General features: G+C 71.7%; 51 protein-coding genes and 1 tRNA gene (1 of these 52 only partly in view). 30 read left to right on the plus strand and 22 right to left on the minus strand.

Translation table 11 applies throughout. The features are described 5' to 3' along the window. Positions 1-605, minus strand: partial view of a valine--tRNA ligase gene (gene valS / locus IFT51_RS05475; protein ID WP_192059975.1) — the start only. The gene continues 2,005 nt to the left of window position 1, outside the view; 605 of the gene's 2,610 nt are visible here — the first part of the coding sequence; the start codon lies at positions 603-605; the stop codon falls past the left edge of the window. 231 nt (positions 606-836) lie between these two features. On the opposite strand from valS, the gene proP reads away from it, so the two are divergent. Beyond that, a complete protein-coding gene (gene proP, locus IFT51_RS05480; protein WP_192059977.1) occupies positions 837-2,369 on the plus strand; it encodes a glycine betaine/L-proline transporter ProP in 1,533 nt (510 codons plus the stop codon). A 177-nt stretch (positions 2,370-2,546) separates the two neighbouring features. Here proP and IFT51_RS05485 read toward each other — a convergent pair whose 3' ends face one another. The 4 genes from IFT51_RS05485 to IFT51_RS05500 are packed head-to-tail and all read right to left on the minus strand — an operon-like array spanning position 2,547 to position 7,726. After that, positions 2,547-4,229: an ABC transporter ATP-binding protein gene (locus tag IFT51_RS05485; RefSeq protein WP_192059979.1), complete on the minus strand. Its 1,683-nt coding sequence runs from the start codon at positions 4,227-4,229 to the stop codon at positions 2,547-2,549. Then, positions 4,226-5,101 (minus strand): ABC transporter permease, encoded by an 876-nt coding sequence (locus IFT51_RS05490; RefSeq protein ID WP_192059981.1) that lies wholly within the window; start codon positions 5,099-5,101, stop codon positions 4,226-4,228. The genes IFT51_RS05485 and IFT51_RS05490 overlap by 4 nt, the downstream gene beginning before the upstream one ends. Further along, positions 5,098-6,033, minus strand: coding sequence for an ABC transporter permease (locus IFT51_RS05495; protein ID WP_371740696.1), 936 nt, complete (start codon positions 6,031-6,033; stop codon positions 5,098-5,100). Before IFT51_RS05495 ends, IFT51_RS05490 begins: the two co-directional genes overlap by 4 nt. Positions 6,034-6,088: 55 nt before the next feature. Then, positions 6,089-7,726 carry an ABC transporter substrate-binding protein gene (locus IFT51_RS05500; protein ID WP_192059985.1) on the minus strand — a complete coding sequence of 546 codons (1,638 nt, stop codon included), beginning with the start codon at positions 7,724-7,726 and terminating at the stop codon, positions 6,089-6,091. A 142-nt stretch (positions 7,727-7,868) separates the two neighbouring features. Here IFT51_RS05500 and IFT51_RS05505 point away from each other — a divergent pair, with 142 nt between their 5' ends. Beyond that, entirely contained in the window at positions 7,869-8,492 is a 624-nt protein-coding gene (locus IFT51_RS05505; protein ID WP_244636931.1) for a TetR/AcrR family transcriptional regulator, read from the plus strand. A gap of 22 nt (positions 8,493-8,514) precedes the next feature. Here IFT51_RS05505 and IFT51_RS05510 read toward each other — a convergent pair whose 3' ends face one another. Beyond that, entirely contained in the window at positions 8,515-9,024 is a 510-nt protein-coding gene (locus tag IFT51_RS05510; RefSeq protein ID WP_197981795.1) for a GtrA family protein, read from the minus strand. A gap of 294 nt (positions 9,025-9,318) precedes the next feature. Here IFT51_RS05510 and IFT51_RS05515 point away from each other — a divergent pair, with 294 nt between their 5' ends. Beyond that, positions 9,319-10,920 carry a hypothetical protein gene (locus IFT51_RS05515; RefSeq protein ID WP_192059990.1) on the plus strand — a complete coding sequence of 534 codons (1,602 nt, stop codon included), beginning with the start codon at positions 9,319-9,321 and terminating at the stop codon, positions 10,918-10,920. On the opposite strand, the gene IFT51_RS05520 is transcribed toward IFT51_RS05515, so the two are convergent. Beyond that, positions 10,913-11,899 (minus strand): cation diffusion facilitator family transporter, encoded by a 987-nt coding sequence (locus IFT51_RS05520; protein WP_192059992.1) that lies wholly within the window; start codon positions 11,897-11,899, stop codon positions 10,913-10,915. The two genes, IFT51_RS05515 and IFT51_RS05520, sit on opposite strands and share 8 nt — an antisense overlap. 276 nt (positions 11,900-12,175) lie before the next feature. Between IFT51_RS05520 and ileS the strand changes: the two genes are divergently transcribed. The 4 genes from ileS (at position 12,176) to ndk (ending at position 17,769) form a co-directional block, all read left to right on the plus strand. Next, complete coding sequence (gene ileS, locus IFT51_RS05525) at positions 12,176-15,457, plus strand: isoleucine--tRNA ligase (protein WP_192059994.1); 3,282 nt, start codon at positions 12,176-12,178, stop codon at positions 15,455-15,457. After that, positions 15,454-16,854: a folylpolyglutamate synthase/dihydrofolate synthase family protein gene (locus tag IFT51_RS05530; RefSeq protein WP_192059996.1), complete on the plus strand. Its 1,401-nt coding sequence runs from the start codon at positions 15,454-15,456 to the stop codon at positions 16,852-16,854. Before ileS ends, IFT51_RS05530 begins: the two co-directional genes overlap by 4 nt. Beyond that, the gene (locus IFT51_RS05535; RefSeq protein ID WP_192059998.1) at positions 16,851-17,264 is read left to right on the plus strand and encodes a DUF4233 domain-containing protein; all 414 of its coding nucleotides are present in this window, start codon (positions 16,851-16,853) and stop codon (positions 17,262-17,264) included. Before IFT51_RS05530 ends, IFT51_RS05535 begins: the two co-directional genes overlap by 4 nt. Before the next feature lie 88 nt (positions 17,265-17,352). After that, positions 17,353-17,769, plus strand: coding sequence for a nucleoside-diphosphate kinase (ndk, locus tag IFT51_RS05540; protein WP_192060000.1), 417 nt, complete (start codon positions 17,353-17,355; stop codon positions 17,767-17,769). A gap of 90 nt (positions 17,770-17,859) precedes the next feature. On the opposite strand, the gene IFT51_RS05545 is transcribed toward ndk, so the two are convergent. Further along, positions 17,860-18,780: a thioredoxin domain-containing protein gene (locus IFT51_RS05545; protein WP_192060002.1), complete on the minus strand. Its 921-nt coding sequence runs from the start codon at positions 18,778-18,780 to the stop codon at positions 17,860-17,862. 73 nt (positions 18,781-18,853) lie between these two features. Next, positions 18,854-19,483: a vitamin K epoxide reductase family protein gene (locus IFT51_RS05550; RefSeq protein ID WP_371740698.1), complete on the minus strand. Its 630-nt coding sequence runs from the start codon at positions 19,481-19,483 to the stop codon at positions 18,854-18,856. A 399-nt stretch (positions 19,484-19,882) separates the two neighbouring features. Between IFT51_RS05550 and IFT51_RS05555 the strand changes: the two genes are divergently transcribed. From IFT51_RS05555 to IFT51_RS05575, 5 genes are read left to right on the plus strand one after another with little or no spacing between them, the layout of a single operon-like run. After that, positions 19,883-22,804, plus strand: a complete 2,922-nt coding sequence (locus tag IFT51_RS05555) for an Rne/Rng family ribonuclease (RefSeq protein WP_371740699.1) — start codon at positions 19,883-19,885, stop codon at positions 22,802-22,804. An 18-nt stretch (positions 22,805-22,822) separates the two neighbouring features. Continuing rightward, on the plus strand, positions 22,823-23,587 hold the full coding sequence (locus IFT51_RS05560; RefSeq protein WP_192060007.1) for a hypothetical protein: 765 nt from the start codon (positions 22,823-22,825) through the stop codon (positions 23,585-23,587). Then, on the plus strand, positions 23,584-24,636 hold the full coding sequence (locus IFT51_RS05565) for a permease (protein WP_192060009.1): 1,053 nt from the start codon (positions 23,584-23,586) through the stop codon (positions 24,634-24,636). The genes IFT51_RS05560 and IFT51_RS05565 overlap by 4 nt, the downstream gene beginning before the upstream one ends. 55 nt (positions 24,637-24,691) lie before the next feature. Then, complete coding sequence (locus IFT51_RS05570; RefSeq protein WP_371740700.1) at positions 24,692-25,483, plus strand: TIGR03943 family protein; 792 nt, start codon at positions 24,692-24,694, stop codon at positions 25,481-25,483. Beyond that, a complete protein-coding gene (locus tag IFT51_RS05575) occupies positions 25,464-26,894 on the plus strand; it encodes a hypothetical protein (protein ID WP_192060011.1) in 1,431 nt (476 codons plus the stop codon). Before IFT51_RS05570 ends, IFT51_RS05575 begins: the two co-directional genes overlap by 20 nt. A gap of 25 nt (positions 26,895-26,919) precedes the next feature. On the opposite strand, the gene IFT51_RS05580 is transcribed toward IFT51_RS05575, so the two are convergent. After that, positions 26,920-27,198, minus strand: a complete 279-nt coding sequence (locus IFT51_RS05580; RefSeq protein ID WP_192060013.1) for a DUF4031 domain-containing protein — start codon at positions 27,196-27,198, stop codon at positions 26,920-26,922. A gap of 199 nt (positions 27,199-27,397) precedes the next feature. Between IFT51_RS05580 and rplU the strand changes: the two genes are divergently transcribed. The 13 genes from rplU to IFT51_RS05645 all read left to right on the plus strand — a co-directional run bounded on the left by rplU (position 27,398) and on the right by IFT51_RS05645 (position 36,413). Then, complete coding sequence (gene rplU / locus IFT51_RS05585) at positions 27,398-27,706, plus strand: 50S ribosomal protein L21 (protein WP_192060015.1); 309 nt, start codon at positions 27,398-27,400, stop codon at positions 27,704-27,706. 12 nt (positions 27,707-27,718) lie between these two features. Then, positions 27,719-27,973, plus strand: a complete 255-nt coding sequence (gene rpmA / locus IFT51_RS05590) for a 50S ribosomal protein L27 (RefSeq protein WP_192060017.1) — start codon at positions 27,719-27,721, stop codon at positions 27,971-27,973. A 121-nt stretch (positions 27,974-28,094) separates the two neighbouring features. Beyond that, a complete protein-coding gene (obgE, locus tag IFT51_RS05595; protein ID WP_192060019.1) occupies positions 28,095-29,630 on the plus strand; it encodes a GTPase ObgE in 1,536 nt (511 codons plus the stop codon). After that, positions 29,627-30,451, plus strand: coding sequence for a glutamate 5-kinase (gene proB, locus IFT51_RS05600; protein ID WP_192060021.1), 825 nt, complete (start codon positions 29,627-29,629; stop codon positions 30,449-30,451). The genes obgE and proB overlap by 4 nt, the downstream gene beginning before the upstream one ends. A gap of 10 nt (positions 30,452-30,461) precedes the next feature. After that, positions 30,462-31,730, plus strand: a complete 1,269-nt coding sequence (locus IFT51_RS05605; RefSeq protein WP_192060024.1) for a glutamate-5-semialdehyde dehydrogenase — start codon at positions 30,462-30,464, stop codon at positions 31,728-31,730. Positions 31,731-31,765: 35 nt separating this feature from the next. After that, positions 31,766-31,984 carry a hypothetical protein gene (locus tag IFT51_RS05610; protein WP_192060026.1) on the plus strand — a complete coding sequence of 73 codons (219 nt, stop codon included), beginning with the start codon at positions 31,766-31,768 and terminating at the stop codon, positions 31,982-31,984. A gap of 38 nt (positions 31,985-32,022) precedes the next feature. Beyond that, the gene (gene nadD / locus IFT51_RS05615; RefSeq protein WP_192060204.1) at positions 32,023-32,673 is read left to right on the plus strand and encodes a nicotinate-nucleotide adenylyltransferase; all 651 of its coding nucleotides are present in this window, start codon (positions 32,023-32,025) and stop codon (positions 32,671-32,673) included. Beyond that, entirely contained in the window at positions 32,670-33,929 is a 1,260-nt protein-coding gene (locus IFT51_RS05620; RefSeq protein ID WP_192060028.1) for a hypothetical protein, read from the plus strand. The genes nadD and IFT51_RS05620 overlap by 4 nt, the downstream gene beginning before the upstream one ends. Before the next feature lie 39 nt (positions 33,930-33,968). Continuing rightward, positions 33,969-34,349, plus strand: a complete 381-nt coding sequence (rsfS, locus tag IFT51_RS05625; RefSeq protein ID WP_192060030.1) for a ribosome silencing factor — start codon at positions 33,969-33,971, stop codon at positions 34,347-34,349. A 219-nt stretch (positions 34,350-34,568) separates the two neighbouring features. Next, positions 34,569-34,644, plus strand: a tRNA-Ala gene (locus IFT51_RS05630). A gap of 145 nt (positions 34,645-34,789) precedes the next feature. After that, on the plus strand, positions 34,790-35,566 hold the full coding sequence (locus tag IFT51_RS15060) for a general stress protein (protein ID WP_244636932.1): 777 nt from the start codon (positions 34,790-34,792) through the stop codon (positions 35,564-35,566). Positions 35,567-35,670: 104 nt separating this feature from the next. Beyond that, positions 35,671-35,931 carry a hypothetical protein gene (locus IFT51_RS05640; protein ID WP_192060033.1) on the plus strand — a complete coding sequence of 87 codons (261 nt, stop codon included), beginning with the start codon at positions 35,671-35,673 and terminating at the stop codon, positions 35,929-35,931. Continuing rightward, positions 35,928-36,413, plus strand: coding sequence for a MarR family winged helix-turn-helix transcriptional regulator (locus tag IFT51_RS05645; protein WP_371740702.1), 486 nt, complete (start codon positions 35,928-35,930; stop codon positions 36,411-36,413). The genes IFT51_RS05640 and IFT51_RS05645 overlap by 4 nt, the downstream gene beginning before the upstream one ends. A 58-nt stretch (positions 36,414-36,471) precedes the next feature. Here the strand turns inward: IFT51_RS05645 and IFT51_RS05650 are convergent, their stop codons facing one another. After that, on the minus strand, positions 36,472-36,783 hold the full coding sequence (locus IFT51_RS05650) for a hypothetical protein (protein ID WP_192060035.1): 312 nt from the start codon (positions 36,781-36,783) through the stop codon (positions 36,472-36,474). Positions 36,784-36,961: 178 nt separating this feature from the next. Between IFT51_RS05650 and IFT51_RS05655 the strand changes: the two genes are divergently transcribed. After that, positions 36,962-38,431, plus strand: coding sequence for a fibronectin type III domain-containing protein (locus IFT51_RS05655; RefSeq protein ID WP_192060037.1), 1,470 nt, complete (start codon positions 36,962-36,964; stop codon positions 38,429-38,431). 18 nt (positions 38,432-38,449) lie between these two features. On the opposite strand, the gene IFT51_RS05660 is transcribed toward IFT51_RS05655, so the two are convergent. After that, on the minus strand, positions 38,450-39,184 hold the full coding sequence (locus IFT51_RS05660) for a FadR/GntR family transcriptional regulator (RefSeq protein WP_192060039.1): 735 nt from the start codon (positions 39,182-39,184) through the stop codon (positions 38,450-38,452). Between the two features lie 294 nt (positions 39,185-39,478). Between IFT51_RS05660 and IFT51_RS05665 the strand changes: the two genes are divergently transcribed. Further along, the gene (locus IFT51_RS05665; RefSeq protein WP_192060041.1) at positions 39,479-40,030 is read left to right on the plus strand and encodes a gluconokinase; all 552 of its coding nucleotides are present in this window, start codon (positions 39,479-39,481) and stop codon (positions 40,028-40,030) included. 67 nt (positions 40,031-40,097) lie between these two features. On the opposite strand, the gene IFT51_RS05670 is transcribed toward IFT51_RS05665, so the two are convergent. Together IFT51_RS05670 and IFT51_RS05675 are read right to left on the minus strand one after the other, a co-directional pair. After that, positions 40,098-40,571, minus strand: a complete 474-nt coding sequence (locus tag IFT51_RS05670; protein WP_192060043.1) for a 2'-5' RNA ligase family protein — start codon at positions 40,569-40,571, stop codon at positions 40,098-40,100. A 63-nt stretch (positions 40,572-40,634) separates the two neighbouring features. After that, positions 40,635-41,150 (minus strand): DUF4188 domain-containing protein, encoded by a 516-nt coding sequence (locus tag IFT51_RS05675; protein ID WP_192060045.1) that lies wholly within the window; start codon positions 41,148-41,150, stop codon positions 40,635-40,637. 71 nt (positions 41,151-41,221) lie between these two features. Here IFT51_RS05675 and IFT51_RS05680 point away from each other — a divergent pair, with 71 nt between their 5' ends. Beyond that, entirely contained in the window at positions 41,222-41,830 is a 609-nt protein-coding gene (locus IFT51_RS05680; RefSeq protein ID WP_371740703.1) for a MerR family transcriptional regulator, read from the plus strand. Positions 41,831-41,883: 53 nt separating this feature from the next. On the opposite strand, the gene IFT51_RS05685 is transcribed toward IFT51_RS05680, so the two are convergent. The 3 genes from IFT51_RS05685 to IFT51_RS05695 all read right to left on the minus strand — a co-directional run bounded on the left by IFT51_RS05685 (position 41,884) and on the right by IFT51_RS05695 (position 47,238). Continuing rightward, complete coding sequence (locus IFT51_RS05685) at positions 41,884-43,311, minus strand: MFS transporter (RefSeq protein ID WP_192060049.1); 1,428 nt, start codon at positions 43,309-43,311, stop codon at positions 41,884-41,886. A 174-nt stretch (positions 43,312-43,485) separates the two neighbouring features. Next, complete coding sequence (locus IFT51_RS05690) at positions 43,486-46,167, minus strand: ATP-dependent DNA ligase (protein ID WP_192060051.1); 2,682 nt, start codon at positions 46,165-46,167, stop codon at positions 43,486-43,488. Between the two features lie 183 nt (positions 46,168-46,350). Then, the gene (locus tag IFT51_RS05695) at positions 46,351-47,238 is read right to left on the minus strand and encodes an SDR family oxidoreductase (protein WP_192060053.1); all 888 of its coding nucleotides are present in this window, start codon (positions 47,236-47,238) and stop codon (positions 46,351-46,353) included. 92 nt (positions 47,239-47,330) lie between these two features. Here IFT51_RS05695 and IFT51_RS05700 point away from each other — a divergent pair, with 92 nt between their 5' ends. Further along, entirely contained in the window at positions 47,331-48,341 is a 1,011-nt protein-coding gene (locus tag IFT51_RS05700; protein WP_192060055.1) for a Ku protein, read from the plus strand. A gap of 9 nt (positions 48,342-48,350) precedes the next feature. Here the strand turns inward: IFT51_RS05700 and IFT51_RS05705 are convergent, their stop codons facing one another. From IFT51_RS05705 to IFT51_RS05715, 3 genes are read right to left on the minus strand one after another with little or no spacing between them, the layout of a single operon-like run. Beyond that, the gene (locus tag IFT51_RS05705; protein WP_192060057.1) at positions 48,351-48,629 is read right to left on the minus strand and encodes a Rho termination factor N-terminal domain-containing protein; all 279 of its coding nucleotides are present in this window, start codon (positions 48,627-48,629) and stop codon (positions 48,351-48,353) included. Positions 48,630-48,670: 41 nt separating this feature from the next. After that, complete coding sequence (locus tag IFT51_RS05710) at positions 48,671-51,070, minus strand: phosphoketolase (RefSeq protein WP_192060059.1); 2,400 nt, start codon at positions 51,068-51,070, stop codon at positions 48,671-48,673. Beyond that, positions 51,067-52,887 carry a glycoside hydrolase family 15 protein gene (locus tag IFT51_RS05715; RefSeq protein WP_371740711.1) on the minus strand — a complete coding sequence of 607 codons (1,821 nt, stop codon included), beginning with the start codon at positions 52,885-52,887 and terminating at the stop codon, positions 51,067-51,069. The genes IFT51_RS05710 and IFT51_RS05715 overlap by 4 nt, the downstream gene beginning before the upstream one ends. Before the next feature lie 238 nt (positions 52,888-53,125). On the opposite strand from IFT51_RS05715, the gene IFT51_RS05720 reads away from it, so the two are divergent. Continuing rightward, positions 53,126-54,001, plus strand: coding sequence for an SMP-30/gluconolactonase/LRE family protein (locus tag IFT51_RS05720; protein ID WP_244636933.1), 876 nt, complete (start codon positions 53,126-53,128; stop codon positions 53,999-54,001). A gap of 150 nt (positions 54,002-54,151) precedes the next feature. On the opposite strand, the gene IFT51_RS05725 is transcribed toward IFT51_RS05720, so the two are convergent. Continuing rightward, entirely contained in the window at positions 54,152-55,330 is a 1,179-nt protein-coding gene (locus IFT51_RS05725) for an NAD(P)/FAD-dependent oxidoreductase (RefSeq protein ID WP_192060063.1), read from the minus strand. An 86-nt stretch (positions 55,331-55,416) separates the two neighbouring features. After that, entirely contained in the window at positions 55,417-55,956 is a 540-nt protein-coding gene (locus IFT51_RS05730; protein ID WP_192060065.1) for a Dps family protein, read from the minus strand. Between the last annotated feature and the right edge of the window lie 55 nt (positions 55,957-56,011).

The following is a 56,011-nucleotide window of genomic DNA, read 5'->3' on the forward strand; positions in this document are numbered from 1 at the left end:
ACGTCCCACAGGGTCGGGGCGTCGGCCTGGTAGGCCTCGCCGCGCGACAGGTTGCGGAGGAACGCCTTCTGCGCGATGGCCTGCGAGTCGTCGCCGATCGTGCGGTAGCTCTGAGTCCAGTCGACCGAGAGGCCGAGCTTGCGCCAGACGTCCTCGAACTGCTTCTCGTCTTCGACGGTCAGGCGCTCGCACAGCTCGACGAAGTTGCGACGCGAGATGGGCACCTGGTCGGCGGCCTTCGAGGACTTGTTGTCGCCGCCCTCGAAGGGCGGGGTGAAGTCGGCGTCGTAGGGCAGCGAGGGGTCGCAGCGCACGCCGTAGAAGTTCTGCACGCGACGCTCGGTGGGTAGGCCGTTGTCGTCCCAGCCCATCGGGTAGAAGACGCGCTTGCCGCGCATCCGCTCGAACCGCGCCTTGACGTCGGTGTGCGTGTAGCTGAACACGTGACCGATGTGCAGGCTGCCCGAGGCGGTCGGCGGGGGAGTGTCGACCGAGAAGACGGAGGCGCGGGTCGCGCCGTCGCGGTCGAACCGGTAGGTGCCGGAGTCCTCCCAGACCTGGCCCCAGCGGGCCTCGAGTCCTTCGAGGGCGGGCTTCTCGGGCATCGCTGACGGCATCTGGCTCTCCGGTTCTGTGGGCGGCACCGTGTCGGTGGGGAGGTGCCTGGTTGTGGGACGCCGATCAGTCTACGCGTGGCGATCCGCGCCTCCTCGGGGGTGCGCTCTCTGCACCTGTGCGCACGCTGCACTGGTACTGACATGACAGGACTGGTAGTGTCGGTGCGTTTTTGCCGACGCTGGGGTCGACGCCATCACCCGACGAACTGGAGGCACCCGATGTCCGCCAAGAAGCAGCACAGCACGAGACCCGCCCGGCGATCGCTCACCACCGACGACGTCACCGTCGTCGAGGAGGGCCTGCTCAAGCGCGCGGTCAGCGCCGCAGCGCTCGGCAACGCCATGGAGTGGTTCGACTTCGGCGTCTACGCCTACATCACGACGACGATCGCGCAGGTGTTCTTCCCGCCCGGGAACGACGCGCTCAACATCCTCTTCACCTTCGGCACGTTCACCGCCGCGTTCATCGTGCGCCCGATCGGCGGCGCGTTCTTCGGCCCGCTCGGTGACCGGATCGGCCGCCAGAAGGTGCTCGCGGTCACGATGATCCTCATGGCGGCCGGCACGCTCGCCATCGGGCTGATCCCGTCGTACGCGACCATCGGGATCTGGGCGCCCGTCCTGCTGCTGCTGGCGCGCCTCCTGCAGGGCTTCTCGACCGGTGGCGAGTACGGAGGAGCGGCCACGTTCATCGCGGAGTACTCGCCCGACAAGCGCCGCGGCTTCATGGGCTCGTGGCTCGAGTTCGGCACGCTCGGCGGTTACGTGCTGGGCGCCTCGCTCGTCACGGCCCTGCAGGTGGCGATGAGCGAGGAGGCGCTGCTGGCCTGGGGCTGGCGGATCCCGTTCCTGATCGCCGGGCCGCTGGGCCTGATCGGGCTCTACCTGCGCCTCAAGCTCGAGGAGACGCCGGCCTTCCAGAAGCAGCAGGAGGAGGCCGCCGGTCGCGAGCACGTCAAGGTGCCGCTCGTGAAGCTCTTCGCGGAGAACTGGCGGGCGCTGATCGTCTGCATCGGCCTGGTGCTGGTGTTCAACGTGACCGACTACATGCTGCTGTCGTACATGCCGACCTACCTCACCAACACGCTCGGCCGCAGCGCGACCTCGGGGCTGCTGCTCGTGATCGTCGTGATGGTGCTGATGATGATCGTCATCACGTTCAGCGGGCGCCTGAGCGACCGGTTCGGCCGTCGACCCGTGCTGTTCGCCGGCTGCATCGGGTTCCTGGTGCTGTCGTGGCCGGCCCTCAAGCTCGTGCAGTCGGAGAGCACGCCGCTCGTCTTCGTCGGCCTGCTCGTGCTCGGCCTGGTGCTCGTCACGTTCACGTCGACCATGCCGTCGACGCTGCCCGCGCTGTTCCCGACGATCATCCGCTACGGCGCCCTGGCCATCGCGTTCAACGTGTCGGTCTCGCTGTTCGGCGGCACGACGCCGCTCGCCACCGAGGCGCTGGTCGTCTGGGCCGAGGGGAAGGGCTTCTCGTGGGCCCACGACATCCCCGCCTTCTACCTGATGGCCGCGGCCGTGATCGGCCTCGTCGCCGTGTGGTTCACGAAGGAGACGGCCAACGAGCCGCTGCTCGGCTCGGGGCCATCGGTCGCGACCGATGTCGAGGCGCGCGAGCTGGTCGAGGCCTACGCCGACGAGTCGAGCGAGGTCGCGAAGTCGGACTGGGCGCTCGAGTGGGCGCAGTCCGGCCCGATCGACGTGGTGCGCGTGGACGGCGATGGGGAAGCCGCCCCGCGAGGCTGACCGGCGCACGTGTGCCCGGGCGCACGGGTGCCCGGTTGCCCGGTTGCCCGGGCGCACGGGTGCAGGGGTGCCCGGGTGCCCGGGGCGCACGGGTGCGGCGGGTGCGTGTCATCGGGGGCGGGTCAGCGCCGACCCGCCGCCGATGACACCGACCCGCCGCACCCCTCTGGGCGAGCGCTAGGGGCGGGCGGCGAGCAGCACCCGCGTGTGGGGGTGCTGCGGCGAGGCGAAGACGTCGGCCGTCGGCCCCTGCTCGACGATGCGCCCCTCGTGCATCACGGCGACGCGGTCGGCCATGTGCCCGATCACGTCGAGGTCGTGCGAGATGAAGAGGTACGACAGGCCGTCGTCGCGCTGCAGGTCGTCGAGCAGATCGAGCACCTGGGCCTGCACCGACACGTCGAGGGCCGAGACGGGCTCGTCGCAGACGACGACGCGGGGCCGCGGGGCGAGCGCGCGGGCGATGGCGACGCGCTGCCGCTGCCCGCCCGAGAGCGACGCGGGGCGACGGGGCGCGAGCCCTGGGGGCAGCCCCACCCGTTCGAGCAGCGCCTCGATCTCGGCCCGTACGGGCGCCGTCCGCAGGCTCCGACCCGCGGTGATCGCGTCGGCGAGCAGCTGCTCGACGGTCAGGCGGGGGTCGAAGGAGCTCGCCGCGTCCTGGTAGATCGCGCCGAGCGAGGCGCGGCGGGCGCGGCGATCGCGTTCTCGCAGGGGCGACCAGGGCTCCCCGAGGAGGCGCACCGCACCTCCGTCGGGATCGTCGAGCCCTAGGAGGAGGCGCGCGGTCGTGGTCTTGCCGCTTCCGGAGGCGCCCACCAGGCCGAGCGTCTCGCCCGCGCGCAGCTCGAGGGACACGTCGTCGACCGCGAGCCGGGCCGCCCGCCCGCGGGTCGCCGGGAAGACGCGTCGGAGGCCCTCCGCGGAGAGCACGACGTCGTCGACCGGAGCCGCCGCCTCCTGCGCCGCCGCCTCCCGCGCCTCCTGCATCGCCGCCTCCCGCGCCTCCTGAGCCTGCGCCTCCTGCTCCTCGCCGACGTCGCCCCGCGACAGGCGTCGCCCTCGGGGCACGCCGCCCGGCAGTGCCGCGACGAGCCGCCGCGTGTAGTCGGCCTGCGGGGAGTCGAGCACGTCGGCGGTGGGCCCCTGCTCGACGACGACGCCGTGTCGCATCACGAGCACCCGGTCGGCCAGGCGCCGCACGACGCCCAGATCGTGACTGATGGCGAGGACGGCGGTGCCGCCGTCGCGGAGGGCGGCCAGACGGTCGACGACGAGGCGCTGCACCTCGGCGTCGAGGGCCGTCGTCGGCTCGTCGGCGACGACGACGTCGGGTCGCAGGACGAGCGCGGCGGCGAGGAGAGCCCGCTGCCGCAGTCCGCCCGACAGCTCGCCGGATCGCTGACCGAGACGGGTCTCGGGGTCGGGCATGCCGACCTCGGCGAGGACGTCGAGGGCGCGCTCTCGACGCTGCCGGGGTCCTAGGCCGGTGTGCAGCCGGAGGGCGTCGTCGATCTCGCGTCCGATCGGGCGCAGCGGGTCCAGCGAGACGAGGGCGTCCTGCAGCACGAGACCGATGCGCGCACCGCGGACCCGACGCCAGGCGCGGTCGTCGAGGGTCGAGAGGTCGCGGTCGCCGAGGGTCAGCCGATCGACGTCGACCCGGCCGCCGCTCAGCCCGAGCAGCGAGCGCGCGGTGACGCTCTTGCCCGAACCCGACTCGCCGACGAGGGCCACGCACTCGCCGGGCGCCACCGAGAACGAGACGCCGTCGACCACGGTCGCCGACCCGAACGAGACGCGCAGACCGTCGACCACCAGCCCGTCCGCCGCCGTGCCGTCTCGCGCTGCGGTGGTCATGAGGAGTCCCTCCCTCGTCGGGCGAGCCCGCGGCCGAGCACCGTCGCGGCCGCGGCCGTCACGACGACGGCCAGCCCGGGGAACACGGTCATCCACCAGGCGGTCGTCGAGTAGGTGCGACCGGCCGAGAGCATGGCGCCCCACTCCGGGGCGGGCGGGGGAGCACCGAGCCCCAGGTAGCTGAGCGACGACGCCCAGACGACGGCCTGCCCGAGACCCAGCGTCGCGAGCACGACGACGGGCGCCAGCGCGTTCGGCAGCACGTGCCGCAGCAGGACGGTGCCCGGTCGCCTCCCGAGCACCACGGCCGCCTCGACCATCGCCGAGCGGCGCACCCGCACGACCTGACTGCGCACGATGCGCGCGTAGCCGGGTGCGGTGGCGAGCCCGACGGCGATCGTCGCGGGCACGGCGCCCGGCCCCGTGAAGGCGATGACGACGAGCGCGAGCAGCAGACCGGGCAGGGCGAACAGGACCTCCAGGAGGCGGCTGACCCCGGCGTCGGCGAGACGCCCCGGCAGTCGACCGCCGCCGAAGCCGGCCGCGACCCCGAGGGCCACGCCGAGTCCGGTGCCGATCAGGGTGGCGACGGCCCCGATGGACAAGGAGGCGCCGGTGCCGTGGATCACGCGCGTCCAGATCCCTCGCCCCGACTCGTCCGTGCCGAACGGGTGGGTGAGCGACGGCGGAGCGAAGGCGTCGGCGGGGGAGATCGCCAGGGGATCGCCCGGTGCGAGCAGCTGCGGGGCGACCGCTGCCAGGACGACGAGGGTCAGCACGATCGCGGCCACCGCCTCCGGTGGTCTCACGCGGGAGCCGCCGCCCGCCCGCTCACGGCCTCGGCGTCGGGGGAGCTCGGCGAGCACGGTCATGCGGCACGCTCCCGGGGGTCGACGGCGCGCTCCGCCAGGTCGCCGAGGGCGACCACCACGACGTACGCGAGGGCCGAGGCGAGCGCCACCCCCGTCACCAGGGGGATGTCCCTCAGCGTGACGGCCTGCAGCAGCGTGCGACCGAGCCCGGGCCGGGCGAAGATCGACTCGACCACGACGGCGCCGCTCAGCAGCGAGCCGAACGCCCAGCCCGAGAGCGCGAGCCCCGGCAGAGCCGCATGACGCAGCAGATGACGGCGGAACAGTCCCGACCGCGACTCGCCGCGAGCCCGTGCCGTCAGGGCGAACGGCGCGGTCGACGCGTCGAGGAGCGAGTCGCGGGTCACCTGCCCGAGGAACCCGGCGACCGGGATGGCCAGGGTGACGACCGGCAGCACGAGGCCGAGGGGCGTGCCGGTGCTGACCGGCGGCAGCCAGCCCAGCTGCGTGCTGAAGACCAGCACGAGCACACCCGCCAGCCAGAAGTGCGGCACCGCCGAGGCGACGATCTCGAGCGACGACGAGACCGCCCCGGCGACGCGCCCGCCGAGGGTCGCCCACCAGGCCGTGCCCAGGGCGAGCAGCCACGCGACCACGAGCGACAGCACGGCGAGCAGCAGCGTGCCGGGCAGCTGGTCGAGCAGCAGACCCGCCACGTCGGTGCGCAGGGAGTACGAGGTGCCCAGGTCTCCGACGGCCAGCCGGCCCAGCTGCGCGAGGTACTGCAGGAGGAGCGGGTCGTCCAGTCCGTACTGCTCGCGGACCAGGGCGATCGCCTCCGCCGAGGCCTGCGACCCCGGGCCGCCGAGGATCGCCTCGGCAGGGTCGCCGGGCACGAGCCGGATCGCGAAGAAGATCAGCGTGGCCACTGCCCAGAGCACGACGAGCGCCCCGACCAGGCGACCGACCAGCCACCGGACGGGTGCGGGCACGACCCCGCGCCTCCTCGGCTCCTGCCCGGTCGACGACCGGATGACGGCCCGACCCTCAGCCGACGGTGTACGCGTCATACAGCGTGACCGCCGAGACCGGCGGCAGCGCCCGCACGCCGGCGACCGCCGAACGGGCCAGGTAGTGGTTCTGCTGGTCGTAGAGGGGCAGCACGGTGTAGCTCTCGAGCACGATCTTCTGCGCCTGCTCGTAGAGGTCGGCGCGCTCGTCGGCGTCGGAGGTCTCGGACGCCCGCGTCAGCAGGTCGTCGAGGGCGGGGTCGCTCAGCTGGGCGAGGTTGGCGAAGTAGCCGCTCGGAGCCGGGGTGATGCCGTCGGTGTCGTAGAGGATCCGCAGCACGTCGGGGCCGACCTTCGTGTAAGGCGCGCTCACGAGGTCGTAGTCGTTCGCGGCCAGGGCGCCGTACCAGCTCGACAGGTCGAGGGGGGAGAGCGTCACCTCGAAGCCGAGGTCGCGGGCGCCGGCCTGCACCTGCTCGAAGAGCGACTGCTCGGCGGGGATCGACTGGTTCGTGCTCACCGGGAACTCGAGCGAGAGGCGCTCGCCGTCTTTCGTGCGGTAGCCGTCGGAGTCGCGCTCCGTCCAGCCGGCGTCGTCGAGGAGGGCTCCGGCCGCGTCGACGTCGACCTCGAACAGCGACGGGTCGGAGTAGGCGAGCGGCTCGACGCTCGACAGGGGCGAGTACGAGCGCTCGGCGGTGCCGAAGAACAGCGAGTCGATGCCGTCGGTGACGTCGACGCCCGTGACGAAGGCCTCGCGCACGCGCTCGTCGTCGAAGGGCGCCTTGCCTGAGTTCAGCTCGATGCGGTTCACGGCGCCGGGGCGGGGCGCGTCGATCTCGGCCAGGGCGTCGTCCTTCTCGGCGGCGACGAGGGTGTCGGGCTGGACGTTGTCGATGACGTCGACCTGCCCGGCCTGCAGCGCCGAGTAGCGCGCCGCCGAGTCGGGGATGAAGCGCCAGACGACCTCGTCGAGGTACGCGGGGCCGTCGTGGTCGGCGTCGGCGGGCGGCGACGAGTAGTCGTCGTTGCGGGTGAGCACGATGCGGTCCTGCTTCGTCCACGACTCGACCACGAACGGACCGGTGCCGACGGGGGACTCGCAGTTGACCTCCTGGCTGCGCTCGAGCGCCGCGGGCGACTCCATCGCGACCCAGGGCTGCGTCAGCGATTCGAGCAGCGCGCTGTCGGGGGCGCTCAGGTCGAAGCGCGCCGTCTGCGCGTCGACGACCTCGACGCCGGTGACCTTGCCGAGGGCGAGGTAGCCCGTCGACGACAGGGTCTCCGGGTCTTGCAGGTGGGCGACGTTGGCGGCGACCGCGGCGGCGTCGAACGGGGTGCCGTCGCTGAAGACGACATCGTCGCGGAGGTCGAACGTCCAGCTGAGGCCGTCGGCGGACTCCTCCCATGAGGTCGCGAGCCAGGGGACGATCTCGCCCGACCCGTTCTTGGAGACGAGCGACTCGAGGTACTGGGTGGAGACCAGGGCCTGGGGGTAGTTGCCGCCGACGTGCGGGTCGAGGCAGGTCGGCTCGGCGTCGCCCGTCGCGTAGGTGAGGGTGCCGCCCGAGCGCGGGGTGGCGGACCCCGTGGCCTCGCCGCCGGTCGTGCACCCGGCGAGCAGGAGGGCGCCGACGGTGGTCAGGGCGAGGAGGGCGGGCAGACGGGTGCGCATGGGACTCCGGGTGATCGGGAGGGGCGGGCCGGGTGAGGATGACGCCGTCACGGTCGTCGACGCTGACACCGGGACGGCGGAACACGTTTATGGACGGAGTCCAACAAGTGCACCGATCGAGTGTACCGCCATGATGGAGGGCATGTCAGACCCGTCACGGCGCCCGATCGGCCGCCCTCGCCGCTCGTCGGCCGAGATGCTCGCCGACGCCGCCGCCGAGCTGTTCCTCGAGAACGGCTGGTCGGGGACGACCGTCGACCAGATCGCCCAGCGGGCCGGGGTCAGCCGGGGCACCTTCTTCAACTACTTCGACTCGAAGGCCGACCTCTTCTGGCTCGACCTCGACGTGAGTCTGGCGGGTCTCGGGGAGCTGCTCCGCGCCTCCTCGGGATCACCGCCCGTGCGCAGCGTCGAGGCGGCGCTGGTCGCCGTCGGCCGCGCCCACGACCCGGCCCGGGTGCCCTGGGCGTTGACGCAGTCCGAGGCGATGGGTCTCGGCGACGAGCTCGTCGCGTCGGCGGCCGTCCGCGTCGTGCGACTGCAGTCGGTCGTCGCCGCCCATCTCGCCGAGGCCTCCGGCGGGCGACGGGGCGAGCTCGGTCACGAGGCCGCGGCGGCAGCTCTGGTGGCCGCCGCGGTGGCCGCGATCACCCACTGGGCGAGATCGGGAGTCGGTCGTCGCCCGCTCGGCGACGTGATGGCCGACGCCATGGGGCCGGTCGCCGACGGTCTCGACGCCGTCGCACGCCCGTCGACCGCCTCCTGACGACCCGGGAGGCGCATCCTCGTCAGTGCGTCGGCGTCGACCCGGTCGACGGTGACGTCGGCGAGAGGACGTCGACGATGTCGGCCCTCTTCGGGAACACCCACTTGTTCATGGCCCAGTAGCGGAACACCATGGCGATGAGCGTGCCGATGATCGGGCCGCTGATGAAGTCCGCCACCTCCTGCGTGGCGAACGACACGTTCGGCACGCCGAGGCCGAAGCCGTAGCGCGAGAGGTAGAGGGGGGCCGAGTTCAGACCGATGCCCACGATGCTGACCGCCGTGAACAGGAGCATCTCGTGCGCCGTGTGGCGGTCACCGCGATCGTCGAACGACCACTTCTTGTTCATCCAGTACGACACGACGGTCGCGACGATCGTGCCGACGGCGAGGGCCGTGACCGGGTGCTGCGGGATGACGAAGAGCTTCAGGCCGTAGTTGATCACCATGGTGATGACGAACCCGATGCCGCCGACCACGAGGAACCGGATGGCTGAGGGGTTGGCCCTGGCCAACCGGATCACTGAACGCACGAGCATCACGGTAGACGCCGGCGCCTCCGTCCACCTGACAGACCCGCCAACGGACAGACGACTCGTGCGATCCGATGGACGCTCGCCACACCATCGGAGGCCCGGTGTCGTCCGTCGAGATGACGGAACCTCAATCGTTCGGATGACATCGGGTGACGAAACGATCACGGCCGCACGACCGGCCGCCTCGACTCCGTACGGTGAGGTCACACGGTCGACTTGAGGCCGTCTCGCGGGGCCCGGGGGTGGGTCGAGAGCACCGCGTCGAGCTCGGCCCACGCGAGAGAGATCACCATGAAGAACACCCTGTCGGCCGCCGTCGCGCTGCCGACCGCCGTCGTCATCGCCCTGGGGGGACTCCTGATCGGCGTGCCCGCGGCCTCCGCTGCTCCGGCCCCGACGGAGCAGAGCGTCGGGCTCGCGCGACCCGCCGACGGGACGGTCGTCGACGGGACGGTCGTCGACGGGACCGCTGCCGACGAGGCCGCGTCTCCGGCGCCGACCGTCGGAGCCGACCCCGTCGACGGCGCGCCGGTACCCGGCGAGGCACCGGTCGAGGATGTCCCCGCCGATCAGCCCGGCTCCGGCGCTCCCGTGGAGACTCCCGTCGCGGTCGAGCCCACGGCGCCCGGCTCGGACGTCGTCGCGAACCCGTCCGCATCCCCCTCGCCGGCCGCTCCGCCGGCCGTCGAAGCCGCCGCGGCCCCCGGCTTCACCGTGACCAGCCCCCTGGTCGGACAGCGGCTGACCTCCGCCGGCGTCCGCCTCGAGGCGTCGGTGCCGACGGGGAGCACGGTCCGCTGGAGCGTCTCCGACGGACAGAGCGGCCTGTCGCAGGTCGCCGACGGAGCGTTCTCCGAAGCGATCTCCCTCGACGGATCCACGGCGGCGGTCACGTACACCGTCGTGCTGCAGGTCTCGGGTGCGGACGGGGTCGACCTCGGCACCATCGATCGCGAGTTCGTCGTCGCCGGGCTCCCCACGAGCTCCGCACCGACGATCTCCACGCCCGGCGAGGGCGGCCGCGTCGAGGGACGACCTTACGAGTCGGGGGACTACGAGACGGGTGCGATCGACGTGACCGGAACGGGCACGCCCGGCTCAGTCATCGACATCGACCTGCTCGCGATCGTCCCGGCGACTCCCTGGGGATACGACGACGAGCCGCCGGTGGTGGCCGCCGACGGGACGTGGAGCGACGAGGTCTTCATGCCCTACGGCCAGTGGAGCATCTCCGCACGTCAGGGCGCGTTCGATGCGGACGGCTTCGCGACCACGCTCCCGTCCCGTGAGGCCTCGGTCGTCGTGAGCGTGCTCCGTCGCGTCGATCTCCTGCCCGCGGCTCCGGTCGTCACCTCGCCCGCGCAGGGCGGCACGGTGGTCGGTCGGCCCGATCGCAGCCAGGGGCACGACGGCTCGCAGGTCTTCACCATCGCGGGCACGGGCACCCCGGGCACGGTCATCGCCCTCTACGGGTTCTTCCCCGAGGGGCGCGCCGCGATCGACCGCTACGCGGCGGCGGCCCGGGGCGAAGGGGAAGGCGGCGGCGAAGGGGAGTTCGAGCCGCTCATCGCGGGCATCGACCCGACGATCGTCGGGGCCGACGGTACCTGGTCCATGACGGAGAGCCTGAAGCCGGGCACCTACTCGTTCGCCGTCTTCACGCTGTTCGACAACCCCGACCAATCGTTCATGTCGGGTCCGAGCAACGTCGTGACCTTCACCCTGGTCGCCCCGACGGCCGTCGTGGGCACCTCCTCGACCTCCGGCACGTCGGCACTGGCCTACACGGGCGCCGAGGGATCGGGCCCGCTGTCGGTCGCTGCGCTGGTCGTGATCGGTCTCGGTCTCGTCGCCGTCGGATACGCCCGTCGCCGAACGCGTCGCCTCAGCTGATCGGCAGGAGGCTCGGCTCGTCGGGCGTCGACAGGGTGAGCACCGCCTCCTCGACCGCGTCGTGCTCCTCGAGCTCCCGCTCGACGCGACGGAGGGCCACGGCGACGTGCCCCTCCGTCTCGTCGCCCGACATGTCGACCGCCGCGACCAGGTAGAGACGCCCCGGACCGACGAACTCGGTGTGCAGGTAGGTCACCCGGGCGATCTCGGGGCGGTCGAGCAGACGCGCGAGCACGATCGACTCGAGCTCGTCGCTCGGGCTCTCGCCGACCAGGAACCTCCTGTTGCGGTCGACCAGCACGAGGGCGACGACCCCGAGCAGCACGCCCACCGCGATCGAGCCGACGGCGTCGAACACTGCTGAACCGGTGATCTGGTGCAGGAGGATGCCGAGGAACGCGATCACCAGGCCGACGAGCGCAGCGGCGTCCTCGGCGAAGACGGCGCGCAACGTCGGGTTCGAGCTGCGCAGCACGAACCGGAGGGTCGGCTGGCTGCGGTCGCGAGCGCTGCCTCGGGCCTGACGGAGGGCCTGCAAGAAGGAGGTGCCCTCGAGCACGAAGGCCACTCCGAGCACGATGTAGTTGACCAGGTAGTTCTCGGCCGCCTCGGCGGCGCCCAGCTGCGAGATGCCGTGCTGGATCGAGACGACGGCGCCGACCGTGAAGAGCCCGAAGGCCGCGAACATCGACCAGACGTAGGTCTCCTTGCCGTAGCCGAGAGGGTGCGAGGCGTCGCGTCGCCTCACCCCGCGCTTGTCGGCGATGAAGAGGAACACCTCGTTGCCAGTGTCGGCCCACGAGTGCGCCGACTCGGCCACCATCGAGGCCGACCCCGTGAGAAGAGCCGCCACCGTCTTCGCGACGGCGATCAGCAGGTTCGCCACGAACGCGACCAGCACGGTGGTGAAGCTCTCCGGCTTCGCCGTCCCCTCGGGCTGCGCGGTGCTCTGGGGGTCGGCGGTGCTCTCGGCGGTCATGATCTCGATTCTGCACTCTCTGCAGATGATCGCGCCGCGCCTCCTCGCCTTGTACGATGGACCCGCTGTGATCCGGCCATCACCGGGGAGCTCTCGGCAGAACGCGTCGACCGGCCCGTCAGGGCACGAGGCGTCAGTAGACCCGAGCGGGGCAGGCCCGTCACAGCCGCAGCAGAGCGGTCGCCCGCAGGGGCGGCAAGCGGGGTGGTACCGCGCCGACCGAGAACCCTCGGCAGGCGTCCTCGTGAACGGACATCCGCACCACCTGGAGTTCCCATGGCCTACCAGCCGGTACCCGCATCGCCCCGATTCCCCGACGTCGAACAGGGGATCCTCGCGTTCTGGAAGGGCGACGACACCTTCCGCGAGTCGATCCGCGCCCGCGAGGGCTGCGACGAGTGGGTCTTCTACGACGGCCCGCCCTTCGCCAACGGGCTGCCGCACTACGGCCACCTCCTGACGGGCTACGCCAAAGACGTGTTCCCGAGGTACCAGACGATGCGCGGCAAGCAGGTGCACCGTCGCTTCGGCTGGGACACCCACGGTCTGCCCGCCGAGCTCGAGGCGATGCGGCAGCTCGGCATCACCGAGAAGCACGAGATCGACGACATGGGCATCGGCGCCTTCAACGCGGCCGCCCGCAGCTCGGTGCTGAAGTACACCGACGAGTGGCAGGGCTACGTGACCCGCCAGGCGCGCTGGGTCGACTTCGACGACGACTACAAGACCCTCGACTCCACCTTCATGGAGAGCGTGATCTGGGCCTTCAAGCAGCTGCACGAGAAGTCGCTGGCCTACGAGGGCTTCCGGGTGCTGCCCTATTGCTGGCACGACCAGACGCCGCTGTCGAACCACGAGCTGCGGATGGACGACGACGTCTACAAGATGCGTCAAGACCAGACGGTCACGGTCTCGTTCCCCCTCGTCGGGGCGAAGGCCGAGGCTCTCGGGCTGACCGGCGTCGAGGCGCTCGCCTGGACGACGACCCCCTGGACCCTCCCGACGAACATGGCCCTCGCGGTCGGCCCGTCGATCGACTACGTGACCGTGCCCCACGCCCTTCTGCCCGGCGAGCGCACCGGCGACCAGCAGCTGCTGACCGGCAGCGTGTTCCTGCTCGCGGCCGACACCCTCGCCGCCTACTCGCGCGACCTCGGCTACGACTCGCCCGAGGCCGCCCAGGCCGCCGTCAGCGCGACCTTCGCCGGGGCCGAGCTCGAGGGCGTCGAGTACGACCGCATCTGGGACGTCTACGCCGACACCGAGACCTACGGCACCGAGAACGCCTGGCGCGTGCTCGTCGCCGACTACGTCGCGACCGGCGAGGGCACGGGCATCGTGCATCAGGCGCCCGCCTACGGCGAGGACGACCAGCAGGTCTGCGCCGCCGCCGGCATCCCCGTGCTGGTCTCCGTCGACGACGCGGGCCGGTTCCTGCCGCTGTTCGACGAGCTCGGCGTCGCGGGTCAGCAGGTGTTCGACGCCAACAAGACCCTCGTGCAGCGTCTCCGTGCCGACGGCCGCCTCGTCCGTCTCGCGAGCTACGAGCACAGCTACCCGCACTGCTGGCGCTGCCGCAACCCGCTCATCTACAAGGCCGTGTCGAGCTGGTTCGTCCGCGTGACCGAGTTCCGCGACCGCATGAGCGAGCTCAACCAGCAGATCACCTGGGTGCCCGAGAACGTCAAGGACGGTCAGTTCGGCAAGTGGGTGGGCGGCGCCCGCGACTGGTCGATCTCGCGCAACCGCTACTGGGGCTCGCCCATCCCGGTCTGGAAGAGCGACGACCCGGCCCACCCCCGGGTGGACGTCTACGGCTCGTTCGCCGAGCTCGAGGCCGACTTCGGTCGTCTGCCGCTCAACGAGCAGGGCGAGCCCGATCTGCACCGCCCCTACATCGACGACCTCACCCGTCCGAACCCCGACGACCCCACCGGTCAGAGCACGATGCGTCGCATCGACGACGTCTTCGACGTCTGGTTCGACTCGGGCTCGATGCCCTTCGCGCAGGTGCACTACCCGTTCGAGAATCAGAGCTGGTTCGAGACGCACGCCCCGGCCGACTTCGTGGTCGAGTACATCGGCCAGACGCGCGGCTGGTTCTACGTGATGCACGCGCTGTCGACGGCGCTCTTCGATCGGCCCGCCTTCTCGAAGGTCATCAGCCACGGCATCGTGCTCGGCTCCGACGGTCAGAAGATGTCGAAGAGCCTCCGCAACTACCCCGACGTCAACGAGGTCTTCGATCGCGACGGCGCCGACGCCATGCGGTGGTTCCTGATGTCGAGCTCGGTGATCCGCGGCGGCAATCTCGTCGTGACCGAAGAGGGCATCCGCGAGGGCGTCCGGCAGTTCCTCCTCCCGCTCTGGAGCACCTACTACTTCTTCACCCTCTACGCGAACGCGGCCGACGCCGACGGTTCAGGAGGCGCGGGTCGCCACGTCGCCGACGGCTACGTCGCGAAGTGGCGCACCGACTCGCGCGACGTGCTCGACCGCTACCTGCTCGCGAAGACGCGCCTCCTCGTCACCGACGTCGAGCGGCACCTGGACGCGCTCGACTCGCCTCTCGCGGCGGCGGCGCTCCGCGACTTCGCCGACGTGCTGACCAACTGGTACGTGCGCCGCTCGCGCGACCGCTTCTGGTCGGGCGACGACCACGACGCGTTCGACACGCTGTACACGGTGCTCGAGACGGTCACCCGGGTGGCCGCGCCCCTGGCCCCGCTGGTCGCGGAGGAGATCTGGAAGGGTCTCACCGGGGGTCGCAGCGTGCACCTGACCGACTGGCCCGACGCGTCGGCGTTCCCGGCCGACGACGCCCTGGTCGAGGCCATGGACTCGGTGCGCGAGATCGCCTCGTCGGGTCTCGCTCTCCGCAAGTCGACCGGTCTGCGGGTGCGTCTGCCTCTCGCGCGTCTCACGGTGGTGGCACCCGACCCGGCCGCCCTCGAGCCGTTCGCGTCGATCCTCCGGGACGAGCTGAACGTCAAGTCGGTCGTGCTCACCCCCCTGACCGAAGAGAGCCTCGGCGACTACGGCGTGACCCGCAAGCTGACGGTCAACGCCCGCGCCGCGGGCCCCCGCATCGGCAAGCAGGTGCAGCAGGTCATCCCGGCCGCCAAGAAGGGCGACTGGCAGCCCGTCGGCGAGAACGTCGTCGTGGGCGGCATCGAACTGCTGCCGGGCGAGTTCACGCTCGAGCTGGCGGTCGCCGACGCGGCCGCGGCCATCGGCTTCGTCGGCGACGGCGGCTTCGTGCTGCTCGACACCGCGACGACGCCCGAGCTCGAGGCGGAGGGGCTCGCCCGCGACGTCGTCCGCGCCGTGCAGCAGGCCCGGAAGAACACCGGGCTCGACGTGAGCGACCGCGTGGTGACGACCCTGGGCGTCGACGACGCCGGGGCCGACGCCGTCGAGACCCATCGCGACCTGATCCAGGCCGAGACCCTGACCACCGAGCTCGTGATCGACCGACGGAGCGACCTCGCCGACCGCGTCGACGCCGTCGCCGTCGGCGCGGGCTCGGCCGTGACCGTGGAGGTGCGACGCGCATGACCCCGAAGAAGAGCAAGAACCCCGAGCCCGCCGACGACGGCGGCGAGTTCGCCGCCGAGGCCGCGCGCGTCCACGACGAGCTGCTCGCGCGGGTCGGCGAGCAGGCGCCCGAGCCCCGGCTCGGTGCGACCCGCCGGGCCGCCGAGCTGCTCGGCGACCCGCAGCGCGCCTACCCGGTGATCCACATCACGGGCACGAACGGCAAGACGTCGACCTCGCGGATGATCGAGAGCATCCTCCGCTCGTACGGTCTGCGCACCGGACTGCTGACCAGCCCGCACCTCGTCCGGCTGAACGAGCGCATCATGATCGACGGCGAGCCGATCAGCGACGAGCGTCTCGTCGCCAACTGGGACGACATCCAGCCCTATCTCGCCATGGTCGACGCCGAGCTCGGCGCCGCCGGCGACCAGGCGCTGACGTTCTTCGAGGCGCTCACGGTGCTCGCGTTCGCCTGCTTCGCCGACGCGCCGGCGGACGTCGTCGTGCTCGAGGTGGGCATGGGCGGCGAGTGGGACAGCACGAACGTGGCGGACGGTCAGGTGGCCGTCTTCACGCCCATCGCGCTCGACCACCAGAACCGGCTCGGCTCGACGGTCGAGGCCATCGCCCGCACCAAGTCGGGCATCGTCAAGCCCTCCGCGTCGGTGGTCAGCGCCTCGCAGGTGCCCGAGGTCCTGGCCGAGCTCGAGCGCGCGGTCGAACTGACCGAGTCGACGCTGGCCGTCGAGGGCGTCGGTTTCGGCGTCGAGTCGACGACCGTGGCCGTCGGCGGACAGGTCGTGTCGATCCGCGGTCTCGCGGGGCGGTACCCCGACCTCGTGCTGCCGCTCTTCGGCGACCACCAGGCTCAGAACGCCGCCGTCGCCGTCGCGGCGGTCGAGTCGTTCCTCGGCAGCGGCAGCCAGGCGCTCGACCTCGACGTGCTCTCCGACGGGCTCGCCCAGGTGACCTCGCCGGGTCGACTGCAGATCGTCGCCAACGATCCGACCATCCTGGTCGACGCGGCTCACAACCCCCACGGCGCCCGAGCCCTCGCCAAGGCGATCGAGGCGTACTTCCCGTTCGGTCGCGTCGTCGCCGTCCTCGCCGTGCTGACCGACAAGGACGCGACCGGCATCATCCGGGCGCTGGCGGGCACGGTGCAGCAGTTCGTGGTCACCCAGTCCGACTCCGACCGGTCCGTCCCCGCCGACGAGCTCGCGGCCGTCGCCGTCAAGGTCGTCGGCGCCGACCGGGTCGTCGTCGAGACCGACCTCGCGGCCGCGCTCCGCACCGCCCGCGACCTCGCCGACGAGACCGAGGGCGACCGCCCCGGCGGCGTCGTCGTGACGGGGTCGATCACCCTGGTCGGAGACGTCCTAGCGCTCGCACAGGGCCCGGAGGGGCTCTCATGACCACGGTGCCGCCTCCCGACGAGGGCGCCCCCGCCCCGGGTCGTGCCCGCCGCCGACGCGGTGCGGCCGAGAGCCTGCTCTCGATCGTGCTGGTGCTCGAGGCCATGTCGATGTTCTTCGTCATGCTCGTGGTCAACGGCCGCGATCTGCTGCCCACGGGCGTCGCCTTCGGCGGCGGTCTGGCCGCCATCGTCGTCATGCTGCTCGTCTCGCGCGTGCTGCGCCACCGCTGGGGCATCGTGCTCGGCTGGATCGTGCAGGCGGGTCTCATCGCCTGCGGGCTGCTCGACCCGGTCATGTACGTCGTAGCGGGCGTGTTCGTCGCCCTGTGGACGTACTGCCTGGTGAAGGGCACGCAGCTCGACCGGCTGAACGCGGCGCGCTACGGCGACCCCGCCGGGCCGGCCTGACCCGCGCCTCCTCGGCCCTCGCCCCTCGGCCGCGACCCAGCGGCCCGACCCCCTCGACTTCCCCCGTCCCCGACATGAAGGAGCACCTGTGACCGCCCTCGAAGAAACCCTCGTCCTCGTCAAGCCCGACGGCGTGGCCCGCGGCCTGACCGGCGAGATCCTCCGCCGCATCGAGGCGAAGGGCTACGCCCTCGTCGACATCCGACTCGTGCAGGCCGACCGCGACCTGCTCGCCGCCCACTACGAGGAGCACGTCGGCAAGCCGTTCTACGAGCCCCTCGTCGAGTTCATGCAGAGCGGACCCACCGTCGCGATCCGCGTCGCCGGCAACTCGGTCATCGCCGGCTTCCGCTCGCTGGCGGGCACCACCGACCCGACCACCGCAGCACCCGGCACCATCCGCGGCGACCTCGGCCGCGACTGGGGCCTCAAGGTGCAGCAGAACCTCGTGCACGGCGGCGACTCGGCCGAGTCGGCCGCGCGCGAGCTGGCGCTCTGGTTCTGACGACCCCGAGAACGCACCGAGCGTGAACGGACGGGCCCGCGCCTCCTGATCGAGGAGGCGCGGGCCCGTCGTCCGTGCCGGGTGCGGTGGTCAGGGGGTCGGCGTGGCCGTCGACTCCGTGCCGCCGGTCGAGGTGTCCGCCGTGGAGGCGCCGCTCGCGACCTCGGCGACGAACTGCGCGAAGACGGTCGGGTCGGTCAGCGACCCGCCGTACTTCTGCCCGTTGACGAGGATGGTCGGGGTGCCCGTCACCTTCGGCTCGTCGGAGTTCGGCAGCGGGTCGTTCAGCGCCCGCTCGGTGGCCGAGGCGACCCAGTCGTCGAACTCGCCGCCGGTGATGCAGCCGGCGATGCCCGGGTCGTCGGCGCCGGCCCCCTCGACCAGCGACACCAGCTCGGCGTCGGTCAGCCCGCTGGTGTTCTCGGCGGGCTGCTGCGCGAAGAGGGCCGTGTTGACGTCGAGCGCGGCGTCGGGGTCGTAGTTCGCGACGCAGGCGAACGCGTTGGCCGACCGGGTCGAGTACTTGGTGCCGAGCGAGGCGTTGTCGAGGAACCCCAGGGGGTGGATCTCGAGGTCGACGTCGCCCTGCGAGACCCAGGTCGTCAGTTGCTCGGCGTTGGCGGTGTCGAACTGACCGCAGTAGGGGCACAGGTAGTCGAGGTAGACGACGATGCTCGGCTTCTCGGCCGTGCCCGCCGTCGAGGCGACGGGCTCGGCGTCGGCCGCGAGCGCGTCGGTCGTGGCGGCCGAGACGCTCGTGCCGTCGCCCGAGAGGACGAGGCCGTCGCTCGCCATGTTGAGCGGACCGGGGCCGGCGGGCGCGAGCGACCGGGTGATCACCAGGGCGATGACCCCGATGACGGCGAGGACCCCGACGACCAGACCGCCCTGGGCGAACCACTTGTTGCGGCGGCGGCGTCTCGCCTCGGTCTCGCGGGTGATCCGCGCCTTCTCGCGCGCGGCGTCACGACGCTCGCGCTTGGTGTCTCCGGTGCCGGGTGACGGCGTCATCGCTCCTCGATTCTCGTTCGGGTACCGGCGAGTCTCGCTCGCGCGTCGAAGAGGAGGCTGAGAGCGGAGCGCGTCAGAAGAGCGTCGACAGCAGCAGGGGGAACTGCACCACGATCACCGTCGCGACGACGATGTAGTTCAGGGCGGGCAGCACCCACGAGTACGGCAGGAGGCGCGCTGCGGCCCTCTGCACGCCGCTGCCCGTCGGAGCGGTGACGCCACGGGCCAGACCCCACACCGTCGTGATCCAGAAGAGCGGGATGGTCACCGACCAGACGAGCATGCACCAGGGGCAGAGCGCGCCGATGACGAAGACCGTCTGGGTGAAGAGCCAGGTGATGAAGACCCACGCCAGGAACGTGCCGGCCGTGAAGGCGATCCAGAACCAGCGGGCGAACCGCGCACCGGCGAGCAGGGCGACGCCGACCGCGATCGGGGCGACGAAGCCGATCAGGCCGATGATCGGGTTGGGGAACCCGAACAGCGACGCCTGGGCGCTCTCGATGACGGGGGAGCAGCCGACGAAGGGGTTGACGTCGCAGCCGAGCGCCTCGGTCGGGTTCTCGAGCAGGCGGAACTTGTCGAGCGTCAGGGCGAAGGCGCCCATCAGTCCGACGACGCCTGCGACGATCAGCAGGACGGCCGTCACGACGGGCGTCCGGTCGGTGGGGAGGGTGCGCGGTGGGGTCTGCGAGGTCGTCACATCGGGAATCATTCCACGCTCCGATGGGTGGTCACGGGCTGAGCATGCGATAATCGCTTCAGTCGCAGGGTGACAGCCTCGCGATCGAGACTTGCCGGGCCGTGTCGACCCCGCGATCCCCTCCGGGGCGATCGTGCGGGTGCGACGGAAACCGGGCCGGGGCGCAGTCGCCCCTCGTCGGATGGCCAGTTCCGAACAGCAACGAAGAACCGCACGACGACGAACGACACGACGGCCGCGATCGCAGAGACGATCGGCCCCGTGACCGAACGCCGCGTGACCGACACCGCGCGTCGTGAGAGGACGCGGTGACCGGGGCAGGCGCAGGGCGCCGCTCGATCACGACATGAGACCACCCGCCGACGGCTCGACCTCGGCGGGGCGAGGAGCGCACCACCCGTGGTGAACAACAGAGACGACACCAGCAACGAGACCGGTCCGAAGAAGCGACGCGGCCTGTTCAGCGGGCTCCGCGCCCGCCAGGCCGCCGCACCGGTGGAGCGACGCGCCCTGGCGGCCTCGCCGCCCGCCGACGACAGCACCCTCCGGACCACCCGACGAGACGACGCCCAGGAGGCATCAGCCGTGACCAACGAGAACGAGGTCCCGGTGCAGCCGGCGACCACTCAGCCCGAGACCACGACCGACACCCCGATCGAGTCGCTGGTCGACCCGACCGCGGTCGACGACCCCACCGAGACCACCCCGGTCGAGCGGGCCGACGCGGCCGTCGCCGCGGCGGAGGCGGTGCGCCAGAGCGAAGAGGCCCCGTCGTCGCCCATCCCGGCGCAGCTGACGACCACCAGCCTGATCTTCCACGCCCCCGAGATCGTGCCGCTGCCGGCCCGACCCGGTCGACGTCGGTCCGATCGCGACGACGAGGGCTACGACGGCTACGACGACGCGGACGAGTCCGACGACGACGGCTACGACGGCGACGACGAGCCGCAGCAGCCGAGTTCGCGCCGCCGGTCGCGTGGCCGCTCGCACGACCGCGAGGAGCGCGACTCCGAGCAGCGTCAGCAGTCCGACCGCGCCCCGCGCGAGCGCCCGCAGCGCCAGGCCGAGCTCATCACCGAGCCGCAGCGCATCAAGGGCTCGACCCGTCTCGAGGCCAAGAAGCAGCGTCGCCGCGATGGTCGCGACGCCGGTCGCCGCCGCACGGTCATCACCGAGGCCGAGTTCCTCGCCCGTCGCGAGTCCGTCGACCGCAAGATGATCGTCCGCTCGTCGGGCGACCGCATCGAGATCGGCGTGATGGAGGACGGCACGCTCGCCGAGCACTACGTCGCCAAGGCGCAGAACGTGTCGCTGATCGGCAACGTCTACCTCGGACGCGTGCAGAACGTGCTCCCCTCGATGGAGGCCGCGTTCGTCGACATCGGACGCGGGCGCAACGCCGTGCTCTACTCCGGCGAGGTCGACTGGGACAGCCTCTCGAACGGCAACCAGCCCCGCCGCATCGAGCTCGCCCTCAAGCCCGGCGACCGCGTGCTCGTCCAGGTCACCAAAGACCCGGTCGGCCACAAGGGCGCCCGCCTCACCAGCCAGATCTCGCTGCCCGGCCGTTACCTCGTCTACGTGCCCAACGGCTCGATGAACGGCATCAGCCGCAAGCTGCCCGACACCGAGCGCGCCCGCCTGAAGAAGATCCTCAAAGAGGCCCTGCCGGAGAACACCGGCGTCATCGTGCGCACCGCCGCCGAGGGCGCCACCGAAGAGCAGCTGACCCTCGACGTCAAGCGCCTGCTGAACCAGTGGGCCGACATCGAGAAGAAGGTCGAGGTCGGCAACGCGCCGAACCAGCTGCACTCCGAGCCCGACCTGCTGATCAAGATCGTCCGCGACGTCTTCAACGAGGACTTCCACGAGATGGTCATCGACGGCGACGAGGCGTTCGACACCCTGCAGTCGTACCTCGCGGCGGTCGCGCCCGACCTGATGGACCGCGTCAAGCGCTACGAGGGCGAGAAGGACGCCTTCGACGAGTACCGCCTCAACGAGCAGATCGAGAAGGCGCTCGACCGCAAGGTCTGGCTGCCCTCCGGCGGCTCGCTCGTCATCGACCGCACCGAGGCCATGACCGTCGTCGACGTCAACACCGGCAAGTTCGTGGGCTCGGGCGGCAACCTCGAAGAGACGGTCACGAAGAACAACCTCGAGGCGGCCGAAGAGATCGTCCGCCAGCTGCGTCTGCGCGACATCGGCGGGATCATCGTCGTCGACTTCATCGACATGGTGCTCGAATCGAACCGCGACCTCGTGCTGCGTCGACTGGTCGAGTGCCTGAGCCGCGACCGCACGAAGCACCAGGTGGCCGAGGTCACCTCGCTGGGTCTCGTCCAGATGACGCGCAAGAAGCTGGGCCTCGGTCTGGCCGAGTCGTTCTCCGAGGCCGGCAGCGCCGCTCGCGTCCAGGAGCAGCAGCCGCAGGGCCGGGGCAAGAACGACCAGCAGCGTCGCCGAGGAGGCGCGGCGCAGCCCGCCAAGTCGGGTGGCGGCGGCCAGAACCAGGGCAACGGCGGCGCCGCGGGTCGTGGCGGCTCGGCTGCGCCGGCGGCGTCCGGGCCCTCGACGGGCACGCACGCCATCACCGAGGACGTCAAGAACGCCCTTTCGCGCATCGCGGCGTCGACCATCGCCCACGCCGAGGACGGCGACCGCAGCACCGACTCCGCGACGGAGGCGGCTGCGGCCGTCGAGGCCGCGATCGACGCAGCGGCCTCCGCGGCGGTCACGCCGCCGGCCGACGACGAGTCGTCCACCGACGACTCGTCGACCTCGGGCGACGAGCCGAAGCGCGGTCGAGGCGCCCGCAAGGGTCGACGCGGCGGACGCGCGTCGTCCCGCGACGAGGCGACGACCTCCGAGTCGACCGCCGCAGCCTCGCCCGACGAGGCCTCGACCGACGCCGGCTCGTCGCCGATCGTCGAGGTCGACAGCACCGTCCGCGCCACGGTCGTCGTGCCGCCCACCACGGCGCCCGAGCCCCAGGCCCCCGCCGCCGACAAGGTCGAGCGCAGCACCGAGCCCCGCCGGTCGCGGGCCACGGTGTCGACGCCCGACGCGACCGTCGCGATCCTCGACATCCCGGTCGCGACGACCCGACGCGAGCCGCGTCGGATCAGCAAGGACGACGCCGAGCAGCTGCTCGACTCCGTCCTCGGCGCGCTGCCCGAGCCGAAGCAGCCCGGCCAGGGGCGCGGTCGTTCGCGCCGCGCCTCCAGCTCGGGCACGGCACCGGCGTCGGCGCCGACCGCCGCGCCGACCGAGTCGGGCCCGTTCATCCTCGGAGTGGGTGTCAGCTCCGACGACCTCTGAGTCGTCTAGGGTGTCTGCGTGACTCCGACCCAGCCCGGAACCCCGACCGTCAGGTCGAGGTTCCGGGCTGTCGTCGTCTCGACCCGCAGCGCCGAGGGCCGCGAGTCGTTCCTCATCGCCGCGGCCGCTCTCGGCGTGCTGCTCGTCGTCCGTTTCGCACTCGGTCTGCTCGCCCTCGTCGGGTCGGCCATCGGCTTCTCGGCGACGGCCTTCCCGAGCGGTTTCGCGGCGACCCCCGTGGGGCAGTTCCTCGGCGGCTTCGTCCTCTACCCGTTCCCGTTCTACCTGGCCGCCTTCGCCGTCCTCGTGCTCGTGCGGCCGATCAGGGCGCGCGACGGCCTCGACGTCGTGCTGCGCAGCACGCTCGTCGCCGGTCTCGCCGGCACGGCCGCGCTCATCCTGGTGGGCGTCGCGCCGGGCGTGGCGCTGTCGCGGGAGGGCGGCACCTGGGTCAATCTGGCCCTGTACCTGACGACCATCCCGCTGTCGGCGGGCGTGGTCGACACGGCCGTTCTCGTGCTCGGCGGAGTGCTGGCCCGGTCGTGGCTGCGTGGGGGAGACCCCGCATCCCCGTCGCGCGACGGCGAGGGCGACGCCCTCGCGACCGACCACGAGACGGACGTCGACGTCGATCGATCGGCGGCCGCTCGTGCCGAGCCGGCCCTGCCCGTCGACGGGTCCGCACCGGGGCGGGTCGTCCCGGCCGCGCCCACCGCGCCTCCTTCGTCCGACGACTGGACGCGCTACGCGCCTCCGCCCGCCCGTGACGAGTCCGGCCGGTGACGGCGCCTCTCCGCGAACGCCATCTCGTCGACCACACGGTCGACGGTCCGGTCCGTCGTCGCCGCTCTCCACGCAGCCGTCTGCTCGCCGTCGGCGCGGCCGTCGCGCTCGTCCTCGTCGCCATCCGCCTGGTCACACCGGCCCTCGGCCCCGGCCTCCTGCCGAACACCCTGCAGGACTTCGTCACGCTCACGATCTCGGTCATCGTCGAGTCCATGCCGTTCGTGCTGCTCGGCATCGTCCTGTCGATCGTCGTGCAGGTCTGGCTGCCTCAGGCGTTCTTCACGTCGTGGCTGCCGAAGCGTCCGCTGCCGCGTCGGGCGGTCATCTCGTTCCTCGGGATGTTCCTGCCCGTCTGCGAATGCGGCAACGTGCCCCTGGCCCGTGGTCTCGTGCTCAAGGGCTTCACGGTGTCCGAGTCGATGACCTTCCTCCTCGCGGCGCCGATCCTCAACCCGATCACGATCATCACCACCCACCAGGCGTTCGGCTGGGACGGCGGGATCCTCGTCGCACGTCTCGTCGGCGGTTTCGTGATCGCGAACCTGATCGGCTGGCTGTTCAGCAAGCACCCCGATCCCGAGAGCCTCCTGACCTCGTCGTTCGCGGCCGAGTGCGCCGTCGCCGACGACCACGGTCACGGGGTGAGCCGCCTGTCGCAGAGCGTCGACCTGTTCCGTCGCGAGATGTCGACCATGATGCCGGCGCTCTTCATCGGGGCGGCGATCGCGGGGGCCATCCAGACGGCGGTGCCGCGCTCGGTGCTCGTCACCCTCGGCAGCAACCCCGTCTGGTCGGTGCTGGCCATGATGCTGCTGGCCTTCGTGATCTCGATCTGCTCCAACGTCGACGCCTTCTTCGTCCTGCCCTTCGCCTCGACCTTCATGCCGGGCGGCATCGCCGCGTTCCTCGTCTTCGGGCCGATCATCGACGTCAAGATGCTCGCGCTGCTGCGGACGACGTACCGGCCCCGCGTCCTGGCCCAATTGACCCTCGTGGTGGCGCTCACCAGCGCCGCCATCGGACTGGTGGTGAACTTCCTTGCGTGATCGACTCCCGTCCCTGCGACGCTCTCCGGCTCGTCTGGCCGACCGATGGCAGGGCGTGCTCCTGACCCTCGTCGTGGGCGTGGCGACCCTGTGGCTCGCGGCCACGGGGCAGCTCATCCTGTACATCCACCCGCGGTACGTCGTCTTCACGGTCATCATGATCGCCATCGGCATGGTGCTGTCGATCGGCGTGCTCGCGCTCGCCCCCGCCCGGGGTGACGACGACCACGATCACGACCACCCGGGTGGGCACGACCACGACGCCGACCCCGCGGCCGCCCTGCGCCCCCGCCGGCCACGGCGTGGTCGCGCTGCGGCCCGCGGCATCGCCGTCGGCGCGGGCGCGCTCGTGACGATCGTCATGGCCGTCGCCCTCGTCGCCCTGCCCCCGGCGACCCTCACCAGCGCCACGGCCGGGCAGCGCGACGTGAACTCGTCGACCGCCGCGCTCGACGGCACCAGCGTCGACGACGCGACGGGCGCCTCCGACGAGACCTACGCGTCGTTCTCGATCCTCGACTGGGCCGGTCTGCTGCGGCAGACCACCGATCTCTCGTTCTACCAGGGCAAGACCGCCGACCTGGTCGGCTTCGTCGTGCCGTCGGGCGACGACCCCGACGTGTTCTACGTGTCGCGGTTCATCATCACCTGCTGCGCCGTCGACGCGCAGCCCGTGGGCGTGCCCGTGTACCTCCCCGACTGGCGCGAGCAGGTCGACGCCGACGACTGGATCGACGTCTCCGGCGGATTCCAGGCGAACCAGAGCGGTGCGACCGACGACCCGATCGCCCTCGTGCCCGACGAACTCGAGAAGGTCGGCCAACCGCGTGACCCCTACCTCTACTGACCGCTGGTCGGCGGAGCGCGAGCGGGCCCACGACGAGGGCGCCGGTCTCGACCAGGCCGACCTCTCGCGACGGCAGGGGCGTCGATTCGTCGCCGTCGTGATCGTGCTCGCGGTCGTCTGCACGATCTTCGGCGTCCTGACCCACCTGCAGGGTCCGAAGCTGACCGAGACGCAGATCGACGAGACCGCCGTGGTGGCGCAGTCGGGTCAGCAGCTGCGCCTGTTCGCCAACCAGGTGCTGGCCCACGTCGACGCCGACCAGGTCGAGGTGTCTCCGGCCGCGCCGCACACCGTCTCGACCTCGGGCGACGTCATCGCGGTGCAGTTCACCGACCGGCTGAGATACGGCACCGAGTACACCGTGACGGTCGACGGCGTCTCGAGCGTCTACCAGGCCCAGCCGTCGACCCTGACGACGACCTTCAGCACCGCGGCGGCCCAGACCTATCGCATCGTCCACGGGGCGGACGGCGCCGACGACCGCATCGAGCGGGCCCCGCTGACCGGCGGCGCCGATCGCACCGTCGTCTATCAGGCCGCGCGCATCCAGGCCTTCGAGGTCTTCGACACGGCGGTCGCGGTCGTGACCGACGACGGCACCACCTCGACGCTCAGCCTGGTCTCTCCCGACGGGGTGGCGGTGGAGACCCTTCCGCTGCCCGACGGCCCGGGGCTGATCACCCGCTTCGGCGCGGACGCCGCCTCGACGACGATCGCCTTCTCGTGGCGGCCGCAGGGCTCCGAGACCGACACCCTGTACACGCTGCCCCTCCAGGGCCAGCGCGCCGTGACCCCGGTGCAGTCCATCGCCGGCGAGCCCATCACCGTGCTCGACTGGTTCTTCGTGCCGGGCCGGGCCACGGTCGTGGTCCAGTCGGCGGACGAGACCGTCGCGGCGTTCGATCTGACCGGCGCCGCGCCTCCTCGGCCCTACGGCACCTTCGTCTCGCTGCAGGGCGTCGCGCTCGACGGCGGCACCTTCGTGGCGGCGACGGCGCTGCAGTCGTCGCGGGTCGACCTCGACACGGGTGAGCAGACGCCGATCCCGTTCTCGGCGGTCGAGGGCGGCACGCCGTTCCGCGGCGAGCTGGTCGCCGTGGGCGAGACGACCTACGTGCAGCAGGTCGCGGTCCCGGCCGCCGACGGGAGCTCGTATCGCAACCTCGTGGTCGTCGACGACCTGAAGGAGGCGCGGGCCCTGTACGAGCCGTCGGCCGTCGGGACGACCATCGAGGGCTTCTCCGTCTCGCCCAACGGGCAGTACCTCGCGGTCGAGACGGCCGAGGCGACGGCGGAGACCGACTTCAGCTACACCATCGATCCCGTGCCGACCACCGTGACGACGACCATCGTCGACATCTCGACGGGCGGCGTGGTGGCGAGCTTCGCGGGGCACTCCACCGCCTGGTGACCGGGTCGGTCGGGCCGTCGGTCCCTCAGGCGGTCAGGCCCCGCTTGACGCGCTGGGACACACGCAGCCCGCTGCTCTCGAGGCGCCGGGCGAGCTCGAGACCGCTGATCGGACGGGCGCCCGCCTCGATCAGGTCGGCGCAGCGCGAGAGGGGGACGTCGTAGTGATCGTGGTCGAAGCCGCGCCGGGGGATGCCGTTCGCGGCGGCGAAGCGGTGCAGCTCGTCGTACGACTCGTCGCTGACGAGGTGGGCCCAGACGGTGTCGTGGGCCGGCCACACGGGGTCGTCGATCAAGATGGTCACAGGCACACGGTAGTCCGAGTGCGTTGACGGCGGCCGAAACCGCCGTGTAATCTAAGCGGTTGGTACGCATCGGCCCACGACCACGTCGTCGGCCCTCCGCGACGAACGGCCGCCGGGCTCAGGCTCCGCCGTCCGCCACCGCACGAACCGTGCGACGAGGCGGTCCCTCGTACATCCCCTGAGACATTAAGGAACACACATGGTCTACGCAGTCGTGCGCGCCGGTGGTCGGCAAGAGAAGGTCGAGGTCGGCACGATCGTCACCCTCGATCGACTGAAGGCCGACACCGGCGACAGCATCACCCTCGCCCCGGTCCTCCACGTCGACGGCGACACGATCCTCTCGACCGCCGACGCCCTGTCGAAGATCACGGTGACCGCCGAGGTCCTCGGCGATCTGCGCGGCCCGAAGATCGTCATCCAGAACTACAAGAACAAGACCGGGTACAAGCGTCGCATGGGCTTCCGTGCCGACCTCACCCGCGTCAAGATCACCTCGATCAAGTAAGGGGCCCCGCAGATGGCACACAAGAAGGGCGCATCGTCCACCCGTAACGGACGCGACTCGAACGCTCAGCGCCTCGGCGTGAAGCGCTTCGGCGGCCAGGTCGTCCTCGCCGGCGAGATCATCGTCCGCCAGCGCGGCACCCACTTCCACCCCGGCGCCAACGTCGGCCGCGGCGGCGACGGCACCCTCTTCGCCCTCGCACCCGGCTCCGTCGAGTTCGGCAACAAGGGCGGCCGCAAGGTCGTCAACATCGTCGCCGGCGCCTGAGCCTCCTCCGCGAGGCGCGGCACCAGCTGCGACACACCGTATGGGCGAGCGTTGCTCGCCCATACGTGTTCGACCCGGGAGTCCATCCCCGGCCCCCGAGAACTGAAATGACTGCACACCCATGGCCACATTCGTCGACCACGTCACCCTGCACCTCCGCGCCGGCAACGGCGGCAACGGCTGCGTCTCCGTCAAGCGCGAGAAGTTCAAACCCCTCGCCGGCCCCGACGGCGGCAACGGCGGGCACGGCGGCGACATCGTGCTGGTCAGCGACACCGGCGTCACGACGCTGCTCGGCTTCCACCGCGCGCCGCACCGTTCGAGCGAGAACGGCGGCTTCGGCATGGGCGACCACCGAAGCGGCACGAACGGCGAGCTGCTCGAGCTGACCGTGCCGGTCGGAACGGTGGTCAAGTCCGAAGACGGCACCGAGCTGATCGACATGGTCGAGCCCGGCATGCGCTTCGTCGCCGCGCAGGGCGGCATCGGTGGCCTCGGCAACGCGGCGCTGTCGTCGACCAAGCGCAAGGCCCCCGGCTTCGCGCTGCTCGGCACGCCCGGCTGGCAGGGCGACGTGCTGCTCGAGCTCAAGGTCGTGGCCGACATCGCGCTGGTGGGCTACCCGTCGGCCGGCAAGTCGAGCCTCGTGGCCGCGCTCTCGGCGGCGAAGCCCAAGATCGCCGACTACCCGTTCACGACGCTGCACCCGAACCTCGGCGTGGTCGAGTCGGGCGAGACGCGCTACACCGTCGCCGACGTCCCCGGTCTCATCGAGGGCGCGAGCGAGGGCAAGGGGCTCGGTCTCGAGTTCCTCCGTCACGTCGAGCGCTGCTCGGCCCTGCTGCACGTGCTCGACTGCGCGACCCTCGACCCCGGCCGCGACCCGCTGACCGACCTCGAGATCATCCTCGGTGAGCTCGAGGCGTACCCGGTGCCCGAGGGGCAGCTGCCCCTGCTCGAGCGCCCGCAGCTGATCGCACTGAACAAGGTCGACGTCCCCGACGGCCGCGAGCTCGCCGACTTCGTCACGCCCGAGCTCGAGGCGCGCGGCTACAAGGTCTTCGAGATCTCGGCGGTGAGCCACGAGGGTCTCCGCAACCTCTCGTTCGCGCTGGCCGAGGTGGTCGAGACCAGCCGGGCCGAGATCGCCGCCCGACCCGCGCCTCCTCGGCTCGTCATGCGACCGCGCGCCGTCAACGAGAAGCCGTTCGTCATCCGGGTCGAGGGCGGCACGTACGGCAACGTCTACCGCATCCTGGGCGAGAAGCCGCAGCGCTGGGTGGTGCAGACCGACTTCAACAACGAGGAGGCCGTCGGCTACCTGGCCGACCGGCTCAACACGATCGGCGTCGAGGACGCCCTGTTCAAGGCCGGCGCTCAGGCCGGTTCGACGGTCGTCATCGGGCCCGAGGGCGGCATCGTCTTCGACTGGGAGCCGACCCTCACGTCGACCGCCGAGCTGATGACCAGCGCGCGCGGCACCGACCCGCGTCTGATCAAGAACGACCGCCCGACGCGCAACCAGCGCCGCGAGGAGTACTTCGAGCGGATGGACGCCAAGGCCGAGGCCCGCGCCGAGCTGCAGCGCGAGCGCGCGTCGGGCATCTGGACGGACGACGAGGGCTTCCTCGTGAAAGAGGGCGACGACAAGGCATGAGCGACACGGCGTCGTCGGCGGACCGCCGTGAGGGCCCCCGGGTGACCGACCGGGCCGGCATCGCGTCGGCTCGGCGCATCGTCGTCAAGGTCGGCTCGTCGTCGATCAGCGGCGACAACGCCGGTCAGATCGAGCCGCTCGTCGACGCCCTCGCGGCCGCCTACGGGCGGGGCGCGGAGATCGTGCTCGTCTCGTCGGGGGCGATCGCCACGGGCATGCCGCATCTGCGGCTCGACTCGCGACCGACCGATCTCGCGACCCAGCAGGCCGCGGCCGCCGTCGGGCAGAACGTCTTGATCTACCGCTACCAGCAGAGCCTCCGGCGGTACTCGATCGTCGCCGGACAGGTGCTGCTGACGGCCGGCGACATCCAGAACCCGACCCACCGGAGCAACGCCCAGAGGGCGATGTCGCGCCTGCTCGACCTTCGCATCCTGCCGATCGTCAACGAGAACGACACCGTCGCCACCCAGGAGATCCGCTTCGGCGACAACGACCGCCTCGCGGCCCTCGTCTCGAAGCTGATCGCCGCCGACGCCCTCGTGCTGCTGAGCGACGTCGACGCCCTCTACACCCGACCGCCGCACGAGCCCGGAGCGGTGAAGATCACCGACGTGCCCTTCGGTGATCAGCTGACCGGCGTGACCTTCGGAGACGTCGGCGCCGCGGGCGTCGGCACGGGCGGGGCGGGCACCAAGGTGGCCGCCGCGCGCTACGCCGCCGAGGCGGGCACCCCGGTGCTCGTGACCTCGACGGCGAACGTCTCGCGGGCGCTGTCGGGCGACGACGTCGGCACGTTCTTCGAGGCCGCGAAACCGTAAGATCAGGGGCATGTCGCCCTCCGAAGTCGTCGCCCCCGCGTTCGTCGACAAGCTGACCGCGGCCCGGTCCGCGTCCGGCGTGCTGGCCACGGCGACGGCCGACGCGAAGAACGCGGCCCTCCGGGCCATCGCCCGTGCACTCGTGACCGCCGAGCCTCGCATCGTCGCCGCGAACGCCCTCGACCTCGAGGCGGCCGCCGAGGCCGGTCTGTCGGAGTCGCTGCGTGATCGTCTCCGCCTCGACGGCGACCGGCTGGCGGCACTCGCCGCGGCCACCGAGCTCGTCGCGACCCTCGTCGACCCGATCGGCGAGACCGTGCGCGGGCGCGTGCTGCCGAACGGCCTCCGCCTCGATCAGGTCCGCGTCCCGTTCGGGGTCGTCGGCGCCATCTACGAGGCCCGGCCGAACGTCACCGTCGACATCGCCGCCCTCGCGCTGAAGAGCGGCAACGCGGCGGTCCTCCGGGGCGGCAGTGCGGCGCTGCACACGAACGCGGCCCTCGTCGAGATCGTGCAGGAGGCGCTGGTCGGGTCGGGACTCCCCGCCGACTCGGTCGTCACCGTCGACGAGTTCGGACGCGACGGCGCCGGCTGGCTGATGACGGCGCGCGGCCTGGTCGACGTGCTCGTCCCGCGGGGGAGCGCGCAGCTGATCAGCACGGTGGTCGAACGCTCGACGGTGCCCGTCATCGAGACCGGGGCCGGTGTGGTGCACGTGTTCCTCGACGAGACGGCCGACGCCGCCATGAGCATCGACATCGTGCTCGACGCCAAGACGAGCCGGCCGAGCGTCTGCAACGCCCTCGAGACCCTGCTCGTGCACGAGTCCGCCGCCGAACGGCTGCTGCCGTCGATCGTCGCCGCCCTGCACGAGGCCGGCGTCACCGTGCACGGCGACGAGCGGACCCAGGGGCTCGTCGCGGGCGTCGTGCCCGCGACGGACGACGACTGGGCGGCCGAGTACATGAGCCTCGACCTCGCCGTCGCCGTCGTCGCGGACCTCGACGCGGCCATGGCGCACATCGACCGCTGGTCGACGCGTCACACCGAGAGCATCGTCACCAACGACCACGCCAACGCCGAGAGGTTCCTGGCCGAGGTCGACAGCGCGGTGGTGATGGTCAACGCCTCGACGCGGTTCACCGACGGCGGCGAGTTCGGCTTCGGCGCCGAGGTGGGCATCTCGACCCAGAAGCTGCACGCCCGAGGGCCGATGGGACTCGGCGAGCTGACGAGCACCAAATGGATCGTGCGCGGCAGCGGCCAGGTGCGCGGCTAGACTGTCCCGGATCGTCCTCTCGAAACGGAGTACCCATGCTCGACGTCACACTGCTCGCCGCGGCCCACGAAGAACTCGCGCCCCTGCTGGCGCCCCCGGTCGTGATCTCGCTGGTGTTCGGCGTCTTCTTCCTGTTCCTCGGCTACGTCGTGTGGAGCTACCGCGACGTCGCGAACCGAAGCCCCCGCAAGGCGAAGACGCAGGAGCACAAGGCCGGGCCCATCGACGAATACGGCCACCCCGAATCGCACTGACGCGAGAGACGGACACCATGGTCGCGGCGGACAGCCCGATGTCGTCGTCGGGCGCGACGTCGACCGGTGACGAGTCGTCGGGCGGAGGCGCGGCCGAGTCGGTCCGTCGACCCCGCGTCGGCATCATGGGCGGCACGTTCGACCCCATCCACCACGGCCACCTCGTCGCCGCCAGCGAGGTGGCGTCGTCGTTCGACCTCGACGAGGTGCTGTTCGTCCCCACGGGTCAGCCCTACATGAAGACGGGTGTCACCGACGGCGAGCACCGGTACCTCATGACGGTGATCGCGACCGCGTCGAACCCGATGTTCACCGTCAGCCGGCTCGACATCGACCGGCACGGGCCCACTTACACGATCGACACCCTGCGCGATGTCCGGGCCCAGCGACCCGACGCGCAGCTCTTCTTCATCACAGGCGCCGACGCCGTGGCGCAGATCCTCGACTGGAAGGACGTCCAGGAGCTCTGGGACCTCGCGCACTTCGTCGCGGTCTCCCGGCCGGGTCACGACCTCACCGTTTCCGGATTGCCCGAGAGCGACGTAAGCTTGCTCGAAGTCCCCGCGCTGGCCATCTCGTCGACCGACTGCCGCGCTCGGGTCGCCCGAGACTCCCCGGTCTGGTACCTGGTCCCCGACGGGGTCGTCCAGTACATCTCCAAGCACCACCTGTATCGGAGCGTTGCATGAGTTCGTCCGACGGCCAGCCGCCTCTCACCCGACGGCAGGTTCGAGACCTCGAGCGTGCGCGCGAGGCGGGCCAGGCGATCACCGGCGCCGTCCCCGTCGGCGCCCCGTCGTCGTCTCAGACCGCCGCTCCGGCGTCGATGCCGACGCCCGCCTCGGCTCCCGAGCCCTCGTCGGCTCCGAGTCCGGCGGCGCCCGCATCGGCTCCTGAGCCCGCATCGGCTCCTGAGCCCGCGTCGGCTCCCAGCCCGGCCAGCCCGGACTCGGCTCCCGAGCCCGCAGTCGCGCCGGCGTCGGCCCCCGACCCCGTGTCGTCAGCCGACCAGGCACCGGCCTCCGTCCCGGCCCCCGGCTCCGTCTCGTCGCCCGAGCGTGGACTCACACGCCGCGAGCTGCGGGCGCTCCGCGAGTCGCAGTCGGGCCGGCCCGCCGAGCCCGTGCCGCTCCAGGCTCCCGGGCCCGAGCCGCGCCGACCCCTCTCCGAGGCGCTCAGCACCGTCGACGAGTTCATCGCGCCGGGTGGCGCATCGGGTGTCGGTGGCGACCACGACTCCTCCGTCGCCGACTCGTCCCCGCTCCCCACGCCCGCCGGTCAGAACCCGTCGGGGCCCGTCGACGGGGCGACCGACGGCGATGCCGACGACTCGACCCGCGCCTCCTCGGGGCAGACCCCCGCGCTGCGGCCCGCGTCGTTCGAACGCCGCGACGACTCCGCGCCGGCGGCTCCCGCCGCTGTGCGCCCGATCGTCCCGACCGTCCCCGCGTCGGCGCCCGAGTCGAACGGCCTCGTGCCGCCCGTCGGCCACTGGACGAGTCAGAGCGCGGCGCCCGACGACGAGACGGCTCCCGGTCGCGCGCTCGGCACGCACACCGGGCAGACGAACGCGCTGATCCTCACCGATCAGCAGATCGCCGACGTCACCGGGGCGCTCAACGCGACCGGCGAGATCATCATCACCGGGTCGATCGACCTGCCGCGGAGCCTCGGCGCGACGGGGTCGCAGGCCCGTGTCGACAACGCCGACATCGACCGCCTCCTCGAGCAGGGCGACGCCGAGAACGCCGAGACCGACGCCGTGCCCGTGCGGGCCAGTCGGGCCATCAGCACCCACACCTCGACCCGGGCCGTCGTGCTCGCGGCGTCGCAGCCGAAGTCGAGTCGACTGCCGTTGTTCCTCGGCATCGGCGGGGGCATCATCGGAGCAGGTATCATCGGTGTGGTCGTCGCGGGTTTCGCGACGGGCATCCTGGGTCAGTGACCCTCGTCATCCTCCGCACCACCGACACGTAAGGCATCCGTGACAGCCACTCCTCGCGCCATCGAGCTCCTGCAGATCGCGGCCCGCGCCGCCGACGACAAGCAGGCCGACGACCTCGTCGCGCTCGACGTCTCCGAGCCGCTGCCTCTGACCGACATCTTCCTGCTGGCCTCCGGTCGAAGCGAGCGCAACGTCGTCGCGATCGCCGGCGAGATCGAAGACAAGATGCTCGAGGCCGGCGTCAAGACGCTCCGTCGCGAGGGTCGCGCCGAGGGCCGGTGGATCCTCCTCGACTTCGGCGACATCGTCGCGCACGTGTTCCACGACGAAGACCGTCAGTACTACTCGCTCGAGCGTCTGTGGAGCGACTGCCCCACGATCCCGATCGAGTTGCCCGAGCCCGCTCAGAACGAGGCGTGACGCGCCCCGTCCCGTCGAACACCGAGAGGTGAACGAGACACCGCATCGCGGCGTGTCGTTCACCTCTCGCATGTCGCGGGCCGGATCCGCGACGGGCGGAGCAGGCCGAGGAGGCGCCGGGCGGTGGTCAAAGTGGGCCGTGTTCAGCACCGCTCGATTTCTGTAGTAGGGTTGACGAGTTGCTTCGCAAGGGGCACGACAAGCAAGACAACTGAACATGGGTCTGTGGCGCAGCTGGTAGCGCACCTGCATGGCATGCAGGGGGTCAGGGGTTCGAGTCCCCTCAGATCCACCAACACCGAAAGGCATCCGCTCAGCGGGTGCCTTTCGTTGTTTCACCACGGCGTCACCATTGCGCAGCCGGCATCGCCCCCGATCTCTTTCTGGGAGCGCTCTGCATATCCGCTCCACGCCTCCGGGCGCGACGGTAGAACTGATGCATGAGCAACGACCAGCCCGGCACCGGCAGCACACCCGAACCGAACGCGACCCCCGCCTCCCACGAGCCGGACCCCCAGGCGCGACCCGAGGTGACCGCGCCCGCCCCCGACACTCGTCCGCGTCCGGCCTACGGTGAGTACGCGCCGACGCCCGCGGCCGGTTCCGAGCCGCAGCCCGGGCGGACTCCGGCGACGCCGCAGCCCGGTCAGGCCCAGGTGCCCGGTTCATCCGCCCCCGCCGGCCCTGCCGTCCCTCCCGTCGCCGGGCGTCCGACGACCACCGAGGGCACGCCCGGTCCGCGCGGCACCGGGGCGTTCGCCGGCGCCGGTCACCCGCAGACGCTCGCGACGTTCACCCGCTACGAAGACGCGCAGTCCGCGGTCGACCTGCTCTCGGATCAGGGGTTCCCGGTCGAGAGCGTCTCCATCGTGGGTCACGACATCCGCACCGTCGAGAACGTCTCCGGTCGTCTCACCAAGGGAGGGGCCGCTGCACGCGGCGCCGGGGGAGGTGCCTGGTTCGGGCTCTTCCTCGGTCTCCTCTTCGGTCTCTTCGCCACGAACGTCGCCTTCATCGGCATCCTGCTGATCGCCGTGGGCGGCGGCGCCCTCTGGGGTGCCCTCTGGGGCTTCGTCGGGCATGCCGCCCTGCGGGGACGTCGCGACTTCGCGTCGACCAAGACCATGGAGGCCGGCAGCTACGAGGTGCTCGTGCGCGGCGAGCTCGCGACGCAGGCGCACCAGCTGCTGTCTCAAGGTCGGGGCATGACGCCGTAGTCCGACCCAGCGGCACCACAGGGCGGCCCGTCGCATCCGTGCGGCGGGCCGCTCGTGCGTCAGGACATCGCTTGGTGTGCGAATCATTGGTACACTAACTGATCGTGAGCCCGAGACGAGATGACCGCGAACCCCGCAGCTACGAGCACGGCAGCCGCTTCGGCGACCTGATCGAGGGGCTCAACCGGCGTCTGCGTCCGTACATCGGCGGGGCGCAGCTCGGGCTCAAGAACGAGGCGCCCCTCGTGCCGCCCGTCCACGGGGGAGCCTGCCCGCTCTGCGGCCACCCGATGGACGAGCACGTCGTCGACCGCTCCGGTGTGCGGACGATGCTGCACTGCCCGGCACCGCAGGCCGAGCGGTGACCACGCCCATCGCTCAGGCGGTGCCGACCGGCCCGCCCGCGGCCGATCGTCCGCAGGTCGACCCGCTCGCCCTCGAGAGTCAGATCTGCTTCGCGCTCTCCGTCGCGTCCCGCAGCGTCGTCGCCGCCTACCGCCCGGTGCTCGAGCCGCTCGGGCTGACGCACCCCCAGTACCTCGTGATGCTCGCCCTCTGGCAGGGCCCCGCGCTCGCCCTCAAAGACCTGGCGACGGCGCTGCGTCTCGACCCCGGCACGCTCTCGCCGCTGGTCAAGCGGCTCGAGGCGCAGGGGCTCGTGACGAGGAGGCGCGGGTCGACGGACGAGCGCACGCTCGCCATCGCACTCACCCCCGCCGGTGCCGTCCTCCGGGCCGAGGCCGAGTCGATCCCGGCGCGGATGATGGAGCGCCTCGGGGTCGAGCGCGACGAGCTGGTGGTGCTGCACCGGACCATGTCGAAGCTGATCGCCGCGGCGGAGGGCTGACCCGCGCCTCCTCGGCGGGTGCTCTGTCGGTGCCTCCGGGGATGTCTCGGCGACGGGCTCAGCGGAGGGGCAGCGGTGCGTGCGCGTCGCGGGACCAGCTGACGGCGAGCGAGTCGTCGAGCGTGCGGATGGCGAGCTCGGAGCGGAGGGAGTCCTCGAAGTGACGCGCCGATCGCTCGTCGGCCACGACGACGTCGAGCCGCAGCGAGCCGACCTCGTCGGTCACGAGCACGGGGCCGTCGGAGAAGCGCACGAGGTACTGGTGCGCGGCGATCGGGAGGCTCTCGTAGTGGCTGCGGAGGCTGCGCTCGAGCAGGCGCACGGAGTCGCTGCCGGTGGTCGGCGTCACACGGGCGCTCATCGCGATCATGCGGGCATGCTGCCCTGCCGAGGCGTCCACGGGGTGAACGGGACGTGTCGGGCCGGCCGAGAGTCATCCGCGGGTGGGCGGGAGTCACCCGGTCCCCTTCTTGGGGGACCGGCTCCGCGGGCGATATCGTCGCCTCTGGCGGAACCCGAACCCGCCACCCGTCAGGAGAACACCCCCCATGAACCGACTCACCGGCATCGTCGCCGTGGCAGCGATCCTGTCTCTGGGGGTGGCGGCCCCGGCCGTCGCAGCCCCCTCGGGCACGAACAGCACCAGCAGCACGAGCAGCACCAGCAGTGCGAAGGGTTCGACCGGCCCGAAGACCGCGACCGGCCCGAAGGGCGCGACCGGCCCGAAGACCGCGACCGGCCCGAAGAAGAAGGCCGTCGTCAGGGCCCCCTCCGCCCCGCGGTCGGTCACGGCCACCGCAGTCGGGGCGACCTCCGTGGACATCGGCTGGAAGGCCCCGGCGTCGACCGGCTCGCCGGCCCTCGCGGGCTACTCGGTCACCCTCGTCTCGGTCGGCGGGCATGCCGTCGGGCGGACGATCCGGGTCGGCCCGACGGTGCGGACCGCTCGCATCACCGGGCTGACCCCCGGCAGTCGCGCGCGTCTCGAGGTCAGGGCGCGGAACGCGTCGGTCTCGAGCGTCGCCGCCGCGGTGTCGTTCACGCCCGCGACCGCGCCCGTCACCCCCGTGGACGAGGGGACCGCCGTCTTCGCCGTGACGAACGGACGCATCGTTGTGTTCCCGGCCGTCGACTCGGCGCCCCTCGACGTCGCTGCGGCGCCGGCCGCACCCGGCGGCTACGACGTGGCCGCGAACGGCGACGTCACGGTGCTCGACTCGACGGCCGGCACTCTCGTCCGGTACCCCGCCACCCAGGCGGCCCCGGTCACCCTGGCCACCGGGCTGGCGGGCGCCGACGAGCTGCATGTGTCGCCGAAGGGCGTCGCGTACCTGCTCACCGCCTCGGGCTCGCTCGTCGAGTTCGGCGTCGACGGCACCCGCCGCACGGTCGCCGCGTCGTTCCCCTCGGCGCCCCTGCAGCTGACGGTGCGGGCGAACGGCGACGTCGTCGTGCTGTACACCAGCGTGCTGCGCACCTACCCGGCCGGCGGCGGCGCCCCGGTTGAGAGCGCCTTCTCGCAGGGCACCACCCGTCTCGCCGACCTCGTCGCCGGCGCCGGTCGCACGAACTACTTCGAGGCCAACAGCGGCGGCGCCGTGGGTCTCCAGTTCTGGTCGACGGACGACGGCTCCGGCACCTCGGGCGGCAGCCCCTCGCTCACCGACCGCACCATCTACGCCGCGGGCGGCTACGGTCTGAACGGTTCGTTCTACTCGCTGCAGGCGACGACGTTCTGCCTGCCGCAGGGCGCGAACCGTCCGCCGTGCACGGCCGACCTCGCCACGAAGGACGTCGCCGTCACCTCGCCGAGCGGCGTCCGCACGGTGGTGCCCGCCACCGGTCTCGCCCTGCAGAGCCAGACGCGACCCGGCAGCATCGCGGCCGACGCCGACGGGGTCCTCTTCGTCGGGCTCGCCAGCGGTGCCACCCCCGGGCTCTGGAGCATCGCCCCCGCAGGAGGCGCGGCGCAGCTGGTCGAGGAGGGCGCCTTCACCGACGTGCAGGTGATCGACTGACCCCTCCGGCGCGTCGTCTCAGAGGCCAGGGGCCGCTTCGCGCTCGTCGTCGAACTCGGCCACGGTGGCCGTGATCAGCGCCTGCGCGGCGGCGAAGGCCCCGTCGGCGTCGCCGTCGGCGAGGGCGTCCGCCAGGGCGTGGTGCCGGGCGGCGCTGGCGGGGGTGTACTCGGTGATGGTGAAGCGTCGCTCCTCGGTGCGGGTACGCAGCAGCGCTTCGACCGTCGTGGCGAAGTGGCCGATGACGGCGTTGCCCGAGCCGTGCAGGATCGCCGAATGGAACGCGATGTCGGCCTCGAGGTACTTCCGCCCGTCGCCCTCGACGCCGGCTTCGACCATCGCGCTGGCCGCCTGGCGGACGAGCGCCGCCTGCAGGGGGTCGAGCCGCCCCGCGCTGAGGCGGGCGGCCACCGGTTCGAGGCCGAGTCGCAGCTCGAGCAGCTCGCGCATCTGCGTGTGGTACTCGGGCCCGCGGCCGCGCCACACGATGATCTGCGGGCTCATCAGATCCCACGAGGCGCGGGGGAGCACCTGGGTGCCGACCCGCTGGCGCGGCTCGACCATGCCGAGCGACTGCAGCACCCGGAGCGACTCGCGGAGCACCGAGCGGGAGACCGAGAATCGGACGGCGAGCTCGTCGAGGTTCACGATGGACCCCGGGCCGAGTCGACCGTCGACGATCTCCTGACCGAGGACGTCGACCACCTGAGCGTGCAGACCGCGCTCACGGGATGACTGGAGTCCGGGCGTCATCGTCAGCTCCTGGGATCGGGGCGAGGGCGCCTTGCCGGGTGGGTCGCCCTGTGGCAGACTCCATAAATCTGATTTATCAGCATCGATCAGATCGACTCGCGCCTCAAGACTGCCAGATCGACGGGTGGCCGGCGCGAGGCCCCGCCCGTTCGAACCCGCACCATCCCCCTGACGACGAGGTCGCGACGACGCGTCCTCGAAAGGACGCGACAGCATGACCCCCAGCGCTGCGGCACCCGCCGCCCCCACCACTCCGAGCAGCGAGACGCCCGTGTCGGCAGGCGGGGTCGTCTGATGGCCGTCGTCGAGAACGCGGGTCGCGCCTCCTCGGGGCCGTACGCCACCGATCCCGTGCTGGTCGTGATGGGCGTCTCCGGCTCGGGCAAGTCGACGCTCGCCGCGATGCTCGCCGAGCAGCTCGGCTGGGACTTCTACGAGGGCGACGACCTGCACCCCGACGAGAACGTCGCCAAGATGGCCGCGGGCACGCCCCTCGACGACGACGACCGGGCCCCCTGGCTCGACACGGTGTCGTCGTGGATCATCGAGCACGCCATGGCGGGCGTGCCGGGCGTCATCACCTGCTCGGCGCTGAAGCGCAAGTACCGCGACGTGCTGCGCGAGCACAACGTCGTCTTCGTCTACCTCCGGGGCACCCGCGAGATGCTCGGCGACCGCATGGCGTCGCGCGAGGGGCACTTCATGCCGAGCGCTCTGCTCGACTCCCAGGTCGCCACGCTCGAGCCGCCGCAGGCCGACGAGCGGCACGTGGTCGTCGACGCGGGGCGCGCACCCGCCGAAGAGGTCGACGACGTCATCCGGCTGCTGGGTCTGACGCGCGCCTGAGCGGGGCCGAGCGGGGCCGAGGCGTCCGCCCGCGCGGGGGACCGGCTGGTCGTCGGCCCCCTCGGGGTCAGGCGGGTGCGCCGGCCAGCGCCGCCACCGAGACGACCGTGGCCTGGTCGCGGTCGAGGTCGATGACCGCGAGGTGATCGAGGATGAGCACGGCGCCGACCGACAACGCCGCCTGCCGGGTCGCCGTGACGTGCGGTCGATACCCCGCGCCGTTCCGATCGGGGTCGTCCGCGGCCCAGCCGATCGACTCGAGCGCGGCGAGCAGGCTGGTGTGCAGCGCGGTCAGCAGCTCGGGCTCGACCAGGGCGACCGGCGTGTCGCTGTCGCGCCCGAACCGGGCCGTGGCGCCGATCGCCGTGGGGATGGGCTGGGTGCCCGCGGCGACGCCCGCGACGGCCTCCTCGACCGCGTGGCGCCCCGACAGGGCGGTGAACGGCGGCACGACGGTGGCGTGCAGCGGCAGGCGCCCGACGGTGTGGCGGTCTCCGACGACGAGGGCGTCGATCGGGGCGATGATGGCGTAGTGCGGCACGTCCGTCACGCTACGCGCGGGCCCCTGCGCGGATCGCCGACGGCGGCCCCGTCGGGGGACACATCAGGAGGCGCGGGTCGGGCCCGTCGACCCCGGCGTGCGACCGCTCGCCGCGCGGGCCCGTGCCGTGTCGCTGCGCGGACCGACCGGGACCGAACGCGTCGCCTGCGCGAGTCCCGACACGGCGCTGTCGACGTACATGCTCTCGGCGCGGTCGACCACGAACGTCTCGTGCCAGATGCCGACGGCGCCCGGGGCCGAGCGGGCGCGACGGTTGAAGGCCGTCCAGGCCGGGCGGTGCGCCTGATCGGGCGAGCTCGCGTAGGCGTAGAGCTTCTCGAGCGACGTCCAGTACTGGACGAGCACCGGCCCGCCGCGGCCGATCGTGACGCGGAAGCCGGCGAGACCGCTGTCGGGGTCGCGCATGAGCTCCGTGAGCATCGGCGTCATGGCGCCGAAGACGGGCAGCCAGCGGTCGGGTCGCCACCAGCGATTGACGGTCATGCCGATCAGGAACACCACGAGCTCGCCGTCGTGCTCGTGCGTCGTGCGGCTCGGCTTCGGCTTGACTCTCGTCATGGTCTCTCCTTAGATGGATAGTGCGGCTCTCCAATAATGGAGAGTCCCGCTATCCAATGTCAAGGGGAACCGTGCGCATCTCCCAGCTGGCCGACACGACCGGGGTGCCCGTCGCCACGATCAAGTACTACCTGCGCGAGGGTCTGCTGCCCGAGGGCGAGCGCACGAGCGCCACCCAGGCGCAGTACGGCGACGACCACGTGCGCCGCATCCGGCTCGTCCGGGCCCTCGTGGGCGTCGGCGGCCTCAGCGTCGCGACGGCGCGCAGCGTGCTCGAGCAGCTCGACGCCGAGCACGACTCGGTCGCCGAGATGCTCGGAGTCGCCCAGGGGGCGGTGACCCCGACCGCCGTCGACGGGCTCGACGTCGGTCGCGCCCGTGCCCTCGTCGACGGCTGGGGGTGGACGATCGACCCCGGCTCGCACGACGTCCTCGCGGCCCTCGAGGTCGCGATCTCCGGGCTGGAGGCGGCCGGCTTCGATCTGCCCGACGGCCGGCTGGACGGCTACGCCGAGGCCATGGCGACGGTCGCCGAGGCCGAGATCGCCGGCATCCCGGTCGACTCGGTCGACGCCGCCGTGCAGTACGTCGTGCTCGGCACGGTGCTCGTCGAGCCGCTGCTGCTCGCGCTCCGTCGCCTGGCCCAGCAGGACGCCTCCTGGCGCCGCTTCGGGGTCTGACACCGCGCCTCCTGCCGGGCGTGGGGCGGCTCGTCCGTCGACCGGGCGGGATGTCAGGAGGTGCGGGCCCCGCCCCGCAGACCGACGAACGAGACGACCGCGCTCGCCCCGAGCAGCAGGGCGACCACGACGACGACGCGATGGAACCCGTCGACCGTCAGCGCGCCTCCGGCGATGACGCCCAGGAACGCGACCGCGACCAGCCCGGAGACCCGTGAGATCGCGTTGTTCACGGCGGAGGCGATCCCCGACTGCGCGGCCGGGATCTGCGACAGCACCGTCGAGGTGAGCGGTGCGACCGTCACTGCCAGACCGAATCCGAACAGGACGACGCCCGGCACGATCTGCCACCAGACGTCGATCGGCTCGCGGACGAGCAGCATCCAGAGGAACCCCGCCGCCGTGATCAGGGGCCCGACGGTCATGAACGGGCGCGGGCCGTGCCGGGCGGCGAGGGTGCCGAACAGGGTCGAGAACAGCAGCGACACGATCGTGGTGGGCAGGGTCACCAGCCCGGCGAGCGTGGCCGAGAGCCCCGCGAGCTCCTGCACGACGAGCGGGATGGTCAGCGTGCCGAGGTTCAGGGCGGAGTAGACGCCGACGGTGGCCAGGTTGCCGACCGTGAAGGCGCGGGTGCGGAAGAGCGAGAGCGGCATCATCGGGGCGGGGGCGCGGCGCTCCCACCAGACGAAGGCGACCAGCGCGGCGAGGCCGACGGCCAGCGGCACGACGACGAACCAGGCGCCGAAGCCGACCCGCTGCCCCTCGATCAGCGCGAAGACCGGGCCGGCGAGACCGACCGCGGCGAGCACGGCGCCGATCGCGTCCACGCGCGGGGGAGCACCGACCGAGCCGCGGTGCGCATCGCCGGGGAGGCGCGTCATCAGCAGCAGGGTCAGCACGACGGGCACGACCACGACGGCGAACACCCAGCGCCAGCCGATCGTGTCGACGAGGGCCCCGCCGGTCAGCGGGCCGATCAGGAACGCGACGCCCGTCCAGGCCGTCCAGCTGCCGATGGCCCGGCCCTGCGCCGGGCCGCTGAACGTCGACGTGATCAGCGCGAGACTGCTCGGGACGAGCAGCGCCGCCGCCACGCCCTGCAGAGCGCGCGCGGCGATCAGCAGACCGGGGTCGGGCGCGAGGGCGGCGAGCACGCTCGTGACGGCGAACGCGATCAGACCGGCCCGCAGCACCCGCACGCGGCCGAAGGTGTCGCTGAGCGAGCCGGCCACGAGCATCAGCGAGCCGAGGGCCAGCAGATAGGCGTCGACCACCCACTGCTGCAGGGCGAGGTCGGCGCCGGCGGTGGCCCCGGTGCCCGAGCCCGCGAGCTCGCGCGCGATGACGGGCAGCGCCACCGTCACGATCGAGCCGTCGAGGAACGCCACGAACGACGCCAGCACCGCCACGACGAGGACGACGCGCCGGCCGCGCAGGGTGGCGGCGTCGTCGCTCGGGGCCGGGGGAGGTGTGCTCATGCTGCACTCAACACCCGGGAGATCCCGAGTGATACCCCGCCGTCACCGTACGCCGCCACGAACTCGACATGCCGCCACGCGATTCGGTGGCGGGATGTCGAGTTCGTGGCGGTGTGGCGGTGTGGCGGTGGCGGGAGGCGCGGGCCGGGTCGCGCAGACCGCACGCCGCGAAACTCACCCCTCGCGGACGACGTCCTCCGGCGACTTGTCCGGGCGCCAGCCGCGCCACGAGGGCTGACGCAGCCGCCCGGTCGAGGTCCACTCGGCGATCGACACCTCGCCGACCCGCGACGGCGTCACCCAGTGGGCGTCGCGCGCGTCGGCCGCCGGCACGCCGACCAGCGGGCTGGTCTTGCGCTCCGCCGCGCGCAACGACGGCAGCAGCTCGTCGAGCTCGCGGTCGGTGAAGCCGGTGCCGACGCGCCCGACGTACTTCAGCCCCTCGTCGCCGGGGACCCCCATCAGCAGCGAGCCGATCCCGTCGGCCCGACGCCCGGCACCGGGCCGCCACCCGGCGATCACGACCTCCTGCGTCTGGTGGTGCTTCATCTTGATCCAGGCCCGCGAGCGCCGCCCGACGCTGTACGCGGCGTCGCGGCGCTTGGCGACCACCCCCTCGAGCCGGAGCCGCTTCGACGTCGCGACCGCCGCCTCCTGATCGCCGTCGAACGCCGGGGGCACGTCGATCGCGCCGCCCGAGTCGACGATGCGCGTCAGCACCTCGCGCCGATCGTCGTACGGGTCTCGCACGAGCGACCGGCCCTCGGCCCGCATCACGTCGAAGAGCAGGTACCGGACGGGCGCGTCTGCGGCGACCCGGGCGATGTCGCGCGGGCGGCTCAGCCCCATGCGGCGCTGCAGCAGGCCGAAGTCGGGGCGACCCTTCTCGTCGACGGCCACGATCTCGCCGTCGAGGACCGCGCCTCCCTCGCTGTCGACCCGGTCGGCGAGCTCCTGCAGCTCGGGGTAGGCGGGGGTGAGGTCGTTGCCGTTTCGGCTGGTGAACGTGACGGCGCCGTCGTGCACGATCGCGACGGCGCGGATGCCGTCCCACTTCATCTCGAAGGCCCAGTCGCCGTCGGCCAGGTCGTGCGCGTCGCCCGTCGTCGCGAGCATCGGTGCGACCGGGTCGGGTGCGGTTGCGGTTGCGTGTTCGGGCGCAGGTAACTCCTGCTTCCCGTCGCGAGCCGAGGAGGCGCGGCCCGACTTCCCGGGGGAGTCGCCGCGCGAATGCGACACCCGTGAGGAGTTGCCGACGCGCGAGCCGCCGCCGCTGCTCTCGCCGCCGCCGCTTCTCTCGCCGCTGCCGCTGCGGCTGCCGCTCTTACCGTTGCCGCTGCCGCTGCCGCTGCCGCCGCCTCCGCCGCTTCTCTTGCCGCTGCCGCCGCCACCGCTCTTGCCGCCGCTCTTGCCGCTGCCGTCGGCGTCGTCCTTCATGCGGTGGATCAGCCAGTTCGACTCGGCCCGCCCGCCGCCGTGGCCCGTGTGGATCAGCGCGACGCGGCGGGTGCCGCGCTGCTCGCCGTGCAGCACGACGATGACCTCCTTGCCGTCGCGCCACTTCTCGAGGTCGTACTCGCCCGAGTCCCAGATCGTGACCTCGCCCGCGCCGTACTCGCCCTTCGCGATGGTGCCCTCAAAGGTGCCGTACTCGAGCGGGTGGTCCTCGGTCTGGACGGCGAGGTGGTTCGTGCCCGGGTCGTCGGGCTCGCCCTTCGGCAGGGCCCAGCTGACGAGGACGCCGTCGTGCTCGAGGCGGAAGTCCCAGTGCAGCGAGCTGGCGTGGTGCTCCTGGATGACGAAGCTCGTGCCGTCGGTCGAGGCAGGGGCCTCGGCGGGCACCGGCTCGGCGGTCTTGGACGCGTCGCGCTTCGAGCGGTAGACCTCGAGGCGGTCGCGCACCTTCTCGGACGGGTCGTGGTCGGGAGCCTCGGTGTTGCGGAAGTCCTCGCCCAGCTCGCCCGACGGCACCGGCACGTGCGCCGACACGTCGGCCAGGGGGTCGCCACGCCGCTTGAGCCGCGAGAGCACGTCGGTGTACTCGAGCTGCACCAGCGACTTCGAGGCGAGCTCGCGCCAGGTGCGCGGCATCGCGACGGTCGGCCGCGTCCGCCCACGGAGCGAGTACGGAGCGACCGTCGTCTTGTTGCCGTTGTTCTGCGACCAGTCGAGCAGCACCTTGCCCCGGCGGTCGGCCTTGCCCATCGTGCTCAGCACGAGGTCGGGGTGATCGGCCTCCATCGCGCGGGCCAGCTCGTGGGCCACCTCGCCGACCTGGGCGCTGGTCTGCTTCCCGTCGAGCCGGGCGTAGAGGTGCACGCCCTTGCTGCCGCTCGTCACGGGCATCAGCTCGAGTCCCATGCCCTCGACGATGGGCCGCAGCAGCTTCGCCACGGCGACGCACTCGGCGAGGCCGACGCCTTCGCCCGGGTCGAGGTCGAGCACCAGCCGGTCGGGGTTCCGCTGCGCCCCCTTCGGGCCGAACCGCCATTGCGGCACGTGCACCTCGAGCGCGGCGACCTGCGCCAGCCAGGTGAGCGTCGCGACGTCGTTCACCATCGGGTAGACGTTGGCGTGGTCCTTGTGCTCGATGGTGTGCCGAGCGACCCAGTCGGGCGCGGAGTCGGGCAGGTTCTTCTCGAAGAACACCTCGCCGTCGACGCCGTTCACCCAGCGCTTGCGGGTGGCCGGTCGACCCTCGACGTGAGGCAGCATCCACTCCGCGACGGCGGCGTAGTAGCCGAGCACGTCGGCCTTGGTCGTGCCGGCGTCGGGGTAGAGCACCTTGTCGAGGTTCGTCAGCTGCAACCGGTGCCCGCCGACCTCGACGGTCTCGCCGCGTCCCTTGCCCGCCATCGCGCGCCTCCTCGTGTCGTGTGGTTCTCGTTCTACCCGGCTGCGGCGGGTCCGTGTCGTCAGCGGCGGGTCGGCGCCGACCCGCCGCCGACCACGGGGACCCGCCCCATCGACCGCGGCCCGCCACCCCGCACGAGCGGAGGACGGGCCGTGGTGGAACGACGGAGCCGAGGAGGCGCGGTGTCAGACCGCCGGCATCGCTCCGGCGATCGTGATGGTCGCGCCCGAGGTGTAGCTCGACTCGGGGCTGACCAGGTGCACGTAGGCGGCGGCGAGCTCGGCCGGCTGGCCGGGGCGGCCGAACGGCGCCTGGCCGCCGAACTCCGACACCGTCTCGGCGTCGTCGGAGCCGGGCTGCAGGGGGGTCCAGACCGGGCCGGGGGAGACCTGGTTGACGCGGATGCCCTTGGGCGCGAGCTGCTGCGCGAGACCGGCAGTGAAGACGCCGATGGCGCCCTTCGTCAGCGCGTAGTCGATCTTGTCGGGGCTCGGCTGGGTGCCCTGCACCGAGCCGGTCGTCACGATCGACGAGCCGGGCTCGAGGTGGGGGATGGCCGCCTGGGTCAGCCAGAACAGCGAGTAGACGTTGGTCTTGATGGTCGAGTCGATGTCCTCGGTGGTGAGCGTGAGGATGTCGTCGTTGCTCTTCATCCGGCCGGCGACCATGACCAGGGTGTCGAGCCCACCGAGCTCGTCGACGGCGGTCTGCACGAGGTCGCGGCAGTACTGCTCGTCCGAGATGTCGCCGGGCACGAGCACGGCGCGGCGGCCCTCGCCCTCGAGCAGGTCGCGCACCTCCTCGGCGTCCTCCTGCTCGCTGGGCAGGTAGCTGAGCACGAGGTCGGCGCCCTCGCGGCTGAGCGCGATCGCGGCGGCGCGACCGATGCCCGAGTCGCCGCCGGTGACGATGCCGCGGAAGCCGGTGAGGCGCTCCTTGCCGACGTAGCTGGTCTCGCCGTGGTCGGGCTTCGGGTCCATCTTCCAGGCCTCGCCCGGCAGCGACTGCTCCTGCTTCGGGAACGGCGGGGCGGGGTACAGGTCGACCGGGTTCTTCTTGTCGTATTGGCTCATGCCGTCCACGGTGCTCGCACCGCGCCTCCCGCGCTCACGGGGTGTACCCCGCAGACGGGCATTCGGAGGCCATGCGGAGAAAGATGTCGGGCATGCGATCGATCTGGAAGGGCGCGATCACGTTCGGGCTCGTGAACGTGCCCGTCAAGCTGTACAGCGCCACGGAGGACCACGACGTCTCTCTGCACCAGGTGCACGACGCCGACGGTGGCCGCATCCGGTACCAGCGGAAGTGCGAGATCTGCGGCAAGGTCGTCGACTACGAGCACATCGACAAGGCGTACGACGACGGCGACCGCACCGTGGTGATCACGGGTGACGACCTGAAGTCGCTGCCGGAGGAGAAGTCGCGCGAGATCGACGTGCTCGAGTTCGTGCCCAGCGATCAGCTCGACCCGATCATGTTCGACCGCAGCTACTTCCTCGAACCGGACGGCACGTCACCGAAGGCCTACGTGCTGCTGCGCCGGACCCTCGAGGAGACCGACCGCACGGCCATCGTCCACTTCTCGCTGCGGCAGAAGACCCGGCTCGCGGCCCTGCGCGTCCGCGGCGACGTGCTGATGCTGCAGACGCTGCTCTGGGACGACGAGGTGCGGGAGGCGCGGTTCCCGGCGCTCGAGAAGCAGACCCGCATCAGCGACAAGGAGCTCGACATGTCGTCGTCGCTCGTCGACTCGCTCAGCGACGACTTCGAGCCGGCGGATTTCAGCGACGACTACCAGGAGGAGCTGCGCCAGCTGATCGACGCGAAGCTGGAGGAGGGCGAGTCGCTCGACACCGACGCCACCTTCGGCGAGAAGCCGGAGGACGACGACGAGGGCGGCGAGGTCATCGACCTGATGGAGGCGCTGCGCCAGTCGGTCGAGAAGAACCGGTCGGGCGGACATCGCAAGCCCGCGAAGAAGCCCGCCGCTGCCGAGAAGCCGGCCGCCTCGTCGTCGACATCGAAGCCCGCGGCGAAGAAGTCGCCTGCGAAGAAGCAGTCCGCGAAGAAGGCGACCTCGGGGTCGACATCCGGAGGGGCGGGTTCCGCGGCGAGGAAGAAGCCCGCCTCGTCCACCTCCGACAAGAAGGCGGCCCCGAAGAAGAAGGCCGGCTGACCGCGACGGTCAGTGTTCGCGGAGCGCCTCGATCAGGTCGGCCTTCTTCAGGTCGGAGTAGCCGGTCACGCCCAGTTCCTTCGCGCGTCCCCTGAGCTCCTCCACCGTCCAGTCGTCGTACGAACCGGACTTCCCGCCCCTGGCGGCCACCTTCTTCTCGCTGTCGCCCTTCTGGGCGGCGGCGTTCGAGATGCGCGCAGCCTTCTCCTTCGACGCCCCCTCGTCGCGGAGCGCCTCGTACATGTCGGGGTTCTTCAGCTGCGGGGGAGTCTCGTCCTTCGGCGTCATGCGCCCGACCGTACGCCCGGCGCGGCGGCTTGTCTCACGCCTCAGGCGCCGAACTGCCAACCGGTCACGTCGGGGTGGTCCTCGCCGTGCTCGTACGCGTACGCCCGGGCGGCCTCGCGGCGCGACTCGAAGTCGGCCACCAGCTCGGGGTGCTCGTCGGCCAGCCCCGGCACGCGGTGCAGCACGTCGAGCACCAGTCGGTACCGGTCGATGTCGTTGAGCATGGCCATGTCGAAGGGCGTGGTCGTGGTGCCCTTCTCCTGGAAACCCCGCACGTGCAGCTCGTCGTGGTTCGTGCGCCGGTAGGTCAGCTGGTGCACGAGCGACGGGTAGCCGTGGAAGTCGAAGACGACCGGCTTCGAGGTCGTGAAGAGCGCGTCGAAGTCGTCGCTCGTCAACCCGTGCGAGTGCTCGCGGACGTCCTGCAGACGCATGAGGTCGACGACGTTGACCACGCGGGTGCGCAGCGACGGCAGCACCTGACGCAGCAGATCGGCGGCGGCGACGGTCTCGAGGGTCGGCACGTCGCCGGCGCAGGCCAGCACGACGTCGGGGTCGACGCCGTGGACGGGGGTGCCCTCGGTGCCGGCCCACTCCCAGATGCCGACGCCGCGGCGCACGTGCTCCTCCGCCTCGGCGAGCGACAGCCACGCGGGTGACTCCTGCTTGCCCGCCACGATGACGTTGACGGTGTCCGTGGTGCGGAAGGCGTGGTCGGCGACGGCCAGCAGGGTGTTCGCGTCGGGTGCCAGGTAGATGCGCACGAGGTGCGCCTGCTTGTTGACCACCACGTCGAGGAACCCCGGGTCCTGGTGCGAGAACCCGTTGTGATCCTGCCGCCAGACGTGCGACGACAGCAGGTAGGTGAACGACGAGATGGGGGCGCGCCAGTCGATCTCGTCGGCGCTCTCGAGCCACTTGGCGTGCTGGTTGAACATCGAGTCGACGATGTGCACGAACGCCTCGTAGGTGTTCAGCAGCCCGTGCCGCCCGGTCAGCAGATAGCCCTCCATGAGCCCCTGCAGGAGGTGCTCGCTCAGCACCTCCATCACCCGCCCGCTGCGGGCGACGTGCTCGTCGTCGGGCCAGACGTCGGCCGACCAGACCCGGTCGGTCACGTCGAACACCGGGTCGAGTCGGTTCGACACGGTCTCGTCGGGCCCGAACAGCCGGAACGTCGAGGGGTTGTCGCGCACGATCTCGGCCAGCCACCGGCCGAGCACGCGCGTGGCCTCGGCCTGCGTCCGGCGGTCGTCCGACGTCTCGACGGCGTGCCGGCGGTAGTCGGTCAGGGTGAGATCGCGACGCACCAGCCCGCCGTTCGAGACCGGGATCGCGCTCATCCGCTTCTCGCCCTCGGGCCGGAGATCGCCGAGCCAGGCGACGGGGCGCCCGTCGTCGTCGAAGAGCTCGTCCGGTCGGTACGAGCGCATCCACGCGTCGAGCTGCTCACGGTGCTCGTCGTTCTCGCGGACCCCGCTCAGCGGCACCTGGTGGGCGCGCCAGGTGCCCTCGATGCGCTCTCCGTCGACCATCGCCGGCCCCGTCCAGCCCTTCGGGGTCTTGAGCACGATCATCGGCCAGCGGGGGCGCTCGCCGCCGTCGCCGGTGCGCGCCTCCTGCTGCAGCTCGTCGATGCGGGCGAAGGCCCGGTCGAGGGCCGCCGCCATCCGTTCGTGCACCCGCATCGGGTCCTCGCCGTCGAAGCCGCCCGCGACGACGATCGGGTCGTGACCGTACCCGCGCATGAGCTCGAGCAGCTCGCTCTCGGGGATGCGCGAGAGCACCGTCGGGTTGGCGATCTTGTAGCCGTTGAGGTTCAGGATCGGCAGCACGGCGCCGTCGTGGCGGGCGTCGAGCAGCTTGTTCGCATGCCAGCTGGTGGCCAGCGGCCCCGTCTCGGCCTCGCCGTCGCCGATCACGCAGACGGCCACGAGATCGGGGTCGTCGAGCACGGCGCCGTACGCGTGACTCAGCGAGTAGCCGAGCTCGCCGCCCTCGTTGATCGAACCAGGCGTCTCGGGAGCCGCGTGCGACGGGATGCCGCCCGGGAACGAGAACTGCTTGAAGAGCCGCTGCAGCCCCCGCGCGTCGGGCGTGATCTCGGGGAACAGCTCGGAGTACGTGCCCTCGAGGTACGTGTTCGCCACCATGGCCGGCCCGCCGTGCCCCGGGCCGCAGACGTAGAGCAGATCGCGGTCGTCCCGGCGGATGACGCGGTTCAGGTGCGCGTAGACGAAGCTCAGCGCCGGAGACGTGCCCCAGTGACCGAGGAGGCGCGGCTTGATGTCGTCGCGCGCGATCGGCCGCGTGAGCAGCGCGTTCTCCATCAGGTAGATCTGCCCCACGGTGAGGTAGTTGGCGGCCCGCCACCACGCGTCGACGAGAGCGAGGTCGTCTTCGGCGGCTGTCGGGACGGGGGCGGATGCGGGGCTGCTCATGGGGCCTCCTTCTGGTCGTCGGTCGCGTCGGTGCTCAGCTCGTGGATGGTGATGGCGGCGTTGACCAGCGCGAGGTGGCTGAGCCCCTGCGGCATGTTGCCGAGGAACTGGCCGTCGTCGGCGCTGATCATCTCGGTCATGAGACCGAGGTCGTTGGTCTGGTCGACGAGCTCGTCCATCAGGGCCACCGCCTCCTCCTGTCGGCCGACGCAGGCGAGGGCGCTCGCCATCCAGAAGGCGCAGGCCACGAAGGTGCCCTCCTCCTGGTGGACGTCGCTGTAGCGGAACACCAGCGGCCCCGCCCCGAGCTCGCGACGGATGGCGTCGATGGTGCTCGACATGCGCTCGCCGCGGTCGAAGCCGCTGGGGGCGTGCAGCAGCACCGAGGCGTCGAGCTTGTCGCTGCCCGGGTACATCACGTACGCCCCGAGCTCCTCCGACCAGCCGTGCTCGTCGATCCACTCGACGATGAGGTCGCGGTTCTTCTTCCAGTGCTCGAGGTCGTCCGGGTCGGGGTGCATCTGACCGATCTCGGTCAGCCGCAGCGCCGAGTCGATCGCCTGCCAGCAGCCCATCTTGCTGCTCACGTAGTGCTGCTCGTCGGGGAGCTCCCACATGCCGGAGTCCTTCTCCTGCCAGCGACGGCAGGCGTCGTCTGCGAAGCTGGCGAGGAGGTCGCCGGTCGAGACGTCGAGGATGTTCCCGTCGTCGGCGTACTGGCTCATGATCGACAGGATGTCGGCGAAGGTGCCGAGCTGCAGCTGCTCACCGGCCGGGTTGCCCTTGTAGACCGGTCCGATGCCGCGCCAGCCCTCGGATCCGGTCTCGTGCGTGCCGTCGGGCACGGTGCCGTCGAGGTTGAGGAAGATGTGCATCGTGCGGCCGTTGGCCTTGAGAGCCGAGAGCATCCACGACACGGCCGCCTGGGTCTCCTCGCGAAGGCCGAATCGGACGAGGGCGTTCACCGTGTAGGCGAGATCGCGCACCCATGCGAACCGGTAGTCCCAGTTCTTGTCGCCGGTGAAGTTCTCGGGCAGCGCGGCGGTCGCCGCCGCAGCGATCGCGCCGGAGGGGCTGTAGATGAGGAGCTTCAGGGCGAGGGCGCTGCGCTGGACCTGCTCGGCCCAGGGGCCGTCCCAGTTGAACTCGTCGGACCAGGTCTGCCAGTTGCCGATGGTGCGGTCGATCCCCTGGTCGACGACGTGCGGATCGGGCAGGTGCAGGGGTTCGTCCTCGACGCCGCAGAGGCACAGGAGCGAGCGCGACCCCGGCTCCGTCGTGAACTCGCCCCAGAAGCGGTGCGGGCCCCCGTGCGTCTCGCCGTCGCCCGGCTGGGTCGAGTCGATGCGACCGTGGCCGAAGCCGACCAGGGCGATGTTGATGTCGGCCGCTCGGAGGACGGGCCCGTGCAGCGTGTCGAACCGTCGGATCGGATGCGTGCCGAACGTGTTGCCGGGCACGACGGCCCAGCGCATGTCGACCGAGCCCTCGACCCCGTCGATCCGTCGGGCGAGCTCGGCCCAGGGGAGTCGACCCGCGATGCCGGTGACCAGGGCGTCGGTCACCTCGACGACGCCCGTGGAGGTGCGGAAGCGGGTCACGAGGACGTTGGTGTTCGCGACGTACCGGCGCTGCACCGAGAAGTCGTCGTCGACCGGCCGCAGCTCGATGCGACCGCCCTTCCCGGCGTCGACGATGCCCGAGAACACGGGGTCGGAGTTCAGCTCGGGCATCGGGAGCCAGTCGATCTGCCCGTCTCGGGCCACGAGGGCGACTGTCCGGCCGTCGCCGATCGCCCCGTACGACCGCAGGGCGATGTAGCCGTCTTCTCGGGGCTCGGGTCGGTGCCACTCGCCGGCGGCGCGCGCGGCTCCGGGGTCGGTGGTGGCGGCGGTGTCGTCGGGTCTGTCCAGGAGATCGGTCACGTCGTCTACGGTGGCCCGGCGCGCCTCCTCGTGCTCGACCTCGCAGCCATCTGTGAGCCGGGGGGTGATCGGGCGGCCCTGTGGGGGACAGAAGGCGCCGCGGTCGGCGGTCGCCTGATAGACCGGAGGGATGGCCCTCCCCACCGGAACGACGACCGAGCCCCGCCTCCTCCTCGACGCGAAGGCGGTGCTCGTCGAGAGCCCCGTCTGGGACGCCGACGCCGCGGAGTGGATCTGGTGCGACATCACGCCCGGCGTGCTGCACCGCACGAGCGCCGACGGGACGCGCGACCGCACGACGCAGCTGCCCGCGCCCCTCGCGAGCTTCCAGCGTCGCCGGGGCGGCGGACTGATCATGGCGCTCGGCGACCGGATCGTCACGACCGACGACGAGGGCGGAGACCTGCACGAGATCGCGCACCTGCCGCACCGGCACGACGGCATCCGCTTCAACGAGGGCAAGTGCGACCCGTTCGGCGCCTTCGTCGTCGGTGCGATGGACGTCACCGACGAGGCGCCCGACGGCCTGATGTACCGGATCGGCCCCGACGAGGCCGTGACGCGCCTCCGCGGCGGCTTCACGACCTTCAACGGGCTCGAATGGAACGACGACGGCCGCACCATGTGGTTCACCGACACCGGCGTCAAGACCATCTTCCAGGCTCAGTGGGGCCCCGAGGGCGACCTGGCCGAGGTCGTGCCGTTCACGAGCGGCGGCATGCACGACGGTCTCGTGCGTGACGAGCGGGGCGAGTTCTGGGGCGCGATCTACGGCGAGGGCGTCGTCGTCCACCTCGACCAGGACGGCGATCTCATCGACCGCATCGAGTTCCCGGCGCCGCAGCTGACCGGCATCGCCATCGGCGGTCCCGACATGTCGACGCTCCTCGTCGGCTCGGCCCGCGAGAACATGAGCGACGACGAGCTCGCCCGTGCTCCGCTGAGCGGCGGTCTCTTCACCGTCGAGCTCGACCGCCGCGGTCGCGAGAGCTTCCTGTTCGGCTGAGCTGACGGCTCGCCCGGCCGAGCGGACGGCCCACCGGCCGAAGGGGACGAGCCGTCAGGCCGAGCGGACGGCCCGTCAGGAGGCGGACGGCCCGTCAGGAGGCGGACGGCCCGTGTCGACCGGGCCGCCCGCCTGCCGGGTGCGCGACCGTCAGATGCGGCCGGCCAGCTCGACGTCGCCGGGCGTGCACTCGCGCACGACCTCGCGGGCGGCGTCCCGAGCGCCCTCGACGTTCCAGAGCAGCACGCCCTCGACGCCGTCCTCACCGAGGTAGTAGGCCACGGCGCGACCCTCGCCCTTGTCGTCGAGCACCGTCTCGAGTGAGGCGTCGAGGGTGCCGACGGCCTCATACGAGATGTCGAACACCTTCGAGTAGTAGTACGGCGTGTGGTCGTAGACCTCGTCCGAACCGGCCATGATGCGGCCGACCGCGGCGCCCTGCGACTTCGCGTTGTCGACGTGCTCCACACGGCGCCGACCGAGGATCGCGTCGGGGTAGTCCGCGACGTCGCCGGCTGCGAACACGTTCGGGTCCGAGGTCCGGAGCCCCTCGTCGACCACGACGCCGTCGTCGGTGTCGAGACCGGCCTCGGCCGCCAGCGAGTCGTCGGGCGAGATGCCCAGTCCGACCACCACGGCGTCCGCGTCGAGGGTCGACCCGTCGTCGAGCACGAGGTGCACCCCGGCGTCGTCGGCCGTGCCGCTCTCGACGCGACGACCGCGGGCCAGGTCGACCCGCGCCTCCTCGAACGCCTTCTCGAAGGTCGCCGCGATCGGAGCCGGGAAGATCGACCCGCCGAGCACGTCGTCGGGGAACACGAGGGTGACCCGCGTGTCGTTCCGCGCGAGGGCGGCGGCGATCTCGGTGCCGATGTAGCTGCCGCCGACCACGGCGACGTGGCGTCCGTCGCCCGAGAGCTCGCGCAGCCTCCGGTAGTCGGCCGCGGTGCGGAAGTACACGACGCGGTCGTCGTCGGGCAGGTCGAGCGCGGTCGGACTGCCGCCGGTGGCCAGCAGCAGACGGCCGTAGCCGACCGTGTCGCCGTCGCTCGTCGTGACGGTGCGGGCCTCGCGGTCGATCGACTCGACCATGGTGCCCAGGCGCAGCTCGGCGCCCGACGCCTCGACGGTGCCGAGGTCGTTGTCGGCGGGGGTGTAGTCGGGGTCGATCCAGAGCTTCTTCGACAGCGCGGGTCGGGTGTAGGGGGCGTCGACGTCGGCGCTGACGATCAGGATCGTCGCCTCGGGGGTGGTCTCGTGGATGGCCTTCGCGGCGGCGTCTGCGGTCATGCCGCCGCCGACGATGACGTGGTCGTAGCTCGTGCTCATGGTGTCGATCCTCTGGACGAGAGACGGCACCGCCCGGGAGGCGCGGGTAGCGCGGTCCAGGACGGTGCCGTCAGGGGGTGGTCGGGTCAGTTGGCGATGGCGCCGACGCGGTCGAGACCCTCGGCCGCGGCCGACTCGTCACGATCGCGGGTCTTGGGCGAGCGGGCGTCCTTCTCGGGGTGACGGTTCTCGGCGCCGGTCATCCACGCGAGCTGCTCGAGGCGCTCGAGGATGCCGTGCAGCACGTCGGCCGTCGTCGGGTCCTCGTCGTCGACGTCGTCGTGCACGGTGCGCATCGTCTCGGTGACGGCGTACATGCGGTCGACGATCAGGTCGACGACGGCGGTGGTCTCGACGGGCCCGGCGGGGAACTCCTCGAGGCTGGTGTTCTTCGTGACGATGGCCGAGCGGCCGTCGGGGATGAGGTAAACGGCGCGCATGCGCTCGGCGACCTCGTCGGAGAACTCGCGGGCTGCGTCGACGATCTCGTCGAGCTGCAGGTGGAGGTCGCGGAAGTTCGAGCCGAGGAGGTTCCAGTGGGCCTGCTTGCCCTGGAGGTGCAGCTCGATGAGGTCCACGAGGACCTTCTGCATGTTGTCGCGGAGTGTGTCGGATCCCTGGAACATGATGTCTCCCGTTCGTCGTGGGTTCGTTTCGGAGTCTGTGCACCGGCGGGTGCGT

The organism is Frigoribacterium sp. CFBP 13712 (assembly GCF_014842255.1).
Classification (GTDB): domain Bacteria; phylum Actinomycetota; class Actinomycetes; order Actinomycetales; family Microbacteriaceae; genus Frigoribacterium.

Bases quoted from the DNA above. Each gene is read 5' to 3' on its own strand.
- proP (WP_192059977.1), top strand. From the start codon at position 837: ATGTCCGCCAAGAAGCAGCACAGCACGAGACCCGCCCGGCGATCGCTC.
- IFT51_RS05485 (WP_192059979.1), bottom strand. From the start codon at position 4,229: ATGACCACCGCAGCGCGAGACGGCACGGCGGCGGACGGGCTGGTGGTC.
- IFT51_RS05490 (WP_192059981.1), bottom strand. From the start codon at position 5,101: ATGACCGTGCTCGCCGAGCTCCCCCGACGCCGAGGCCGTGAGCGGGCG.
- IFT51_RS05500 (WP_192059985.1), bottom strand. From the start codon at position 7,726: ATGCGCACCCGTCTGCCCGCCCTCCTCGCCCTGACCACCGTCGGCGCC.
- IFT51_RS05505 (WP_244636931.1), top strand. From the start codon at position 7,869: ATGTCAGACCCGTCACGGCGCCCGATCGGCCGCCCTCGCCGCTCGTCG.
- IFT51_RS05515 (WP_192059990.1), top strand. From the start codon at position 9,319: ATGAAGAACACCCTGTCGGCCGCCGTCGCGCTGCCGACCGCCGTCGTC.
- IFT51_RS05520 (WP_192059992.1), bottom strand. From the start codon at position 11,899: ATGACCGCCGAGAGCACCGCCGACCCCCAGAGCACCGCGCAGCCCGAG.
- ileS (WP_192059994.1), top strand. From the start codon at position 12,176: ATGGCCTACCAGCCGGTACCCGCATCGCCCCGATTCCCCGACGTCGAA.
- IFT51_RS05530 (WP_192059996.1), top strand. From the start codon at position 15,454: ATGACCCCGAAGAAGAGCAAGAACCCCGAGCCCGCCGACGACGGCGGC.
- IFT51_RS05535 (WP_192059998.1), top strand. From the start codon at position 16,851: ATGACCACGGTGCCGCCTCCCGACGAGGGCGCCCCCGCCCCGGGTCGT.
- IFT51_RS05545 (WP_192060002.1), bottom strand. From the start codon at position 18,780: ATGACGCCGTCACCCGGCACCGGAGACACCAAGCGCGAGCGTCGTGAC.
- rplU (WP_192060015.1), top strand. From the start codon at position 27,398: ATGGTCTACGCAGTCGTGCGCGCCGGTGGTCGGCAAGAGAAGGTCGAG.
- rpmA (WP_192060017.1), top strand. From the start codon at position 27,719: ATGGCACACAAGAAGGGCGCATCGTCCACCCGTAACGGACGCGACTCG.
- obgE (WP_192060019.1), top strand. From the start codon at position 28,095: ATGGCCACATTCGTCGACCACGTCACCCTGCACCTCCGCGCCGGCAAC.
- proB (WP_192060021.1), top strand. From the start codon at position 29,627: ATGAGCGACACGGCGTCGTCGGCGGACCGCCGTGAGGGCCCCCGGGTG.
- IFT51_RS05605 (WP_192060024.1), top strand. From the start codon at position 30,462: ATGTCGCCCTCCGAAGTCGTCGCCCCCGCGTTCGTCGACAAGCTGACC.
- IFT51_RS05610 (WP_192060026.1), top strand. From the start codon at position 31,766: ATGCTCGACGTCACACTGCTCGCCGCGGCCCACGAAGAACTCGCGCCC.
- nadD (WP_192060204.1), top strand. From the start codon at position 32,023: ATGTCGTCGTCGGGCGCGACGTCGACCGGTGACGAGTCGTCGGGCGGA.
- IFT51_RS05620 (WP_192060028.1), top strand. From the start codon at position 32,670: ATGAGTTCGTCCGACGGCCAGCCGCCTCTCACCCGACGGCAGGTTCGA.
- IFT51_RS15060 (WP_244636932.1), top strand. From the start codon at position 34,790: ATGAGCAACGACCAGCCCGGCACCGGCAGCACACCCGAACCGAACGCG.
- IFT51_RS05650 (WP_192060035.1), bottom strand. From the start codon at position 36,783: ATGATCGCGATGAGCGCCCGTGTGACGCCGACCACCGGCAGCGACTCC.
- IFT51_RS05655 (WP_192060037.1), top strand. From the start codon at position 36,962: ATGAACCGACTCACCGGCATCGTCGCCGTGGCAGCGATCCTGTCTCTG.
- IFT51_RS05660 (WP_192060039.1), bottom strand. From the start codon at position 39,184: ATGACGCCCGGACTCCAGTCATCCCGTGAGCGCGGTCTGCACGCTCAG.
- IFT51_RS05665 (WP_192060041.1), top strand. From the start codon at position 39,479: ATGGCCGTCGTCGAGAACGCGGGTCGCGCCTCCTCGGGGCCGTACGCC.
- IFT51_RS05675 (WP_192060045.1), bottom strand. From the start codon at position 41,150: ATGACGAGAGTCAAGCCGAAGCCGAGCCGCACGACGCACGAGCACGAC.
- IFT51_RS05685 (WP_192060049.1), bottom strand. From the start codon at position 43,311: ATGAGCACACCTCCCCCGGCCCCGAGCGACGACGCCGCCACCCTGCGC.
- IFT51_RS05690 (WP_192060051.1), bottom strand. From the start codon at position 46,167: ATGGCGGGCAAGGGACGCGGCGAGACCGTCGAGGTCGGCGGGCACCGG.
- IFT51_RS05695 (WP_192060053.1), bottom strand. From the start codon at position 47,238: ATGAGCCAATACGACAAGAAGAACCCGGTCGACCTGTACCCCGCCCCG.
- IFT51_RS05700 (WP_192060055.1), top strand. From the start codon at position 47,331: ATGCGATCGATCTGGAAGGGCGCGATCACGTTCGGGCTCGTGAACGTG.
- IFT51_RS05705 (WP_192060057.1), bottom strand. From the start codon at position 48,629: ATGACGCCGAAGGACGAGACTCCCCCGCAGCTGAAGAACCCCGACATG.
- IFT51_RS05710 (WP_192060059.1), bottom strand. From the start codon at position 51,070: ATGAGCAGCCCCGCATCCGCCCCCGTCCCGACAGCCGCCGAAGACGAC.
- IFT51_RS05720 (WP_244636933.1), top strand. From the start codon at position 53,126: ATGGCCCTCCCCACCGGAACGACGACCGAGCCCCGCCTCCTCCTCGAC.
- IFT51_RS05725 (WP_192060063.1), bottom strand. From the start codon at position 55,330: ATGAGCACGAGCTACGACCACGTCATCGTCGGCGGCGGCATGACCGCA.
- IFT51_RS05730 (WP_192060065.1), bottom strand. From the start codon at position 55,956: ATGTTCCAGGGATCCGACACACTCCGCGACAACATGCAGAAGGTCCTC.